This is a genomic window from uncultured Cytophaga sp., assembly GCF_937863595.1.
In the GTDB taxonomy this organism is placed as follows: Bacteria; Bacteroidota; Bacteroidia; order Cytophagales; family Cytophagaceae; genus Cytophaga.
In genome coordinates this window covers 1-57,671 of sequence record NZ_CALMGQ010000057.1, presented here as the reverse complement: position 1 = coordinate 57,671, position 57,671 = coordinate 1, and the positions used below count along the sequence as shown (strand labels likewise).

General features: G+C 35.2%; 54 protein-coding genes and 1 tRNA gene (1 of these 55 running past the window's edge). 38 read left to right on the top strand and 17 right to left on the bottom strand.

What is annotated here, in order from left to right; all coding sequences use genetic code 11:
* Both Q0543_RS04480 and Q0543_RS04475 read right to left on the bottom strand, forming a co-directional pair.
* Positions 1-104: the 5' end (the start) of an AraC family transcriptional regulator gene (locus tag Q0543_RS04480; protein ID WP_299249727.1), read on the bottom strand. It extends 820 nt beyond the left edge of the window; only the first 104 of its 924 coding nucleotides appear in the window; its start codon is at positions 102-104; its stop codon lies beyond the left edge, outside the window.
* A 171-nt stretch (positions 105-275) separates the two neighbouring features.
* Positions 276-1,415, bottom strand: a complete 1,140-nt coding sequence (locus tag Q0543_RS04475; RefSeq protein ID WP_299249724.1) for an acyl-CoA dehydrogenase — start codon at positions 1,413-1,415, stop codon at positions 276-278.
* Between the two features lie 146 nt (positions 1,416-1,561).
* Here Q0543_RS04475 and Q0543_RS04470 point away from each other — a divergent pair, with 146 nt between their 5' ends.
* On the top strand, positions 1,562-1,987 hold the full coding sequence (locus Q0543_RS04470) for a PRC-barrel domain-containing protein (RefSeq protein ID WP_299249721.1): 426 nt from the start codon (positions 1,562-1,564) through the stop codon (positions 1,985-1,987).
* Positions 1,988-2,061: 74 nt separating this feature from the next.
* On the opposite strand, the gene Q0543_RS04465 is transcribed toward Q0543_RS04470, so the two are convergent.
* From Q0543_RS04465 to Q0543_RS04435, 7 genes are all read right to left on the bottom strand, one after another.
* A complete protein-coding gene (locus Q0543_RS04465; RefSeq protein WP_299249719.1) occupies positions 2,062-2,265 on the bottom strand; it encodes a hypothetical protein in 204 nt (67 codons plus the stop codon).
* A gap of 115 nt (positions 2,266-2,380) precedes the next feature.
* The gene (locus Q0543_RS04460) at positions 2,381-3,088 is read right to left on the bottom strand and encodes a zinc metallopeptidase (protein ID WP_299249716.1); all 708 of its coding nucleotides are present in this window, start codon (positions 3,086-3,088) and stop codon (positions 2,381-2,383) included.
* Positions 3,089-3,092: 4 nt separating this feature from the next.
* Positions 3,093-3,578, bottom strand: a complete 486-nt coding sequence (gene rfaE2 / locus Q0543_RS04455) for a D-glycero-beta-D-manno-heptose 1-phosphate adenylyltransferase (protein ID WP_299249713.1) — start codon at positions 3,576-3,578, stop codon at positions 3,093-3,095.
* Positions 3,562-4,620, bottom strand: coding sequence for a lysylphosphatidylglycerol synthase transmembrane domain-containing protein (locus Q0543_RS04450; RefSeq protein WP_299249710.1), 1,059 nt, complete (start codon positions 4,618-4,620; stop codon positions 3,562-3,564). The genes rfaE2 and Q0543_RS04450 overlap by 17 nt, the downstream gene beginning before the upstream one ends.
* Positions 4,621-4,626: 6 nt before the next feature.
* Complete coding sequence (panD, locus tag Q0543_RS04445; protein ID WP_299249707.1) at positions 4,627-4,974, bottom strand: aspartate 1-decarboxylase; 348 nt, start codon at positions 4,972-4,974, stop codon at positions 4,627-4,629.
* A gap of 23 nt (positions 4,975-4,997) precedes the next feature.
* Entirely contained in the window at positions 4,998-5,849 is an 852-nt protein-coding gene (gene panC / locus Q0543_RS04440; RefSeq protein ID WP_299249704.1) for a pantoate--beta-alanine ligase, read from the bottom strand.
* The gene (locus Q0543_RS04435; RefSeq protein WP_299249702.1) at positions 5,803-5,970 is read right to left on the bottom strand and encodes a hypothetical protein; all 168 of its coding nucleotides are present in this window, start codon (positions 5,968-5,970) and stop codon (positions 5,803-5,805) included. The genes panC and Q0543_RS04435 overlap by 47 nt, the downstream gene beginning before the upstream one ends.
* A 14-nt stretch (positions 5,971-5,984) precedes the next feature.
* Here Q0543_RS04435 and Q0543_RS04430 point away from each other — a divergent pair, with 14 nt between their 5' ends.
* Genes Q0543_RS04430 through glmS form a run of 3 tightly spaced genes read left to right on the top strand, consistent with a single transcriptional unit; the run spans position 5,985 to position 9,978 of the window.
* On the top strand, positions 5,985-6,803 hold the full coding sequence (locus tag Q0543_RS04430) for a glycogen/starch synthase (protein ID WP_299249700.1): 819 nt from the start codon (positions 5,985-5,987) through the stop codon (positions 6,801-6,803).
* Positions 6,787-8,133, top strand: coding sequence for a DUF4270 family protein (locus Q0543_RS04425; RefSeq protein ID WP_299249697.1), 1,347 nt, complete (start codon positions 6,787-6,789; stop codon positions 8,131-8,133). The genes Q0543_RS04430 and Q0543_RS04425 overlap by 17 nt, the downstream gene beginning before the upstream one ends.
* A gap of 9 nt (positions 8,134-8,142) precedes the next feature.
* Positions 8,143-9,978 (top strand): glutamine--fructose-6-phosphate transaminase (isomerizing), encoded by a 1,836-nt coding sequence (gene glmS, locus Q0543_RS04420; protein WP_299249694.1) that lies wholly within the window; start codon positions 8,143-8,145, stop codon positions 9,976-9,978.
* An 82-nt stretch (positions 9,979-10,060) separates the two neighbouring features.
* On the opposite strand, the gene Q0543_RS04415 is transcribed toward glmS, so the two are convergent.
* A complete protein-coding gene (locus Q0543_RS04415; protein ID WP_299249691.1) occupies positions 10,061-10,750 on the bottom strand; it encodes a heavy metal transporter in 690 nt (229 codons plus the stop codon).
* Positions 10,751-11,160: 410 nt separating this feature from the next.
* Here Q0543_RS04415 and Q0543_RS04410 point away from each other — a divergent pair, with 410 nt between their 5' ends.
* The 12 genes from Q0543_RS04410 to Q0543_RS04355 all read left to right on the top strand — a co-directional run bounded on the left by Q0543_RS04410 (position 11,161) and on the right by Q0543_RS04355 (position 25,588).
* Positions 11,161-12,240 carry an efflux RND transporter periplasmic adaptor subunit gene (locus Q0543_RS04410; RefSeq protein WP_299249688.1) on the top strand — a complete coding sequence of 360 codons (1,080 nt, stop codon included), beginning with the start codon at positions 11,161-11,163 and terminating at the stop codon, positions 12,238-12,240.
* 30 nt (positions 12,241-12,270) lie between these two features.
* Positions 12,271-15,474, top strand: a complete 3,204-nt coding sequence (locus Q0543_RS04405; protein WP_299249685.1) for an efflux RND transporter permease subunit — start codon at positions 12,271-12,273, stop codon at positions 15,472-15,474.
* A complete protein-coding gene (locus tag Q0543_RS04400) occupies positions 15,446-16,924 on the top strand; it encodes a TolC family protein (RefSeq protein WP_299249682.1) in 1,479 nt (492 codons plus the stop codon). The genes Q0543_RS04405 and Q0543_RS04400 overlap by 29 nt, the downstream gene beginning before the upstream one ends.
* A 196-nt stretch (positions 16,925-17,120) precedes the next feature.
* The gene (locus Q0543_RS04395) at positions 17,121-17,555 is read left to right on the top strand and encodes an Rrf2 family transcriptional regulator (protein WP_299249680.1); all 435 of its coding nucleotides are present in this window, start codon (positions 17,121-17,123) and stop codon (positions 17,553-17,555) included.
* A gap of 74 nt (positions 17,556-17,629) precedes the next feature.
* Positions 17,630-18,025 carry a group III truncated hemoglobin gene (locus Q0543_RS04390; protein ID WP_299249677.1) on the top strand — a complete coding sequence of 132 codons (396 nt, stop codon included), beginning with the start codon at positions 17,630-17,632 and terminating at the stop codon, positions 18,023-18,025.
* 26 nt (positions 18,026-18,051) lie between these two features.
* Positions 18,052-18,501 (top strand): hypothetical protein, encoded by a 450-nt coding sequence (locus Q0543_RS04385; protein ID WP_299249674.1) that lies wholly within the window; start codon positions 18,052-18,054, stop codon positions 18,499-18,501.
* Between the two features lie 217 nt (positions 18,502-18,718).
* Positions 18,719-19,189 (top strand): hemerythrin domain-containing protein, encoded by a 471-nt coding sequence (locus Q0543_RS04380; RefSeq protein ID WP_299249671.1) that lies wholly within the window; start codon positions 18,719-18,721, stop codon positions 19,187-19,189.
* The gene (locus Q0543_RS04375) at positions 19,190-19,522 is read left to right on the top strand and encodes a 2Fe-2S iron-sulfur cluster-binding protein (RefSeq protein ID WP_299249668.1); all 333 of its coding nucleotides are present in this window, start codon (positions 19,190-19,192) and stop codon (positions 19,520-19,522) included.
* 246 nt (positions 19,523-19,768) lie between these two features.
* The gene (locus Q0543_RS04370) at positions 19,769-20,716 is read left to right on the top strand and encodes a LysR family transcriptional regulator (RefSeq protein WP_299249665.1); all 948 of its coding nucleotides are present in this window, start codon (positions 19,769-19,771) and stop codon (positions 20,714-20,716) included.
* Between the two features lie 399 nt (positions 20,717-21,115).
* Positions 21,116-21,415, top strand: a complete 300-nt coding sequence (locus Q0543_RS04365; RefSeq protein ID WP_299249662.1) for a hypothetical protein — start codon at positions 21,116-21,118, stop codon at positions 21,413-21,415.
* A 19-nt stretch (positions 21,416-21,434) separates the two neighbouring features.
* Positions 21,435-23,045, top strand: a complete 1,611-nt coding sequence (locus tag Q0543_RS04360) for a proton-conducting transporter membrane subunit (RefSeq protein ID WP_299249660.1) — start codon at positions 21,435-21,437, stop codon at positions 23,043-23,045.
* Between the two features lie 62 nt (positions 23,046-23,107).
* Positions 23,108-25,588, top strand: coding sequence for a YbcC family protein (locus tag Q0543_RS04355; protein ID WP_299249658.1), 2,481 nt, complete (start codon positions 23,108-23,110; stop codon positions 25,586-25,588).
* Between the two features lie 64 nt (positions 25,589-25,652).
* Here Q0543_RS04355 and Q0543_RS04350 read toward each other — a convergent pair.
* The 3 genes from Q0543_RS04350 to Q0543_RS04340 form a co-directional block, all read right to left on the bottom strand.
* A tRNA-Arg gene (locus tag Q0543_RS04350) sits at positions 25,653-25,724 on the bottom strand.
* 20 nt (positions 25,725-25,744) lie between these two features.
* Complete coding sequence (gene hflX / locus Q0543_RS04345) at positions 25,745-26,932, bottom strand: GTPase HflX (RefSeq protein ID WP_299249655.1); 1,188 nt, start codon at positions 26,930-26,932, stop codon at positions 25,745-25,747.
* A 2-nt stretch (positions 26,933-26,934) separates the two neighbouring features.
* A complete protein-coding gene (locus Q0543_RS04340; protein WP_299249652.1) occupies positions 26,935-27,576 on the bottom strand; it encodes a SirB2 family protein in 642 nt (213 codons plus the stop codon).
* 102 nt (positions 27,577-27,678) lie between these two features.
* Here Q0543_RS04340 and Q0543_RS04335 point away from each other — a divergent pair, with 102 nt between their 5' ends.
* From Q0543_RS04335 to Q0543_RS04280, 12 genes are all read left to right on the top strand, one after another.
* Positions 27,679-28,803, top strand: a complete 1,125-nt coding sequence (locus Q0543_RS04335) for a glycosyltransferase family 4 protein (protein WP_299249649.1) — start codon at positions 27,679-27,681, stop codon at positions 28,801-28,803.
* Positions 28,803-29,348, top strand: coding sequence for a dTDP-4-dehydrorhamnose 3,5-epimerase (gene rfbC / locus Q0543_RS04330; protein WP_299249647.1), 546 nt, complete (start codon positions 28,803-28,805; stop codon positions 29,346-29,348). The genes Q0543_RS04335 and rfbC overlap by 1 nt, the downstream gene beginning before the upstream one ends.
* A 1-nt stretch (position 29,349) precedes the next feature.
* On the top strand, positions 29,350-30,123 hold the full coding sequence (locus tag Q0543_RS04325; RefSeq protein ID WP_299249644.1) for a polysaccharide biosynthesis/export family protein: 774 nt from the start codon (positions 29,350-29,352) through the stop codon (positions 30,121-30,123).
* Between the two features lie 9 nt (positions 30,124-30,132).
* Positions 30,133-32,511: a polysaccharide biosynthesis tyrosine autokinase gene (locus tag Q0543_RS04320; RefSeq protein WP_299249641.1), complete on the top strand. Its 2,379-nt coding sequence runs from the start codon at positions 30,133-30,135 to the stop codon at positions 32,509-32,511.
* Positions 32,508-33,254, top strand: coding sequence for a CpsB/CapC family capsule biosynthesis tyrosine phosphatase (locus Q0543_RS04315; RefSeq protein WP_299249638.1), 747 nt, complete (start codon positions 32,508-32,510; stop codon positions 33,252-33,254). Before Q0543_RS04320 ends, Q0543_RS04315 begins: the two co-directional genes overlap by 4 nt.
* Entirely contained in the window at positions 33,251-34,222 is a 972-nt protein-coding gene (locus Q0543_RS04310; protein WP_299249635.1) for an NAD-dependent epimerase/dehydratase family protein, read from the top strand. The genes Q0543_RS04315 and Q0543_RS04310 overlap by 4 nt, the downstream gene beginning before the upstream one ends.
* A gap of 361 nt (positions 34,223-34,583) precedes the next feature.
* Entirely contained in the window at positions 34,584-35,984 is a 1,401-nt protein-coding gene (locus tag Q0543_RS04305; RefSeq protein WP_299249632.1) for a tetratricopeptide repeat protein, read from the top strand.
* 2 nt (positions 35,985-35,986) lie between these two features.
* Positions 35,987-36,757 carry a phosphosulfolactate synthase gene (locus tag Q0543_RS04300; RefSeq protein WP_299249629.1) on the top strand — a complete coding sequence of 257 codons (771 nt, stop codon included), beginning with the start codon at positions 35,987-35,989 and terminating at the stop codon, positions 36,755-36,757.
* A gap of 3 nt (positions 36,758-36,760) precedes the next feature.
* The gene (locus Q0543_RS04295; protein WP_299249626.1) at positions 36,761-37,420 is read left to right on the top strand and encodes a DedA family protein; all 660 of its coding nucleotides are present in this window, start codon (positions 36,761-36,763) and stop codon (positions 37,418-37,420) included.
* Between the two features lie 55 nt (positions 37,421-37,475).
* Positions 37,476-38,213: a shikimate dehydrogenase gene (gene aroE / locus Q0543_RS04290; protein ID WP_299249623.1), complete on the top strand. Its 738-nt coding sequence runs from the start codon at positions 37,476-37,478 to the stop codon at positions 38,211-38,213.
* A gap of 146 nt (positions 38,214-38,359) precedes the next feature.
* Positions 38,360-38,638 (top strand): hypothetical protein, encoded by a 279-nt coding sequence (locus Q0543_RS04285; RefSeq protein WP_299249621.1) that lies wholly within the window; start codon positions 38,360-38,362, stop codon positions 38,636-38,638.
* 353 nt (positions 38,639-38,991) lie between these two features.
* Complete coding sequence (locus Q0543_RS04280; protein WP_299249618.1) at positions 38,992-39,159, top strand: hypothetical protein; 168 nt, start codon at positions 38,992-38,994, stop codon at positions 39,157-39,159.
* Positions 39,160-39,218: 59 nt separating this feature from the next.
* Here the strand turns inward: Q0543_RS04280 and Q0543_RS04275 are convergent, their stop codons facing one another.
* Positions 39,219-39,989: a hypothetical protein gene (locus Q0543_RS04275; RefSeq protein ID WP_299249615.1), complete on the bottom strand. Its 771-nt coding sequence runs from the start codon at positions 39,987-39,989 to the stop codon at positions 39,219-39,221.
* Between the two features lie 320 nt (positions 39,990-40,309).
* Here Q0543_RS04275 and uvrB point away from each other — a divergent pair, with 320 nt between their 5' ends.
* Both uvrB and Q0543_RS04265 read left to right on the top strand, forming a co-directional pair.
* The gene (gene uvrB, locus Q0543_RS04270; RefSeq protein WP_299249612.1) at positions 40,310-42,334 is read left to right on the top strand and encodes an excinuclease ABC subunit UvrB; all 2,025 of its coding nucleotides are present in this window, start codon (positions 40,310-40,312) and stop codon (positions 42,332-42,334) included.
* A gap of 142 nt (positions 42,335-42,476) precedes the next feature.
* Positions 42,477-43,028: a 3'-5' exonuclease gene (locus tag Q0543_RS04265; RefSeq protein WP_299249609.1), complete on the top strand. Its 552-nt coding sequence runs from the start codon at positions 42,477-42,479 to the stop codon at positions 43,026-43,028.
* A gap of 91 nt (positions 43,029-43,119) precedes the next feature.
* Here Q0543_RS04265 and Q0543_RS04260 read toward each other — a convergent pair whose 3' ends face one another.
* From Q0543_RS04260 to Q0543_RS04250, 3 genes are all read right to left on the bottom strand, one after another.
* Positions 43,120-43,749 carry a sterol desaturase family protein gene (locus Q0543_RS04260; RefSeq protein WP_299249606.1) on the bottom strand — a complete coding sequence of 210 codons (630 nt, stop codon included), beginning with the start codon at positions 43,747-43,749 and terminating at the stop codon, positions 43,120-43,122.
* A gap of 59 nt (positions 43,750-43,808) precedes the next feature.
* Entirely contained in the window at positions 43,809-44,948 is a 1,140-nt protein-coding gene (gene bshA, locus Q0543_RS04255; RefSeq protein WP_299249603.1) for an N-acetyl-alpha-D-glucosaminyl L-malate synthase BshA, read from the bottom strand.
* 198 nt (positions 44,949-45,146) lie between these two features.
* A complete protein-coding gene (locus Q0543_RS04250) occupies positions 45,147-48,116 on the bottom strand; it encodes a glycoside hydrolase family 3 N-terminal domain-containing protein (RefSeq protein ID WP_299249600.1) in 2,970 nt (989 codons plus the stop codon).
* 271 nt (positions 48,117-48,387) lie between these two features.
* Between Q0543_RS04250 and mutL the strand changes: the two genes are divergently transcribed.
* The 8 genes from mutL to Q0543_RS04210 all read left to right on the top strand — a co-directional run bounded on the left by mutL (position 48,388) and on the right by Q0543_RS04210 (position 57,568).
* Positions 48,388-50,220 (top strand): DNA mismatch repair endonuclease MutL, encoded by a 1,833-nt coding sequence (mutL, locus tag Q0543_RS04245; protein WP_299249597.1) that lies wholly within the window; start codon positions 48,388-48,390, stop codon positions 50,218-50,220.
* A 17-nt stretch (positions 50,221-50,237) separates the two neighbouring features.
* Positions 50,238-51,038 carry a rhomboid family intramembrane serine protease gene (locus tag Q0543_RS04240; RefSeq protein WP_299249594.1) on the top strand — a complete coding sequence of 267 codons (801 nt, stop codon included), beginning with the start codon at positions 50,238-50,240 and terminating at the stop codon, positions 51,036-51,038.
* Between the two features lie 5 nt (positions 51,039-51,043).
* Positions 51,044-51,925 carry a rhomboid family intramembrane serine protease gene (locus tag Q0543_RS04235; RefSeq protein WP_299249590.1) on the top strand — a complete coding sequence of 294 codons (882 nt, stop codon included), beginning with the start codon at positions 51,044-51,046 and terminating at the stop codon, positions 51,923-51,925.
* 1 nt (position 51,926) lies between these two features.
* On the top strand, positions 51,927-52,712 hold the full coding sequence (locus Q0543_RS04230; protein WP_299249587.1) for an enoyl-CoA hydratase-related protein: 786 nt from the start codon (positions 51,927-51,929) through the stop codon (positions 52,710-52,712).
* A gap of 3 nt (positions 52,713-52,715) precedes the next feature.
* Positions 52,716-54,236: a polysaccharide biosynthesis C-terminal domain-containing protein gene (locus Q0543_RS04225; RefSeq protein WP_299249585.1), complete on the top strand. Its 1,521-nt coding sequence runs from the start codon at positions 52,716-52,718 to the stop codon at positions 54,234-54,236.
* Between the two features lie 44 nt (positions 54,237-54,280).
* Entirely contained in the window at positions 54,281-54,718 is a 438-nt protein-coding gene (gene dut, locus Q0543_RS04220; RefSeq protein WP_299249583.1) for a dUTP diphosphatase, read from the top strand.
* 84 nt (positions 54,719-54,802) lie between these two features.
* Positions 54,803-55,804, top strand: a complete 1,002-nt coding sequence (locus Q0543_RS04215) for a sugar phosphate nucleotidyltransferase (protein ID WP_299249581.1) — start codon at positions 54,803-54,805, stop codon at positions 55,802-55,804.
* Positions 55,805-55,807: 3 nt separating this feature from the next.
* Entirely contained in the window at positions 55,808-57,568 is a 1,761-nt protein-coding gene (locus Q0543_RS04210; protein WP_299249578.1) for a tetratricopeptide repeat protein, read from the top strand.
* Positions 57,569-57,671: the final 103 nt, after the last annotated feature.

Below are 57,671 nucleotides of genomic sequence, written 5' to 3'. Positions count from 1 at the left end.
ACATCGTAGTAATTATCTACCGTAAGTGATTGAACAATGCGAATGGATTTCGATTTGATGTAACGAACTCCAAGTGACTCAATGATTTTATTATAATCTTCCATGACAGTCCAAAATTTTGGATAATAACAAGAAAAGTGATTCGATAACTTTTCTTTTGTATTTGTACGAAACTAATATAAAAAACGAGCAAAGACAATAAAAATGTAAAAAATATAGCCAAAAATTAAACTTTAGTAAGTTTTGGCTAAAATTTTAAATTTATTCTAATATTATTATTTGAATAATTCCCTTCCAATCACCATTTTTTGGATCTCTGAGGTTCCCTCATAGATTTGAGTGATTTTTGCGTCCCGCATCATGCGTTCTACATGAAATTCTTTAACAAAACCATAACCACCATGAATTTGAACCGCTTCGATTGTGACATCCATTGCAACCTGTGAAGCAAACAACTTTGCCATTGCAGCGGCTTCCGTATAGTCTTTATGTTGATCCTTTAAGTAAGCAGCTTTCAATATGAGTAACCGTGCAGCATCAATTTTAGTAGCCATATCGGCTAATTTAAATTGAATGATTTGATGGTTAAATATTTCTGTACCAAATGATTTACGTTCATGAGAATAGGCTAATGCGCGTTCATATGCTCCCGATGCAATACCTAATGCCTGCGCTGCAATCCCAATACGTCCACCATTTAATGTTTGCATGGCAAATTTGAACCCGAACCCATCTTCACCAATTCTATTTGTTTTGGGTACTTTAACATCTGTAAACATTAATGAATGTGTGTCAGAGGCTCTAATACCCATTTTATTTTCTTTTTTGCCTATCACGAAACCTGGCGTGTCTTTCTCAACAATAAACACATTTATCCCTTTGTGTTTTAATTCGGGATGGGTTTGAGCAATTACTAAATAGATGGATGCGGTACTTCCGTTGGTAATCCAATTTTTGGTCCCGTTTAGAATATAATTATCGCCGTCTTCAATTGCAGTCGTGTGTTGTGAAGTAGCATCGGATCCAGCTTCAGGCTCGGACAAACAAAATGCTCCAATTAATTTGCCTGATGCTAGTGGAATTAAGTACTTCTGTTTCTGTTCTTCAGTGCCAAAATGTTCAATTCCCCAGCAAACCAAGGAGTTGTTTACAGACATGCATACACCTGTAGAAGCATCCACCTTACAAATTTCTTCCATTGCTAGCACATAGGAAACAGTGTCCATGCCCGCTCCACCATATTGCTCAGCAGTCATAATGCCCATCAAACCCAATTCGCCAAGTTTTTTTACTTCGTTGGTAGGGAATTTTTGTAATTCATCTCTTTCAATTACACCAGGCAATAATTCTGTTTGTGCAAAATCTCGTGCAGCAATTTGCACCGCTTTTTGTTCTTCGTTAAAGTCAAAGTTCATAATGTCTTCAGAATTGATTGGTAAATTAATGTACGATTAAATAATTCATTTGTTTGCCAATACATTTAGAAATGACAAATAAATTTTATAAATTAAATTAAATGAATACAAGGGAAATAATTTTATAACTATTAAATCACAATTTTATGAGCACTTTTGAACAAGACAACAAAACAGGTAAAAACCACGAAGGGGTTAATGCAAACTGGCCAGTTAAATATCTAACAGCTTCTTCTATTACAGGAGATGATGTGTTAAATGAAAAGGGTGAAAAGATTGGCGTTATAAAGGACGTTATGCTAGACATTCACAGGGGACTTATTGAATATGTAGTTGTTGAGTGTAGCGGTTTTTTAGGTTTTAATGATCGGTTTTTCGCATTGCCATTTGCCGTTTTTAGATTGAATCAAGCGAAGAGAGCCTTTGTTATTCACAACGGTTCGGATTTATTGAAAAAAGCACCAGGTTTTGATAAAGCACATTGGCCACTTACGAATAGCCACAACTATGCGGAGTCAAAAGGCTTTTGGGATAATAACTTTATGGGGCCAAGTGTAGGTATCCCATATTAATTATTAAAGAAATTCTACATAAAAAAAGCTCTGAATTTTTCAGAGCTTTTTTTATGTAGAAAAATCAACAAAAATTATTTGCCAATTTCTTCTATTTTTTCTTTAGCGTCATGTGCTTTGTCTTCAGCAGCATCACCTGCATTTTTGGTTGCATCCTTTACATTTTCACCAGCGTCTTCCATGTTTTCTTTGAATTTTTCAGTCGGTGTTTTTTCTTTACAAGAAGATACAGCTAAAGCAGCAACAGCTACAAATAAGATTAAATAAATGCGTTTCATAGAAAGATTGTTTTTAGTTTAATTATTAAGTTACAAAATATTTTAAAAAGAAAAAACCTTATCTACATAAATAATAGACAAGGTTTTTTCACTGAAATAAGATGTGCTACCTATTTTAATCGTTTTTACTGAGTCCTAAAAACATCATTACATAATAGAGTAATTGTGCAAATGCACCTATTGCGACTACAATGTATGAGCGAGCAGCCCATTTTAGCGCATCCTTCGCCATAGCATGTTCTTGACTATTTGTAATACCTCTACTTTCTATCCAAGCAAGCGCTCTATTACTAGCGTCAAACTCAACAGGCAAGGTAATCAATGCGAAAAGTGTTATAACCAAGTTGCAAGCAATAATCACAAGTAATACGTAGGGCAATGTTTGTGGACCAACCAACAACATACCTCCAAATATCATAACCATCATCAAAATATTTAATGCTTTAGCACTTATATTTTGAATCGGCACGAGGGTAGAGCGCAACTCTAACATGCTATATGCTTGAGCGTGTTGCAATGCATGTCCGCATTCATGTGCAGCTACAGCTGCCGATGCAGCACTTCTGCCAGCATACACGTCTGAGCTTAAATTTACTGTCTTATCGCTTGGGTTGTAATGATCCGTAAGCCTACCTTCCACAGAAATAACTTTTACATCATAAATGCGGTTGTCTCGTAGCATCTGTTCAGCCACTTCTTTGCCAGACATACCAGACAGAAGCGGTATTCTAGAATAAAGTTCAAATTTGTTTTTAAGTTTATTGCTTACATACCAACTCGCAAGCATTGTAGCAATACTTATTACGAAAATGATGGGAAACATACTTTTATTGGTTTAGACTGGTTTTGATTTTTTCAATGATTCCAGTAGTAGAATAGCCTTCAACTAAATCTATTGTTTTTACTGAACCTCCATGTTCCATTACAAAATCTGCACCAACTATTTTATCAATTGTGTAATCGCTTCCTTTTACTAAAACATCTGGCGATATGGCAGTAATGAGTTCTAAAGGTGTAGGTTCATCGAACAAAATGACAGCATCCGTACAAGCTAAAGCCGCAAGCATTCGAGCTCTCGCATATTCATTATTCAAGGGCCTTTCAGGGCCTTTTAATCGCTTTACAGAGGCGTCTGTATTCAAACCAACAACTAACTTACTTCCTAATCTTCTAGATTTTTCCAAATAATCTATGTGTCCAAGGTGAAGGATGTCAAAACACCCATTCGTAAAAACAACCTCACCCTCAAGCTTCCATTTTGCCACAAGAGCAGCGCCCTCATTTACGGATACAATTTTATCTGCTTGAACCATATTCATTTTCTTTTTTAAAAGGGCTATCTTTCTGTTCTGTATGTTCAGTATTTTTTCCAATCAACAAGGCTATTGCGAAACTTATTCCGCCTAAAATAATTACAGTTAACGTCTGGGAAGAGTGTAATATTAATGCATAAGAAACACCATCTTCTTGGTTCACACCATAAATTAACAATGCACTAGCAACTAAGTAATGGAAAGCGCCAATCCCACCTTGAACGGGTGCGGACATGCCTATTGAACCCAATACTAGAATTACAAGCCCAGCTAGTGGGCCTAAATGAGCTGTAGGAGCAAAAGCAAAGAAAACAACATAGGTCATAAAGTAGTAACATGTCCAAATTAAAATGGTATGAAACAAAAACAGCCATTTCTTTTCTAATTTTCGGATACTAATTACACCTTCCCAAACGCCACCTGCAAACATGTACGCTTTTTGGAAGAGGGTAATTTTTTTAATTTGATGGCGAAGGAACCAAAGCATAGCAAACGCCCCAATTGCAAAAATTCCCATAATGAGAAGAAAAAGATACATGTTTTCTAAACTTGAAAATAGGTGGGTAAATTTCTCTATAATTATTTCAGATAGAAATCCACTAATGCGATCAAATTCTAAAAAGAAAGCTGCGCCTAATAAAAGCACTAGAGCTAATAAATCGAATACACGTTCTGCAACAACACTTCCAAAAGTGGCATTGAAAGGTGCTTTGCTCATTTTATTCAACATGAGGCAACGCGCTACTTCACCGGCTCTTGGTAAAAACATATTAGCAAAATATCCCGACATAAGAGCCAAAATAGTTTTGTAAACACGTGGTTTAATATGTAATGGTTCTAACAATAAATTCCAACGTACTGCTCTTGACCAAAATGCAACAAGGGATATTAAAATGGATATACCAATCCAAAAGTAATCCGCTTTTAAAAAGTCTGATTTTACCTTTACAGCATCTATGTCTTTAATAACATACCAAAACAAGAAACCACCAAGTCCGAGCATGAGCACGTACTTAGTGGCATTTTTTAAAATTGATTGCATATGCGTTTAATTAAGTTTATTATTTTCATCTGGGAAAATAAGTGTCGGCTTCCATTTTTTTGCAAGCTCAAAATCCATAGAAGCGTAGGCGATAACGATTACCACATCACCAACTGCAACTTTACGGGCAGCTGGTCCATTCAAACAAATGACTCCGCTATTTTTTTCTCCTTTAATTACATACGTTTCAAAGCGCTCACCATTATTGATGTTAACGATTTGAACTTTTTCGTTCTCAATAATATTTGAAGCTTCCATAAGCGCTTCATCAATCGTAATACTTCCAACGTAATGTAATTCAGCTTGTGTAACTTTTACACGATGGATTTTCGATTTTAATACCTCTATATTCATGTGAATTTTTTAATCAATCAAAACTATGAAATAATAACAACATTATCGATAAGTCGAACCCCTTCGATATGGGCAGCAATACATATGGCAATACCTTCTTTCGTGTTAATGCTACTCAACGGCTCTAGAGTAGTGCTATTAACAATTTCAAGATACTCTAGTTCAATTCCGATTAATTTTTTTAAATAGTCTTTGCCTACATTTTGCGCTTTTTCCACTTGTTGCTCTCCCTGAATAATTGCTTCTTTAATATGTGAAAGTGCAATAAAAAGGTTTGAAGCTAACAATCTACCTTGTTCAGTCAATCGCATATTACGAGAAGACATCGCCAAACCATTAGACTCTCGTATAATGGGACAAGAAACAACTTGTATGGGGAAATTCAGTTCGCGTACGAGTTGATTTATTACGGCTACTTGCTGCAAATCTTTTTGTCCAAAATAGGCTTTGGTAGGGCTAACAGCATGAAATAATTTTGTAACAACAATTGCAACTCCACTAAAATGACCAGGGCGGTGTGCTCCCTCTAATATTCGATCCAGCGCGCCCATGTCAATTGATATTTGGGGCTTAATTGGGTAAAACTCCTGCACATCTGGCATAAATAAGATATCGCAACCAGCTTGTTCCATCATTAATATGTCTGCTTCATGTTGTATGGGGTATTTATTAAAATCATCTACATTATTGAACTGTAGTGGATTTACAAAAATACTTGCTATACATACTGCATTCTCATTTTTTGCTTGTTTAATGAGCGATATATGACCTTCGTGCAATGCGCCCATTGTAGGCACAAAACCGATAGACCTAGAATGCTGTTTTTCTTTATCTATATGAAGGCGTAAAGCCAGAATGGAACGGATACAAATCATTTGGGTGTAAAACTGCGCAATTTACTGCAAAAATCAAGGCGAAGTATTGTTTTTGACTTGAAATAGTGGTATTTTTTTCGTACTTTTGACCTGCCGTAATATGTCCGGTTTTATTTTCCATCTAAAAAAGGGTATATGTCTAAATTGAGAATCCTTTACGTTGCCAGCGAAATCAATCCCTTTTTACAGTATTCAGAAGTAGGTAAAATGTTGCGCAAACTTCCGCAAGCTATGCAAGAGCGTGGTTTAGAGGTGCGTATATTGATACCACGTTTTGGTTTGATTAACGAGCGTAAAAACCGTTTACATGAAGTAGTGCGACTTTCTGGGATTAACATTTCAGTAGGTGAAGAAGAAAAGCCACTTATTATTAAAGTTGCTTCTATCCCGAATGCAAAACTTCAGGTATACTTTATCGATAACGAAGACTATTTTCAAAGAAAATACGTTTTTCATGACAAAGCAAATAAATTCTACGACGACAATGACGAAAGAGCAATTTTCTTTTGCAAAGGCGTAATGGAAACGGTGAAAAAGTTAGGCTGGGCACCAGATATTGTTCATTGCAATGACTGGATGACAAGTTTAATACCTTTGTATTTAAAAACACGCTACAAGCAAGATCCAGTATTTAAAGATGCGAAATCTGTATTTACGGTTCATAACAATCCAATCAAATTTAAGTTTGGCAAAGATTTATTAAGCAAAGTAAAAATGCTTGATATTGAAGATAAAATGCTTACTAATTTGAATACAGGTGATTATGAAGGGTTTATTAAAATAGGCATGGAGTATGCAGATGCTGTAATCAGAACAGAATCGGATTATACGGATAGCATCAGTAAATTATTTGCTGAAACAGGAAAAAATAAAAAAGTTGAATTATTAGCTGCAACGGATGAAACTTTGGATGAAGAGAAATATTATAATTTTTACAATGAATTGGTTGGCTAATCCATACAAATCAATAGTTTCACTCATATGTTTATCATTATTAATCACCTCCTGTAAAAAGGAAGGTGATTTTAATTTAGGGGGTAATGATGGGTCTAATGTGGGAATGACTTTTACAGATACATTAACACTATTGAATGAAACGATTTTATTAAATGATTCCATTATTAGTGCAGAGCCTGCATATTTATCCTTTGGGGGGTATACAGATCCTGGAGCTACAGGAATAACTTTTGCAGAGGCATACACAACGCTCTCCTTACTACAAGAAAATAAAGATTATTCTGGAGCAACAATAGATTCAGCAGTTCTGTATATGAACTATTATTATGCATATGGTGATACATTAGCCGGTCAAGATTTTGCTGTCCATCAAATAGCTACACAGCTAGATGGATCTGTACCTTATCAACCAACAACCAGCTTTATTACATATGACCCCACAATCATTGGTTCGATAGATAATTTTAAAGGAATACCATCTAGCGCTAAAAATATACGTATTCCCTTGACATCTTCATTCGCATCTTCACTTCTTAGTTCTGCCGACGACAGAAGCAATGTAGATTTCAATAGCAACTTTTATGGCATCGTAATAAAAGCAAATAACAATAGCGCAAAAAATGTTGTTCGCGCCAATTTTACATTTGTAGATTATATAAATGCGCTGACACCATACACAAGATTAACAGTATATTTTAAAAGAGGCGCTGTGGGCGATTCGAGTGTGTTTTTACTCACTCAATATACGCCATCGTTTAATAAAGTTATTACTGACAGAAGTGCAACTCCGCTTTCATCTCTAATTAGCAATAACGATCGCATTTCGGCTTCCGCATTAAATAATAAATGCTATATACAAGCTGGCTCTGGTGTTGTAACAAAAGTAACAATGCCAAATTTGTTAAACTTTAAAACGATTGATGGCGCGTCTGTCATTATTAATAAAGCAACACTCATTATTCCTTTAGATGAAACAAGCCAAGCTAATAAATACGGTACAGTAAGTGACGTAGGTTTGTTAGAATTAAATCCTGACAATACATATAAATATAGAAATGGATATGTATCTTATATACAGTCAAACACACCAAACAATTCAGGCAACTATTACAATCAAGTTTGGGGATTAAGTGCTATAACTGGTGTTGATTATAGATTTGATATTACGCGTTATGTTCAATTCTTGGTAAATGGCCAGTATACAAATGATGGGTTTATTATTAACCCATATCAAAACTCTTTTTATGTGAATAGGGCAGTATTGAATGGCTCTAATGCAGTTAAAGATAAAATGCGTCTTGAAATATATTATACCAAGGTAAAATAGATAATAGTTATGTGTGGAATTGTTGCGTATGTAGGTCATCGGGAAGCATGTCCAATTATTATAAAAGGGCTCAAAAGACTTGAATATAGAGGGTATGATAGTGCAGGCATTGCATTGATGGCAGATCAATTGACCGTGTATAAGAAAAAAGGGAAAGTGAGCGAATTAGAAGCGTTCATACAAAACTTACCTATACATAGCAATATTGGTATTGGACATACACGTTGGGCAACCCACGGCGAACCAAATGATGTTAACGCACACCCCCACTACAGTTCAAATAAGGAGTTGGCGATTATTCACAACGGTATTATTGAAAACTATTCCTCTTTAAAAAAAGAATTACAATCTCGGGGTCATGTATTTTTAAGCGATACAGATTCTGAAGTATTTATACATTTGATTGAAGATGTAAAGCAAAATAACAATTGCACCTTGGATGAAGCAGTACGCTTGGCATTGTCAATGGTTGTTGGCGCTTATGCTATTGTTGTAATGAGTAATAACGATAAAGATATGCTCATTGCTGCTCGTAAGGGTAGCCCATTGGTTATAGGTATTGGTAAAAAGGAATTTTTTCTAGCATCAGATGCATCTCCTATTATCGAATACACCAATGATGTAGTTTACCTAAATGATTATGAAATAGCTATAATTGATAAAGGTGAATTGACAATTAAAAATATAAATGCTGTTAAACAAACACCCTACGTTCAACGATTAGATTTGGAGTTGGATCAAATTGAAAAAGGGGGGTATCCGCATTTCATGTTAAAAGAGATTTTTGAGCAGCCAAAATCCATTACAGATAGCATGCGTGGTAGAGTAAATGCATCCACGGGGCATTTACAATTAGGAGGTATTCTGCAATATTTAAATAAACTTATAAATGCAGAGCGTATCATTATCGTTGCATGCGGTACCTCATGGCACGCAGGCTTAGTTGCAGAGTATTTATTTGAAGACATAGCGCGCATTCCTGTAGAAGTTGAATATGCTTCTGAATTCAGATATAGAAACCCTATTATTAAAGAGGGCGATGTTGTAATTGCAATTTCTCAATCTGGCGAAACAGCCGATACGCTTGCAGCTATTGAACTAGCTAAATCTAAAGGTGCCGTAATATTTGGCGTTTGTAATGTTGTTGGATCTTCTATTTCTAGAGCATCACACGAAGGAGCTTATTTACATGCTGGTCCAGAGATAGGTGTAGCAAGTACAAAAGCATTTACAGCGCAAGTATCTGTATTGGCAATGATGGCAATAATTGTTGGAAATAAAAAAGGCACCATCACCGAAAGCCAATACATATCGCTATTGGCAGAGTTAGAAAATATTCCTGCGAAAGTAGAAAAAGCATTACAAAGCAATGATCAAATTATAAAGATTGCTGAGAAATTTAAAGATGCAAAAAACTTTTTGTATTTAGGTAGAGGGTACAACTTCCCTGTTGCCCTTGAAGGTGCGTTGAAATTAAAAGAAATTTCTTACATACATGCAGAAGGGTATCCAGCGGCAGAAATGAAACATGGTCCAATTGCATTGATAGATGAAAATATGCCTGTATGCGTTATCGCTCCACAAGATAACTCTTACGAAAAAATTGTTTCTAATATACAAGAAGTAAGAGCACGTAAAGGCAGGGTAATTGCTGTAGTTACTGAAGGAGATACACATATTGCTGAAATGGCCGAGTATACGATTGAAGTACCTGCAACACATGAAGCATTGATGCCATTATTGACAGTTATACCACTACAGTTGCTATCTTATCATATTGCAATTATGAGAGATTGCAATGTAGATCAACCAAGAAATTTAGCAAAATCGGTTACGGTAGAGTAGGTTTTATAGAAGATTTTATCCTATTAAAAAGGCTCGGGGACATTATGTTCACGAGCCTTTTTAATAGGATACTACTTTAAATCTATTCCGTCTCTGCTGTTTCTGTATAAAAATCTTTGTAGTGGGAAACGATGAAGCTATAAATGGCATCATAAAAAGCCGACAATTCCATTTCATCAAGTGCAATGGTAACCGTAGTTGTATTTTTAAAAAGAAGTTGCAAATTTTTTAAGAAGCCTTGAGCATCTTTTACGATACATATTTGAACAATTTTATTTACATCAAAATTGCCTTCTTTTGCATTGTTTTTGTATTCAATTTTATGATCCGTTAATACTAGAAAATCATTATAATTATTTATGCCTGAAATAAATTTTTCAACTATTGGCGGAATGATGCAAACAGCTGCCCATAATACAAATCTGAAAACATTGATTTCATATTCCAAAAAAACATAAATAAATATTGCAGGGATTGCGCAGTATATAAGGACTTGAGACTTTAACTTTTTTCTTTTATTTCTAAATACCAAACCGAAGGGAATTTCTTTTGCTTTAACAGGGAAGAGAAATTCTTCCCACATAATGATAGTCATGATAACAACTGCTAAACTTACTAAGAACATGCCAAAGTAAACATCTGGTCGATTATTTAGTGAGTGGAAAGGGGTGTCAAATACTTGAAGGGATAGTAGAAGAGCTATAAAAAATATAAGCATCAATAAACCGATGCTAAATTCTAAAGGGTATGTTGGTCTAATTAATTTTTTCATTGTATTTGAATTTTAATAATCTATTTTTGTACTTGATAGGTTCTTTTTTGATTATGCACTGGAGTTCTCAATAACCAAGGACGCTATTTACTGAAATTATTTTAATTATATTACACCAACATGCAATAATTTTTGAGATGAAATTAAAGGAATTTGAAATTATTTTTTTCTTTAGATTCTGAACAGTTTTCAATGGTACATTGCACGCATTCAAAATATAATTAGATTTAAGAAATTCAATTATATGTTTATTTAATTCATTTACAATTAGTTAAAGATAGGTTTCTTGCATAAAATTGAATTGTGCTGTCAGTAACTCAATCATTTATTTATAAAAAAATAAATTCCATAAAATAACTTTATTCCATTAATTTAATTCTCATTACCCTAAACGAACAAATAAATACAATATGAAAAAATTATTAATCCTATTGAGTTTAGCACTCTTATTGTGCGAAACCAGTTGCGAAGAACATGTCAAAGAAAAAGAAAAGATAAAGTTTTTAGTAACGAGCCCAATCCGTATGGATACAAGTACGACTAAAGAATATGTTTGTCAAATCAAAGCCATTAGGCATATTGAATTACGCGCACTTGAAAGAGGTTATTTGCAAGACTATTTTATAGATGAAGGAAAGTTCGTAAAACAAGGGACATTGATGTTTCAAATTTTGCCAGTACTTTATCAAGCGGATCAACAAAAGGCACTAGCAGAAATGAACTTTGCTGAGATTGAGTATCTCAATACCAAAGCACTTGCTGATAGCAATGTTGTTTCAAAAAATGAATTGTTAATGGCGAAAGCGAAGTTCGAAAGAGCAAAAGCAGAATTAAATTTAGCACAAGCGCATTTAAGCTTTGCTCAAATCAGAGCACCTTTTGATGGAATTATGAATCGATTGGAAGTTCGAAAAGGAAGTTTATTGGATGAGGGCGATTTGTTAACCTCACTTTCAGATATCAGTCAAATGTGGGTGTATTTTAATGTTCCCGAAGCAGAATATTTGGATTACAAAACCAACCTTATTAAAGATAGCAATATGAAGGTTGGCTTGGAAATGGCTAATAATAAAATGTTCAATCAAATTGGTGTGGTAGAAACAATCGAAGCGGACTTTAATAATGAAACTGGTAATCTTGCATTTCGTGCTACATTTCAAAACCCAGATAGATTGTTAAGACATGGTGAAACGGGCAATGTTATAGTAAACGTTCCATTTAAAGATGCTTTAATTATTCCTCAAAAAGCTACATTTGAAGTATTGAATACAAAGTATGTATATGTAGTAGATAAAGACAACGTATTAAAATCGAGAGAAATAACAATCAGCAATGAAATACCCAACCTATATGTTATTTCAAAAGGTTTAGTAGAAGGAGATAAGATTTTATTAGAAGGCTTACGTTTGGTTAGTGAAGATGATAAGATTGAATACGATTATAAAAAACCAAAGGATGTAATAAGAGATTTAAATATTCACGCAGAATAATTTCATTCGAAGTTTTTAAAAAAGCATAAAATGTTTCAACAATTTATACGTAGGCCAGCCTTAGCGATTGTTATATCGCTAGTGATTATGTTCATGGGTTTTCTGGCAATTAAAACACTACCCAAATCACAATATCCAGATATTGCACCACCTATGATTGTGGTGTATGCATCATATCCTGGTGCAAGTTCAACGGTACTTGCACAGTCCGTACTTATCCTCTTGGAACAATCAATTAATGGTGTTCCTGGAATGAAGTATATGTTTACTACAGGTGCGAGTTCGGGTGAAGCCAATTTGCAAATAGTTTTCAACCTTGGTACAGATCCCAATCAAGCATTGGTAAACGTACAAAATCGTCTGGAGCAGGTGAAGATGCGTCTTCCGCCGCTTGTACAACTTGAAGGTATAATTGTACAACGCTTAATGCCAAATATGTTGATGTATGTGAACGTGTATGGTAAAGATACTTCTAGAATTAACATGAAGTATATATTTAACTATACCTACATCAATATGTTGCCAGAGTTGCAACGTGTTGAAGGAGTTGCATTCGCTCGTATCATCGGTAGTCGTCAGTTCTCTATGCGTGTTTGGTTAGATCCAGATCGAATGCGAGCCTATAATGTATCCTCCGAAGAAGTAATGAAAGCGCTCGACGAGCAGAGCATCATTGGGTCTCCTGGTAGGATAGGCAGGGCAGATAGTAAAAAGTCTGAAGCAATTGAATATGTATTAACCTACCCTGGTAGATACTCGGAGGAAGCTCAGTATAGAGATGTCATTATCCGAGCAAATGAAAAAGGGGAAGTACTTCGATTGAAAGATATCGCAACTGTTGAGTTGGGTAGTGAATATTATGATATCTATTCGAATAAAGACGAATTCCCATCTGCTGCGATTACATTGAATCAAGCTCCTGGAAGTGATGCCACTATTGTTATTGAACGATTAAAAGTAAAATTAGAAGAGCTTAAAAAGGATTTTCCACCAGGTGTTGAATATGAAATCGCGTATGATGTATCTAGTTTCTTAGATGCATCTATTGAAGAAGTAATTCATACATTGAGAGATGCCTTTATATTGGTTTCCATAGTAGTATTTATATTTCTTGGAGATTGGCGTTCAACGCTTATTCCAGTACTAGCCGTTCCTGTTTCCTTAATTGGTGCATTCTTTATGATGCAAATATTTGGTTTGAATATAAACTTGATAACCTTGTTTGCACTCGTACTTGCTATCGGTATTGTTGTGGATGATGCGATTGTTGTAGTAGAAGCCGTGCACGCTAAAATGGAGGAGAAACATCTCTCACCTTTTTTAGCAGTAAAAGAAGTATTGGGAGAAATTAGTGGTGCCATTATCGCAATTACCTTATTAATGGTTTCAGTATTTGTGCCCGTAGCATTTATGACTGGTCCAGTAGGTATTTTCTTTAGACAGTTTGCAATCACAATGGCTTCGTCAATTGTAATTTCTGGTATTGTAGCACTTACGTTGACTCCTGTTTTATGTGCGATGATTCTTAAAAATACGCATGGGCAACCACGTAAGCGTAATTTATTAAATAGATTCTTAGATGGCTTCAACAGGCTATTTGATAAACTTACAGACAAATATATGTGGGTGCTTGGGTTTATCGCCCACAGAAAAATGGTAACAATTGGATTGTTAATACTATTTTCGGTTTTAACAGCCTTACTTACAAGATATTTACCTTCTGGTTTTGTTCCATCTGAAGATCAAGGGATGATTTATGCAGTGCTACAAACACCACCTGGATCTACACTTGAGAGAACATATGAGGTAAGCAGAGAACTTCAAGATAAAGTTAAAAAAATTGAAGGTGTTCGTTCTGTATCTGCATTGGCAGGGTATGAAATTTTAACACAAGGTAGAGGATCTAACTCAGGTACACTATTAATCAACTTAGAGCCTTGGCACGAACGTAAACACAATGTAAGAGAGATTACAGAAGAGTTAGAAAAGGTTAGAGAAAATATTCCGGGTGCAAAAATTGAATTTTTCGATCCTCCTGCAGTTCCTGGTTACGGTGCTGCTGGTGGTATTGGTCTTCAATTATTAGATAAAAACACCACCATTGATTACGATCGTTTGGATGGCGTAACAAAACAATTCATGAAAGATCTTGAGAAGAGAAAAGAAATTAGCGCTTTGTTTACGTTCTATAGAACGGATTATCCTCAATATGAATTGGAAATTGACAATCAATTGGCCATGCAAAAAGGTGTCTCTATTAAACGTGCCATGGACAATCTTTCCATCATGGTTGGTAGTACTTATGATATTGGTTTTATTAAATTTGGACGTTTCTTTAAGTTGTTTGTTCAAGCTGATCCATCATTTAGAAAATTACCTTCAGATATTTTAAAATTATATGTGAAAAGTGAAAATGGCGAAGAAGTACCTTATTCCTCTTTTATGAAAATTAAAAAGACACAAGGTATTTACGAAATCAATCGTTACAACATGTATACAACAGCATCTATTAGATGTTCTCCATCAGAAGGCTTTAGTAGTGGTGAAGCGATTACAGCAATTCAAGAAGTAGCAGCCGCTACATTACCTAAAGGTTATGACATTGATTGGTCTGGACTACAAAAGGATGAAGTTGCTCGTGGAAATGAAGCGGTTTATATTTTCTTAATTGTATTGATATTCGTGTATTTAGTTCTTGCTGCACAATACGAAAGCTTTTTATTACCATTGACAGTTATATTATCTCTTCCAGCGGGTATCTTTGGGGCCTTCCTATTTATTAAAGGATTTGGAATGGCAAATGATATCTATGGACAAGTAGCCTTGGTAATGCTAGTAGGTTTACTGGGTAAAAATGCCGTGTTGATTGTTGAATTTGCAATTATGAAAAATCAACAAGGTGCTACAGTATTAGAAGCAGCTATTGAAGGTGCAAGAGCTCGATTTAGACCAATCTTAATGACGTCATTTGCCTTTATTGCTGGAATGATTCCATTACTTCTGGCATCAGGACCTGGTGCAATTGGTAACAGAACTATTGGAGCAGCCTCTTTAGGCGGAATGTTCTTCGGTACTATTTTCGGCGTAATCATTGTACCTGGTTTATACTATATATTTGGTAGTATGTCAGAAGGACGTAAATTGATTAACGATGAAGATTTTAATCCTTTAAGCGAAGACAGCAATTATCATTCAGGTAACAATCATGATTCATCAAACAATCATCATGCATAAAACATATCTATATAAATTTATTGGTATAGCTATATTGACAATAGCTGTATGGGCTTGTACGCCAACATTAACGAAAAAGTCCGTTAATGATAATTTACCTTCGAAATATACAAACTTAGCAGATTCAACACATTTAAATTCAGCACAGTCATCAGATACACTGAATACTGTAGATGTTAGTTGGAAAAAATATTTCAAGGATGAAAATTTAGTTGCGCTTATCGATACTGCGCTTCAGAATAACCAGGAGCTAAACATTATTTTATACGAAATTAATGTAGCTCAAGCTGAAGTACGTGCACGTAAAGGACAGTATTTGCCATACGTAGACGGAGGTGTTGGTGCCGGTGTTGAAAAAGCAGGCAAGTATACTAGAACAGGCGCGGTTGATGACAACTTGGATATACAAAATGGGAAACGCATTCCAACTGTATTGCCGAATTATGTGGTAGGAGTAAATCTATCATGGGAAGTAGATATTTGGAAAAAATTACGCAATGCAAAAAAGGCAGCTGTACTGAGATATTTAGCAAGCGTCGAAGGCAGAAACTTTATGATTACCAATATCGTTGCTGAAATAGGCAGCACGTATTACGAGTTATTAGCTCTTGATAAAAAATTGGAAATCTTAAAAAAGAATATTGAAATTCAAAGCAATGCTCTTTCAATTGTACGAATGGAAAAGCAATCTGCAAAGGTAACGGAGCTGGCTGTTCGCAGGTTTGAAGCACAAGTACTGTATACAAGAAGTTTGCAATTTAAAATTCAGCAAGAAATTGTTGAAGCAGAGAATCATTTAAACTTCTTGATCGGGAGCTATCCAAAACCTATTAAACGCAACCCTGCTACATTTATTGATATTGTACATGATTCTATTTATGCAGGCGTTCCTTCTCAGTTGTTATCTAATAGATGGGATATTAAAAAAGCGGAGCATAATTTAGAAGCATCGAAATTGGATGTAAAAGTAGCAAAGGCAAACTTCTATCCAACCTTTAGAATTACAAGTGGTATTGGGCTAGAAGCATTTAACCCGAAGTTGGTAATTAGTAGTCCGGAGTCCATGTTGTTTTCATTAGCAGGTACTTTTGTTGGGCCACTTATAAATAGAAATGAGATTAAAGCGATGTATTTAACTGCAAATGCAAAACAATTGCAAGCGGCATACAACTACGAACGTACAATTTTGAATGCGTTTATTGAAGTTTCAAATCAAATGGCAAAAATTTCAAATCTTGGCAAAAGTTTCGAGTTACAAGATCAACAAGTAGAAGCATTAAATGAATCTGTTAATATTGCTAATAAACTTTTCATTTCTGCAAGAGCAGATTACATGGAAGTATTATTAACTCAGCGTGATGCATTAGAATCGAAAATGGAATTAGTTGAAACAAAAAAAGAACAATTGAAAGCTACTGTTTATTTCTACAGAGCGCTTGGCGGAGGTTGATATGTTTTGATACTTGATTTTATATCAATAAAGTCTTAAGCTGGAAGTTTTAATTTGATTGGGTAAGTTTAGGGTAACCAATCATTTTAGAGCTTCCAGTTTTTTTGTGCGTGTAATAGATATTTCAAAAGGAATTTAATAAAGGATGCTTTTGTCTTTTATTGAATAAATTGTATATTGAACGAAATAAAGGTATATGTTTTCAAAAGCGTGTGAATACGGAATAAGAGCAATAATCCATATTGCGGTTTTATCTCAGGATGAAAAGCGAGTAGGCTTGAAGGAGATTGCTAAAGAAATCGGTTCACCGGAAGCATTTACAGCGAAAATATTGCAGATCTTATCAAAGAATGATTTAGTAGAATCAACCAAAGGGCCAACCGGAGGGTTTGAGATGAGTGTGCAACAAATGAAAAAAATTAAATTAAGTGATGTTGTATTCGCAATTGATGGGGATTCTATCTACAAAGGCTGCGGCCTAGGTATGAAAGAATGTTCAGAAAAGCATCCATGTCCCGTACATGAAAAATTCAAAACAATCCGCAATGAATTGAAGAAGATGTTAGAGAATACTTCAATTTACAATTTGGCAATTGATCAAAAGAATGGTTTAACATTCCTTAAAAGATAATTGCTTAACTAATTTAAAGATATTAAGGTCTTTTATTCCTTATAATTAATTCATTCTAATTGAACGACACAAAAATGAATGCAAAGGAAATTATAAATCTAGCAGATATTAAATTATTGGTAGATGATTTTTATGATAAAGTAAAAATAGACCCACTGCTTGGTCCTGTATTTAATGGAGTATTGAAAGATCATTGGCCAGAACACATGGAGAAATTATATCGATTTTGGCAAACGATATTATTAGAAGAACATACCTATCATGGAAGCCCTTTTGTACCTCACGCACAATTACCCATTGAAAAAAAACATTTTGATCGATGGATTAAATTGTTTGAGGAAACGGTTGACGATCATTTTATAGGAGAAAAAGCAACTGAAGCAAAGTGGAGAGCAAATAAAATGGCTGAAATGTTTCAATATAGAATTGAACAAAATAGAGAAAATCCAGACAAGTCACTTTTTAGATAAAAAATAAAGTAAAGAATGTTTCAATTATGAATTATACTGTTAAGATTCCAAGCCAAATTATTTTAACATTTATATGGATCGGGTTTATTTGTGCAATTTCATTTATGGAGGCTTGGTTAAAATTTAGAGCACCAGGCATAACCGTTCCTTTAGGTTTGGGCATTGGCAAATTGGTATTTGAGGCCCTAAACAAAGTTGAATGGGTACTTGTAATAAGTATATGTATAAGCACGCTAGTTGGAGGGCTTGATTTAAAACAAATCACTAAACAGTATTATTTGTTTTTACTTCCCGTTTTAGCATTGATCCTTCAAACGGCTTGGATTCTCCCACAGTTAACGATTCGTTCAGAAAAAATAATTCAAAACTTACCTGTTGAGCATTCAAACCTTCATTTTTATTTTGTCGGGTTGGAATTATTAAAAGTTACATGTTTATTCATTTGGGGACTTAAGTTATTTCGAAAGATACATTGAACGAAGGAACACATATAGAATAAAATTAATTTTGGTGAGTGAATTAAAAGAAATGTGATTCAAATTAAACCAGTAAAATTAAACCAAACTATTGCCTGGTTGTTATTAATTCAGAAGGCTATCACATTTCACAATTAGAAAAATAAGTTAATAATTCTTCAGAAGTTCTTCATAATTATTAACTAGATTAAAGCGACAACAATTTATATAAAATAGTATGATGGGAACGTTAACACGGGCAGAGGCTATTCAAGACGAGTTTATAAGTGGACATAAGGATGGTTTGAAATTGTGCGACCATATTCATATTGGGATAAAAAATGGAATACAACACGAACGCATTTTCCAATATTGTCAGTGGTATTATTTGAATCACATTGAATATCAATTTGAATTAGAGGAAAAAATTATTTTCCCATTTTTAGATACCGATGAGTCTCAAATTAAAAAAATCCTTTCTGATCATAGAAAAATAAAACGCATTGTAAAAGGAAAGGTTAACTTTACTAAAGCAATCAATCAAATCGAAGAATTATTGGAACAGCATATTCGTTTTGAAAATAAATTAAATTTCAATAAAATTTACGCATCCGCATATCAGCTTTTTGGATCGGATATTACGAAATTATTTTTTGGTTATAATAATGTATGTGAAAAAGAATGGGAAGATAAATTTTGGTTGGAATAAATGAGTAAGGAATCGGAAGCAATACATTTCAGTTTGATTCACGAGGGGAAAGTGATTCCAATAGTCACTAAACCCTATGAATTTAAAAATTTAATGGAGTTGATTCAGAATAAAATTTTTATTGATGAATTTGGAGAATGTTTGGGAATGGGAAGATGTTGTACCTGTGTGGTAGAAGTTTCTTCAGATACTGTTTTCCCTGATAAAGAAAGAAACGAAGAGTCAACTTTATTAAAAAATGGTATCGAAAATCCAATCATGAGACTATCTTGTCAAATTGAAATAGGTACTCATTTGAAAAACTCTGTTATTTCGATTCTGAATCAAATGTGAGAACACAGGTATAATTTTCAATTCGTTAAATTTTTAAAAAATGCACAATTTGCTTTTTTAGTTTTAATACAGTCTTCGGTTTTGTTATTTTCAGAAATGCTTTTCATAGGTATATTGCTTATTTTTAAAAATATACGAGTAGTTTTAACTAGGCTCACTTTCCAATTAAATGGGCCACAAGCAACATTTTGATTGTTTATTTTTAATTATATTTGATGTGGTACTAATTTCCTTATTGAATCAGTTATGAATTATACGCTTCATCAGTTGCAGGTATTTGTTAAAGTCGTACAAGCTAAAAGTATTACTAAAGCTTCCGAAGAATTGCATTTGAGCCAGCCTGCAGTATCCATACAATTGAAAAACTTTCAAGATCAATTTGAAATTCCATTAATTGAAATCGTCGGTAGAAAATTATATGTAACCGATTTTGGGAAGGAAATATATTTTATAGCGGAACGCATATTGAATGAAGTGTATGCCATTAATTACAAAACAATGGCCTACAAAGGATTTTTATCTGGGCGCTTAATTATTTCAATTGTATCAACGGGTAAATACGTGATGCCTTATTTTTTAACGGAATTTCTAAAAGAAAACCCAGGTGTAGACTTGGTGATGGATGTGACTAATAAATCAAAAGTGATGAGCAGTTTACACAACAACGAAGTGGATTTTGCATTGATATCTGTTTTGCCCCAAGATATAAAGATCAATAAAGAAACCTTAATGGAGAATGAGCTTTTTGTAGTGGGGGATAAAAATGAAATTATTTCAAAGAATAAAATAACAAAGAATGAATTAAAAGAAATGCCACTTATTTTTAGAGAGGATGGTTCAGGCACGCGCGTTGTTATGGAAAATTATTTTAACGAACATAAAATCAAGGTGCGGAAAAAAATGGAGCTAACCTCTAATGAAGCTGTAAAGCAAGCAGTGATTGCTGGATTGGGCAATTCAATTTTGCCACTAATCGGTTTAAGGTATGAGCTCGGTTGTGGGGATATTAAAATAATACCTACAGTGGGTTTTCCTATTAAATCAAATTGGCAATTGGTTTGGTTACAAGGAAAAAAACTATCTCCTGTGGCGCAAGCATATGTTGATTACATCCGAGAAAATAAAAAGGTAATTCTTAAAAAGAACTTCTCCTGGATTGATGCTATTCAAGTAGATAGAAAGTTGAAGAAATAGTAATGGTACAAATTAAGTGCTCATTTTTAAAAGTAGTATTTTTAAATTGCTCGATATTCTGAATCTATTTCCTTTAAATCAATGTAAAAATGGATTTTTATAGGGCGTGGGTTTAAGCTTTCTAATTGCAATGGTAGAATTAGATATGTCATTCATTTTTACTTTATAAAACTATTTTCGAGTTTTTTTTAAAGGTTTATATTATTAGTTGGCTGGAAATCAATTTTTTAAAATCACATAACAGTCTTTGCTTCATCTTCCTAGCATGTATTTAAGTTGTATTAGATTCTGATTAATATGTAATACATAAAAAGTTTTTATGTATTACATATTAACTATAAATAAAAATATATGATTATTTTTTCCAAATTTTGGGACATGACAAACACATATACGTCTATGGAAAAAGAAAACACAAGTAGCGAAATCCTCCCTCAATCCTTTGAGTTGATTTTAGGAAGTTTTTCTCCAGAAGATGCAAAAGAAATCATAATGAATTTAATTACTGGGAAAATTGATTTTCATAAGAAAAGGAGTTTTAGTAATGAAATTCGTTTTGGTGAACCAGATGCATATTCTGAAAATAGGATTGATCAATTAACAGTCAGTAAAAATAGAATGTATGATTTGATTGAATCAGCATCTACACAAAAAAAACTACTGAAAATTACTTCAAACATAGAAATAGAACTTATATAAATCTCTAAAAAATACTATCGTGGAAAATCAATTTATATCACTTATCGCTATTCTGCCACCGATTGCTTGTACCCTTACCGCAATCGTATCTTGGTTTCAACCAGGTATGCGTCCAAACATTGTTAAAGGCTTTGCTACCATCACTACGTATGTGAGTTTACTTGTTGCAGCAATTAGTTGTGTACTCGTTTATAATAATGGTTTGATAGAAAGTAAACTATTAGGGATGAATCAAATCGGATTCAGTATTCGCCTTGATTCCATTAGTGTAATCATGTTTACGATGATTGCATTGTTGAGTTTTATCATCGTAAAATTTAGTTTAAATTATTTGGATGGCGAAAAACGCCAAGGAGCATTTATCGGTCGGCTTGCTGCAACCATTGCATGTGTGCAATTGTTGGTACTTTCGGGCAACATAGGCTTGCTTATGATATCATGGATATTGACAAGTATTTCGTTACATCGATTACTGGTGTTTTATCCAAACCGTCCGGGCGCAATTGTTGTAGCACGCAAAAAGTTTTTGCTCGCACGATTAGCTGATGCCAGTTTATTTACTGCATGTGCATTATTATACATGCAATTTCAAACGGGTAATTTTGAAATTATTTTCACTGAACTTAAAAACCATACGGTTGCAAATGTGCATCTGATTGAATTGACGGCTTTGTTTATTACCCTAGCAGCATTAATTAAATCTGCTCAATTCCCATCACATGGTTGGTTGATTGAGGTAATGGAAACCCCAACGCCCGTATCTGCTTTATTACACGCTGGTTTGTTAAATGCAGGCCCCTTTTTAATCATACGCATGTCATACATTATGGACTTAAGTACGTACGCACCGATATTACTCATTGCGATTGGGGGATTTACAGCATTGTTCGCATCGGTTGTATACTTAACTCAAACATCCGTAAAAACTGCATTGGGTTATTCGAGTGTTGCACACATGGGCTTTAGTCTGTTTGTATGTGGACTTGGCATGTACGCCGCCGCTATGTTGCATTTGGTTGCACACTCTTTTTATAAAGCTCATGCATTTCTTTCTTCAGGTAGTGCAATAGAATTAAAACGTGGTTTGAAAATTACCCCACTGAAACGTGCAGGAAGTCCTTTTAAAATTATACTCGGAATTTTGATGGCAGTAGTTGTCTACACTTCTTTTGCATTGCTTTGGGGAATGAATATACAAGAACAATTTGCGCTCTTTGCAATCGGTGCAATATTGGTTTTGGGTCTGGCTCGCCTATTTACAAACGCTATTGATTCTGAGAATAGTGCGCTCTTATTAATGCGAGCTACGATTCTAGCATTGATCATTACAACTGCATTCTTTGTATTAGAATCAACGACACATTATTTAATAGCAAATCAATTACCAGCTTTAGTTCAGCCGAGTTTGGTTGAAATGGTATTGATCGTAAGCATACTTCTTGTGTATGTTATTGCAGTGTTTATTCAAATTCTATCTCCGTATCTAACGCAGACTTCTGTATACCAATCTTGGGCAATACATCTAAGAAATGGATTTTATGTGAATGCGCTATTCGATAGACTGGTTGGGGCATTACGAATTAAAGATTCAAAGAATAGCTTTGAATGGAAAGAAGATTCAAACGCTTAATTCAATTCATAAACGAAAGTAAATTTATTCATTTTATACATCATACAATAATGGAACATATTATGGAAACTGAAAGCATACAAATAGAAAAAGTAATTCAAAAAGTGCCCTTGATTGACACCATGCGAAATGCGTGTAAAAAAATCGCTCCGCTTTGGTCACTTGATAATTTTGTAGCAGTAAACCCGTATTTAGGGATGATACAAAACGACTTTAAGGAAGTGGCAACTCAACTTGAACGCGTTGCAGATATTCAAACGACCTTGCCTATTTCTTTTTATCTTAAAAAAATAGAAGAAGGTGTAATCACGAAAACAGATATCGAATTTGTGCTATCTAAAAAACACAAAGGGACGTATGATACATACATGCAAAAATTAAAATCCTTAAAAGAAAATGGGGATAAGAATGTTACAATTCCAACCGTTACTGATATTGCCTCTGCACTTACCCATAAAGACTGGAATCGATTTTTGGTAAGTCGCATCTCTTTTTGGGCCGCTAGTTATTTTGATGATGGACAAGCTGTTTGGAAAGCCAATAATAAAAATACAGGATTATTTTCATCATGGAAGTCGGAAACCATTCGTGACCGTACGCCTGAGTTGATGGGATTGACTGGCTTTCAAAAAAAGGTGCAGGCATTTCCAGAGAATGCCTTGGATGCAGCACAAGTTGCATTAGCCCAACTAAATATTCCTGAAGAAATGGTGTCTTTATACCTACATCGATTATTACTACGTGTTGGTGGTTGGGCTGCTTATGCGGCTCGTGTTGATTGGGATAACGAATTATACGGCGGTAAAGATGGAGAATTAATCGAGTTTCTAGCTGTATTGCTTTGCTGGGAAGCAAGTATGTTGTCTTGCATTGATCACACAGATATTAAATTGAAATGGCAAGAAGCATACGTACAATTCTTTTTGATTGGCCTGCATGCAAAGCCCAATCAAGAGTTGGAGTACAAGTTGATTGCGCAGGACGCATTTGATCGTGCGATGCAATCTCAGCTGATTCAGCAAATCAATTCAAAAAAAGCTGTTCATAAACCAGTTCATAAACGCCCTTCCGCACAAGCTGTATTCTGCATAGATGTACGTTCCGAAGTATTCCGTCGAAATTTAGAAGCAACAGATAATACCATTGATACATTGGGTTTTGCTGGCTTCTTTGCATTCTCAATCAATTACGTACCCTTAGCGCACCAACATGGAGAAGCGCAATGCCCAGTGTTGTTAAAAACGGGGCCAACGATTTTAGAAGAAATGTCGTCGCCAGATGCTACACGTAAGGCATTCGATGCACGTCTAGTAAATCATCATGCACGTCAACTATTAAAATCGGTAAAGCATGGTGCTGTAACATGCTTTAGTTATGTGAGTCCACTTGGGCTTTCATTCTTGCCAAAATTATTTACCGATTCTTTTGGCTTAACTCGCCCTGTGCCACATCCAGACACCGTAGGCATATCAAAATCTATGTTGAAAAACAAACGCATCCGATTAGATGCGAGTCAATTTGGAAATGAAACAGCAGGTATTCCGCTAGAGCAACAAATAACAATGGCTAAGAATGCCTTGACAGCGATGTCGCTTAAGGATAACTTCGCAAAATTTATTCTCATCACAGGTCACGGTTCTTCAACCGTAAATAACCCACATGCAACAGGTTTGGATTGTGGCGCATGTGGCGGACACACGGGGGAATCGAATGCACGCGTTGCAGCAGCAGTCTTTAATAATCAAAAAGTCCGCGAAGGTTTGGTTCAACATAACATACACATTCCTGCAGATACAGTTTTCTTAACTTGTTTACACGATACTACAACAGATGAGATACACATCTATAACGCGTATGAAGTGCCAAGTAATCAAATAGTCGAATTCACAGCCTTGAAAAAATCCTTAGCGGATGCAGGTAAAAGTAGCCGTATAGAACGCGCTGCACGTATGTCTTCTATAAGCAAATCAGACATCAGCGGCTCTGTCATAGCTCGAAGTAAAGATTGGTCGCAAATTCGTCCGGAGTGGGGCTTGGCAGGATGTTATGGTTTTGTGGTTGCCTCCCGCGAACGTACGAAGGGCTTAGACTTTGGAAGTAAATCGTTCTTGCACTCTTACGAATGGGAAAAGGATACAGAGTTTTCAATACTGGAATTAATTATGATTGCGCCTATGGTGGTAACAAGTTGGATTAACTTGCAGTACTATGCATCTACGGTAGACAATAAAAACTTCGGATCAGGGAATAAAACGCTTCATAATATCACCGCAGGTGTGGGTGTCTTAGAAGGCTACTCTGGAGACCTGCGCGTTGGCTTGCCACTACAATCAGTCTTTGATGGAGAGAACTATCAACACGAACCAGTGAAACTGAATGTAGTAATAGAAGCACCGATGGAAGCGATGAATAAAATCATAGCCAAACACGAAATGGTTCGAAACCTACTAGACAATAATTGGATTCAATTACTTGCAATGAATGCAGATGGAAAAGTAAGTCATCGATATGAAAAAGAGTTGAAGTGGTCGGTAGTGAATTAAATCTGTAAGAGAAAATAAAAACGCACCTATCAATTTTAATATTGGTAGGTGCGTTTTTAAATAGTGGCTCCGGCAGGAATCGAACCTGCATCAAACGTTTAGGAAACGCTTATTCTATCCATTGAACTACGATGCCAGAAAGAATATGTAAAGATACTAATATTGATCTTTAACTAAGTAATTTGGGTAAATGGTGCAATGCACCGTTGTTACTTTTTCAACTAAGATTGCTCTTAATTTATCTAAGTTTAAATTTTGTGTAGCAGAAATAAATACCCGATTTTCGTTTGCACTACCTGTATACATTTTATCAATGTCTTGTAACGAAAGCGCATCCGGATTGTCTTTGATGTTTTCTAAGTAAGCATCTACTTTATTAAAAACAAGTATGGTGATTTTATCGTTTGCTTTTATTTCAGCAAGTGTTGATTGTACCACTTGCATGTGTTCTTCATACGAAGCGTGTGGCAAGTCAATTACGTGCAATAAAATATCTGCTTCACGTACTTCGTCTAAAGTAGATTTAAAACTTTCAATCAAACCATGCGGCAACTTACGTATAAATCCTACTGTATCGGTTAACAAAAATGGTATCTCATTCAACACCACTTTTCGAACGGTAGAATCTACCGTGGCAAATAATTTATTCTCCGCGAATACATCTGATTTAGATAAGCGTTGCATCAGCGTAGATTTACCCACGTTGGTATAACCAACCAATGCTACACGTACAATACCTTCTCGTGATTTGCGTTGCGTTTCACTTTGTTTATTGATTTTTTCTAAGCGACTTTTCAATAAGGTGATTTGATCGCGAATAATACGTCTATCTGTTTCAATTTCTTTTTCACCTGACCCACCTCGTGTACCTGTACCACCACGCTGACGTTCTAAGTGGGTCCACATACGTGTTAAGCGTGGTAGTAAATATTGTAAACGTGCCAGTTCAACTTGCGCACGTGATTGTGCTGTTTGTGCACGCAGCGAAAAGATATCTAAGATTAGTAAACTACGATCGTAAATTTTGCAAGCCAATTCTGTTTCTAAGTTTCTGAGTTGAGAAGGACTTAGATCATCATCGAAAATGATAACGGGTATGGAATGTTCAAGGATGTATGCTTTTATATCTGCAAGTTTACCTTTGCCGACATAGGTACGAATATCTGGTCGGTCAAGCTTTTGCATAAAACGATACACAACTTCCAAGCCAGCTGTGCGGGCTAGGAAGTCGAGTTCGTCTAAATATTCTATTGTTTTTTCTTGTGGTTGGTGTCTGTGCGACAAGCCGATAAGAATGGCTCTGTCTGCCGTTTTTTGTGTTGAAAAACCAGTCTCTTCTTGCATTCTTATTTTTTGAATCCGTCTACGTATTCAGTCAATGCAGTTAATTGTTGATCATTAAATACATCTTTGAAACTAGGCATTAAACCCTTACCAGCCTTAATTTGTTCCATAGTTTCAGCTTTTGTCAACGTTGATTGTGTTAAATCTTTTGCCCCATTTGTTGCTTGTTTTCCATCGGCACCATGGCATACAGCACATTTATCCTTGTACATAACTTCGCCTTCGCTTACAGTTTTTGCACCGTCAGTAGAAGATGTTGCTGAAACTGGACTTACGTATGCATCTTTTTTCAATGTCAAACTATCCGTTTTGGCAATTAGAAATATATATACATATAGCAATACTGAAAAGATTGCCAAAGCCTTGTTTGATTTTTTCATTGCAATAATACCAAGAGGTATAGAAGCAATAACTAAGACAATTTTTACGATTAAATAGGTTTCAATAGCCGGTGCAATAAACGTTAAGTAAACACCTGTAATAATGATCAGTGCACCTAAAACCATATCAGCGATTTTAGTTTTACTGCGAAGTTTTTCAAGCGCTTCAGGTTTGTTTGCGAGTAGTAAATATACTTTTGCTACATATAACAAAATGAATAATGATACGATGGTAACGTGTAAGTGTAGAAATCCCTTTTCCATATAATATTTAGTATTAGAATCTCAAAACTAAGGTTTTAAGCCCGCAAATGCCAATAATTGCGCGAATAATACGTATATTTAGTTTTATTAATGAATTGCCCTGTGAAAATTGCACTAGTCGCCAATACATGTTGGAATTTATACAATTTTAGAAGGTGCATTATCTTGGGCTTAATCAATAGTGGATTTGAAGTCTTGTGTATTGCTCCAGAAGATGCGTTCACCATTGAAATTCAGAAACTTCCTGTTACGTATATTCCCATTAAACTCCAAGCAAAGGGCAATAATCCATTGTTGGATGTGATGCTCATAAAACAATTGGCAGGCATTTATAAATCACAAAAGCCAGACCTTGTGTTGCAATACACGATTAAACCCAATATTTACGGTTCGTTTGCGGCTTCAATTGCTGGTATACCTGTAATTAATAGTGTGACAGGCCTAGGGACAGTTTTTTTACATGAAAATGCCGTTTCAAAAATTGCACAATTTCTATATAAATGGAGTTTCAGATCTGCTAAATACGTTGTCTTTCAAAATGAAGATGACAAGAAGGTTTTTATCGATAAAAAATTGGTTCGAGAAGACCAAGTAACACTAATTAAGGGTTCTGGGATAGATATAAATCATTTTAATTTAATTGGTAAAGATGTTAAAAGACCTACCTTTCGGTTTTTAATGGTTGCTCGATTGCTATACGATAAGGGTATCCGGGAATATGCAGAAGCCTCAAAAAAGCTATACGCCAGTTTTGGGACTGCTATTGAGTGCGTGTTGTTGGGGTCTATAGAATCAGATAAAAATTTAGGGATTTCAAAGGAAGAGTTGAAAAATTGGATAAAGGAACATCATCTTATTTATAAACCATTTACAACTGAGGTAATAGAAGAATATCAGGCTGCAACAGTGGTGGTGTTGCCATCTTACAGGGAAGGCTTATCCAAAAGTTTGTTGGAGGCGGCCTCGTGCTCTAAGCCATTAATTGCAACAAATGTAGCTGGTTGTAAAGAGATTGTATTGGACACTAAAAATGGCTTTTTGTGTGCGCCTAAAAATTCAGAAGATTTATTTCTGAAAATGAAACAAATGATTACTTGTAGTCAGGAACAATTGACAGATATGGGCGCTAAAAGTAGAATGCATGTTGAAGAAAATTTTTCTGATAAAATAATATTCAATGACTATTTTTGTTTAATTAAACAAGTGGTCTTTAAAAGTGCCGTATAATGATATTTCAAGAGTTAGAATTAAAAGATTTAATATTGATAACCCCTTCCGTTTTTGGAGATGATAGAGGGTTTTTCATGGAAACGTATAATAAAGAGGTATTTTCCAAGGCAGGCTTGTCAATGGAATTTATTCAAGACAATCATTCCAAATCTACTGCAGGAGTGGTAAGAGGGCTACATTTTCAAGCACCTCCATTTGCACAAGGCAAATTGGTACGTGTTACAAAAGGCGCAATTTGGGATGTCGTAGTTGATTTGAGAAAGAATTCTCCCACCTATAAAAAAGTTGCAAAAGTATTGCTAGATGATGTTGATAAGCGTATGCTGTATGTGCCAATAGGTTTTGCGCACGGATTTGTTTCTATTGAACCGTGTGAAGTACAGTATAAATGCACAAACGTATACCATAAAGCTTCAGAGTTAGGTATTCGTTGGGATGATTCGGATTTAGCGATTGATTGGACGGTGCAAAATCCTTTGGTTTCAACAAAAGACCAAGAGTTACCGTATTTAAGAGATATTGAATCCATTTTAAATTTTTAGAATGAAAAAAACGACTTACTTAATATGTGTTGCAGGTATTATTTCACTTTTTACATCTTGTAATACATTCTATAATTATAGAATGTTCCATACCGAAGCAAGTGTATTGGTAGACTCTATAGAGAATTTAAGAGGTAAGACCAGTATTGAACATAAGATTGTTGAAAACGATGTTATCACGCTTGATATTTATACAAATGGAGGCGAAAAATTAATTGACCCAAATGATGCATTAAGTAATTCGGGAACAAGCGCCAAAGCACCCCCTGTACCGCTGAAGTACACCATTTATGCAGATGGGTGTGCACATCTTCCTATGATTGGAAATGTGCCATTGAAAGGCTATAGCGTATATCAAGCAGATAGTATAATTGCTTTAAAATTTAAGCCATTCTATACCGACCCGTATGTCAAAGTAACCTTACTTAGCAAGCGCGTTATTGTATTCGGTCCTGAAGGCGGCAAAGTGATACCACTTGATTTTCAAGACATGAATTTAATTGAAGTGATAGCTCGGTATGGTGGAATTACGCTAACAGGGAAAGCAAACAATATTCGAGTGGTAAGAGGCGACTTGAAAAATCCAGACGTACAATTGATAAATTTAGGAACAATCGATGGTTTGCGAAATGCATATACCGATATGCAACCAGGGGATATCGTATATATTGAGCCGAAACGTTTTGTATTTAAAGAATCACTATCTACAGTTGCACCATTGATTTCATTAACAATTAGTTTGCTATCTATCTTTATTATACTTAAGAGAGTTTAAAATTTTCATATGTCAACACCCCCCCAAAACCAGATTCATTTTACTGATGGTGGTAATCAGTTTGAAGAAGAGGTTCAGAATATTTTAGATCCGTATAAACTTTTAATAGTTTTTAAGCGATCATATATTGCTATGGCATTGATTTTTTTATGTGTCATGTCTGGCGTGTTTTTATTTATCCGTTACGCCAAACCCGTATATGAATCGAGTGCATTAATTAAATTAGAAAACACAAACAGAACCAATAGCTTAGGCTTGTCTACAAATTTCCATAGTGAAGAAGATGCCTCAAGTTTAGAAGGCGAACTCGAAATTATTCGTTCTCCTGTTGTTCGCGACAAAGTAATTGCAGATTTAAATCTTGCCATTTCTTATTTTGTATACGGGAGTATATTATATGAAGAACGCTTTCATAATGCTCCGTATGAAGTATCTTTTATTGAAAACAAATCAAACATTCGTTACGATGTACATATCGATCTTCGAATACTAGATTCAACTAGTTTTAAGATTGAATACAATGATTTTTCTGAAGAATTTAAATTTGGAGAAATGTGTAAAACACCTGTAGGTAATTTCACTTTGAAGAAAACAGAATTTTTTAAAGACTTCAATATGGGGCAAAAGACCTTTTTTGTCTTTAACAGCCAAGGTGCTCTTAATAATTATTTTCAGAGTAGTTTGTTTGCAGATATCTCTAATATGCAAGCACGTACATTGGCAATATCTTTCAAAGACCACAATGCAAACAAAGCGTACTCTATTGTTAAGTCTTTAGATTCGATTTATTTTCAACAAACCTTACAGCTTAAATTAAAAACCTTTGACCAATCGATTGATTTCTTATCAAATTCTATTAAAAAGGCGGAAGAGAATTTAATAAAAGCGGAGGAGAATTTCGAAGCATTCATGCGAAGAAATAAGACAATGGATGTAAGAGCAGATTATACGAAATATTCTATCTTGGCCGATGAAAATGTTGCTTTAAGAAAATCCTTGACATTTAAGGTTGGTTTACTTAACGATTTGAAAAGTTTAATTGAATCAAATAAAAACTTGGAGGAGTTTATACCACTTTTGCCAAACCTAGAAGATCCACAGTTAGGAGAATTGATAACCAATTTCAATACATTAAATATTGAAAGAGAAAACTTGTTAATGTCGCAAAGTGAAAATACGCATGCATATCAAGTAAAGAAAAGTACTGCGAATAAAGCGAAAGAGGATGCACTGGAATTGATTGCGCAAAATGAAAAAATTATAAAAAAAGAAATACATGATTTAAATCTAGATCAATTTGAAATTGAGTCTTCTATTTTATCTTTTCCATCCAAAGAAACTGAAATGTCTCGTTTAAAAAGGCATTATAATTTATACGATAAGTTTTATGGCTTATTAATGGATAAACTCGTAGAACAAGGCATTACAAAAGCGGGTGTTACGGTTGATTTTATCATACTTTCTCAACCTTTACCTGCAACTATACCAATCTATCCAAAGAAAGGTATAATCCTGATGTCAGGCTTTGGTATCGCTATTTTATTATGTCTATTGTTGGTTGTATCAAGGTTCTTAATGTATGAAACAATAACAACATTGGCCGAGCTAGAACGTTCATTGCCAATTCCAATTATTGGTACAGTGCCCGAATATGTTAGTGAAAAGATGTTATTCTCTCAATTAATTGTAGATCGCAAATCTAAATCAGCAATTACAGAGTCATTACGATCTATTCGAACAAACCTGGAGTTTATTTCAACGGATAAAAATCAAAAAGTAATCACTGTTACATCCACTGTAGGGGGGGAAGGCAAAACGTTTGTTGCAGTCAATTTAGCAGGTGTAATTGCAATGGCAAATCAACGCGTCGTTGTCATTGATTTAGACATGCGTAAACCTAAAATACATTTAGCGTTTGGCGCTGAGAACACGGTAGGAATAAGCACGGTTTTAATCGGAAAAAATTCGATTGATGAAGCAATTCAGCTCTCAAGAATACCCGATTTGGATTATATCACTGCTGGTCCAACACCACCAAACCCTTCTGAATTGATATTGTTACCGGCCTTAGATAATTTGATTGAAGAATTAAAAACGAAATATGACGTTATTATCATTGATACGCCTCCCGTGGGAATTGTTACGGACGGAATGTTGTTAATGTCTAAAGCAGATATTCCTTTGTATATAGTTCGGATTAATTATTCCAAGTTCTTTGTTGCACAGGAAGTAAAAAGAGCTCTAAATAGAGGAGGGTACAATAAATTACGTGTAATTGCAAATGGGGTCCCTGTGAACAGAGGCTTTAAATACAATTATGGATATTATGAAAATGATGTGGTTGCCAAACCTCAAAATTGGATCCAAAAACTATTCGATAAATTATGAGTTTTCTTACGTCTCTTTTTGGAAAGAAAAAATTGACACCTGTTCCTGATTTTCTTTTTGCGGACATGCATTCCCATTTATTGGCTGACATTGATGATGGTTCAAAGTCTCTTGATGAGTCTGTAGAATTAATTTCAAAATTAAAGACACTGGGATATAAAAAAATCATAACTACGCCCCACGTGATGGGCGATTTGTATAGAAATACACCTGAGATTATTTCGGAGGCTTTATCTCTTCTGAAAAATAAATTGGCACAAGAAAATATTGAAATCGAAATTGAAGCTGCCGCAGAGTATTATTTAGACGAATGGTTTATAGAAAAATTAAATAAAGGCGAAAAATTATTAACTTTTGGAGAGAAGTATGTGCTATTCGAAACTTCGTTTATGAACGAGCCTGCACAGTTACATCAAGCTATTTTTCTAATGCGCACATCTGGATATATCCCTGTATTAGCGCATCCTGAACGATACTTATATTTATATCATAATTTTGAAGCATTCAAAAAAATATATGATATGGATGTGTTGTTTCAAATAAATTTAAATTCATTGGCTGGATATTATTCAAAAGCTGCAAAACAATTTGCCGAAAAATTAATTGATCACAATATGGTGGATTTTGTGGGTACCGATTGTCATGGCGATCGACATTTGGATGTATTGAAACAGGTAAAGGTTTCTTCCTACTACAAAAAACTAATTGGTTCTAAGATTTTAAATAACTCATTAATTTCATGATTCTTGTTACAGGTTCAAATGGGTTGCTGGGAAGTTTTGTTTGCCATGAATTAGTATCTAGAGGGTACAAAGTAAAAGCGCTTGTCCGGAAAGATTCAAATACCGATTTATTAAAAGATATTATTAAAAGCATCGAATTTCATGAAGGTGATTTAAATGATGTTGGTTCTTTGATAGATGCAATGGTGGGTGTGCAATATGTTATTCATACTGCAGCACTTATATCTTTCTGGCCTAAAAATAAATTACCTATGTACCAAACCAATGTTGAAGGTACACGGAATTTAGTAGATGTAGCATTAGAATCGAATGTTAAAAAATTTATTCACATTAGTTCAATCGCTGCTATTGGTCGTAAATCAACTGATACAATAGTTACAGAAAAGAATACTTGGGAAGAATCTTCTATAAATAGCAATTATGCTGTTACAAAACATCAAGCAGAACTTGAAGTGTCACGAGCAGTAGAAGAAGGGTTGAATGCTGTAATTTTAAATCCCTCTATTATTCTTGGTCCGGGCGTGCAGGGTAGTAGTACTGTGCGACTTTTTGATTATGTTCAGAAAGGAAATAAATTTTATACCGATGGATACATCAATTATGTAGATGTGCGCGATGTGGTTAAAATTATTTTATTTTTCATTGACAATGAATTTAAAAATGGCGAGCGGCATATTCTAAATGGAGGTATCACTACCTATAAAGATTTTTTTGGAAAAATTGCAATCAAACTAAATTGTAAGGCTCCTCATATTTGTGCGCATAATTGGATGAGACAACTAGCATGGAGATATTATGCAATTGCATCTTTTTTTTCAAAAAAGGAGCCTCTTATCACGAAAGAAACTGCACGAGTAGCTTCGCATAAAATCGAATACCAATCCGAAAAAATTAAGAATGCTACCGACATTCAATTTAGAACACTCGATGATACAGTGGAGTGGACAAAAGCTAGGCTTTATAATTGAAACAAATACATGGGTAGAAATACTAGTTTTGCATTTGCTATTTTTATTTTCAATGCTTGAAAACAAACTTCCAGCAAGGTTACTTCAAAAGGTGGTCTTAAAATAATAAAATATCAAGTGATTTATTAAGTAGCTAGTTCGTAGTTGTTTGTGTTTTTATTTGTTCAAATCTTTTTGATAAAGACAGTACTTTAAGTTGGAAATAGAGTGATACAACACTTTTTGCCGCAAGTTGAGTAACATGTGGTTTTCTCCATGTTTATAAATAATCTTTCAGGTATAAATGAATTAATTTTTAATTTTTTAGCTTTAGGTATAATCCCCTCGTATAAGGAGTATAGCGCAATTAAATTAGGAGACTATGGCCAGACAAAATAAACGACAATCTGATGATCGCGAATTGGCCAGGAAATTTGAGGAGCTTCTAAAAGAAGGCACTCCTGGCTTTTTTGACGTGAGTGTATATGAAAGTATCATTCAATATTATCTAGAAGGAGCTAAATTCAGAAAAGCTCATAGAACATGCGAGATTGCAATGGAGCAACATCCATATGCAGTAGAAGTAATGTTGCTAAAAGTTCAAGTTCTCATGCAAATGACTCAGTTTGAAGAAGCGCTTGAATTGCTGGATAAGGCACAATTATACCAACCCAACGATACCGATATTCAATTGCTTAGAGCAAATATTCTTGCCCAACAAGATGATTTTGAAGGTGCAATAGAGTTGCTTCAAGAAGTATTGGATTTGGCAGAGGAAAAAGATGAGATTCATTACCATATGGGTGTGATATATCAGGATATGGGTAATTTTGAAGAATCGATATCGCATTTAAAACTTGCCATTATTATAAATCCAAAACACGAAGATGCTATTTACGAATTATCGTATAGCTTAGAAGTGTTGGATCGTTTGGAAGAAAGCATTGATTTCTTTACCCAATTGATAGAGGAAGAACCATATTCCCACTTTGCATGGTTTTGTCTTGGTGTTTCGTATTTTAAGCAAGGTAAGCTAGAGGAAGCAATGAATGCATATGAATTTGTTGTTGCAATCAACGACAAATACTCCTCAGCATACTATAACATAGGCGAATGCTATGTTTATAAAAACGAATATGAGAAAGCCTTAGAATATTTCTTCCAAACATTAGAAATGGATGATAAAACGGCTGATGTGTTTTATAACATTGGTTTTTGCTATGAACACCTTGGTTTACATCCCAAAGCAATTGAGTTTTATAGGAAGGCTTCTAAAGCGGATGCATATTTTCACGAAGCATATTATGGCATCGGAAAATGTTTAGATGCTCAAGATAAGGCATTTGAATCCATTCATTTCTTTAAAAGAGCCTTGAAATTAGACGAGGCCAACGCAGATTATTGGTTGGCCAAAGCGAATGCAGAATACAAAACAGGAAATCTAGTTTCTTGTCTTGAAGCGTTTGAGGAAGCATGTGTATTGGAACCTACCAACCCTGAAGTATGGAAAAATTGGTCATTTGTGCACTACGAAAGTGGTGATATGGACAAAGCTGTTGACTTGATCCATGCTGGGATTGATGAAATTCCAGGTAATGCAGATTTGTATTATAGAGCCGTTGTTTATCTTATTACAGCAGGAAAGTACAAAGAAGCATTTAATTATCTAGAAAATGCATTAACTTTGGACTTCGATAGCCATACCGTATTATATGAGTTTTTCCCAAAACTAGAAACTCAAAAGGCTTTATTTAGAATTATTGATCAATACAGAAATAAATAGAAATGTACCAAAATTTTGCCCTTTCAAAAGTTCCTGAGAGAACTATAAAACCACGTGAGTCTGGTTTTACAATGGTAATGGATAAAGGCTTAAGTTGCCGTGAAGCAGAAGACATGTTGTCTGTTTCTAGTAATTACATTGATATCGTTAAATTAGGTTGGGCAACATCTTTTGTTACGCCTACATTAAAAGAAAAATTAGCCATATACAAGTCCGCTGGCATACCCTGCTATTTAGGAGGCACTTTGTTTGAGGCATTTGTTGTGCGTAATCAATTTGATGATTATAGAAGATTGTTAGATACACTTGGCATTGTACATGCTGAAGTATCTGACGGCTCAATTGAGTTGCCACACGACGAGAAATGCGAATACATTTCAAAACTGGCAAAACAGGTTACTGTTTTATCTGAAGTAGGCTCTAAAGATGCAGAAAAAGTATTCCCGCCATCTAAGTGGATTAAATTGATGAACACGGAACTTGAAGCAGGTTCTTGGAAAGTTATTGGCGAAGCACGTGAAGCAGGAAATGTTGGCTTATTCCGATCTACTGGTGAAGTTCGTTCTGGTTTAGTAGAAGATATTTTAAGCTCAGTTCCTGTCGATAAAATTATTTGGGAAGCACCTCAGAAAGAACAACAAGTGTTCTTTGTGAAATTGTGTGGCGCTAATGTAAACTTGGGCAATATTGCACCAAACGAATTGATTCCATTAGAAACAGTACGTTTGGGATTACGTAGCGATACATTCCACCATTTTATGGACAAATTATAAGTAATGGTGGAATTCTTTAAATTGTTAGCTGACTGGTTTTTACACTTAGACAGTTATTTAGAAGTAATGGTTGACTCGTACGGACCTTGGATATATGTAATCTTATTCTTGGTCATATTCGCTGAAACTGGACTTGTTGTATTGCCATTCTTACCGGGAGATTCATTGTTGTTTGCAACAGGCATGCTTGCTGCAAAATATGGAATGAACCCTTGGTTGTTAATCTTAGTGCTTGTAGTTGCTGCAATACTAGGAGATACTGTAAATTATCATATTGGTAAATTTATTGGACCAAAAGTTTTTCGAGCCGATGCACCTAAAAACTTCTTTTTGAAATTATTGAAAAAAGAATATTTAGAGCAAGGTCAAGCGTTTTATGAAAAACATGGCGGCAAAACAATCATTATAGCGCGCTTTGTCCCTATTGTACGTACGTTTGCTCCTTTTGTAGCAGGTGTTAGTACCATGAATTACTCTAAATTCATAACGTTCAATATTATTGGAGGCGTAGTTTGGGTTGCCGGTTTATTATTAGCCGGTTATTATCTAGCAAGCATTCCATTTGTACACGATCACTTTGAACACATGGTGCTTGCCATCATATTCATTTCAATAATACCCATAATCATAGAGTTGGTGCGGGCTAAAATGTCAAAAAAATAATTAAAAAAGTCCCGCTTATATCGGGACTTTTTTATGAATAAATCTCAAGGAATCAATGAAGGTATACGGACTAATCGGATATAGATTATCACATTCTTTTTCTAAAAAATATTTTTCAGAAAAATTCATAAAAGAAAATATTACAGGTTGTGTGTATGAAAACTTTCCATTAGAATCGATACAAGATTTTCCTAAGTTATTAAAAGATACTGTAGGCTTCAAAGGATGTAATGTCACGATTCCGTATAAGGAAGATATCCTAACATATCTTGATGAGTTGGATGCTGCAGCGAAGGAAATAGGCGCAGTGAATGTAGTAAAGATACTTCCTGATGGAAGACTAAAGGGATATAATTCGGATTACTATGGGTTCAAGACTTCTTTAGAAAAATTTATTCCTCTGCAGAAAAAACATAAAGCGTTAGTCTTAGGTACAGGTGGCGCTGCAAAAGCTGTTGCTGTAGCGCTTAAAGATCTTTCAATCCCATTTTTATACGTTTCTAGAAATAAAACAGAAAATGGAATTACGTATGCTGAATTGAATGAAAAAATAATCAAAGAGCATTCAATAATAATTAATACCTCACCACTTGGCATGTACCCAGAAGTTGAAACGTTTCCCGCAATGCCGTATCAATTTTTATCTACAGAACATTATTTATATGATTTGGTATACAACCCCGAAATCACCATGTTCATGCAAAAGGGAAAAGAATTTGGCGCCCATGTTGAGAATGGATTAGGGATGTTGATCGGTCAAGCTGAAAAGGCTTGGGAGATTTGGAATGAGTAATTGGATGATACGTACAGACTCTTGTGCGTATTCGTTTATATAGAATGGATAGATGAATGGTTTTTCAAAATCATTGTAGGCTCGTGAACATGATGGGAAACCATAGCAACCATGCCAAGTATTGATGAAGCATTATAAAAACATCAATGGATAGAAGATATTTTAATAAAGATGGAGTAATACTAGCTATTTCTAGCATTGTTATATTACTATTATTATTTAACAAAAGTGTCTATGATGACTTTGTCGAAAATCCTGCAGATACAGCAACCAAAACCACTTCAGGAATACTTTTTCAAACAGTAATTTATTTCATACATGTTAAACTTGGCAAATGGGCTATAGTTTCATTTTTTGCAGGATTGACAATTCTTGGTATAGTAACGGGTTTTGATTGGTACCGATTTTTTGATAAGGATAAATAATTAAGAATATTAGAGGGTATAATTTTAGGGAGATTCTGTTACATCATATCAATTGGCTCCCCAAATTTCACAACTAATAGCTAATCAACTTGTTTTGCCATTCCCAACCAACAACCCTGTAAGGATCGCCACCATTCAGTATGCTTAGGACTCTTTTCAGTATAATGGTTATTTTATTGTGTTTTTTTTAGTAGAGAGTGAATGGAAATGCAAAAGAAAGTTCGGTGCAGGCAATAAAATAGAAAACGGAATCACATTTGCTAAATTGAATAAAAAAAATAATCAAAGAGCATTCATTAATAATTAATACCTCACCACTTGGTATGTGCCCAGAAGTCGAAACATTTCTGGCAATGCCATATCAAATTTTATCTGCAGAACATTATTTATATGATTTAGTATACAACCCTGCAATCACCACCTTCATGCAAAAGGGAAAAGAATTTGGCGCCCACGTAGAGAATGGATTAGGTATGTTGATTGGTCAAGCTGAAAAAGCTTGGGAGATTTGGAATGAGTAGAACGTATTAATAAAAAAGGCTTCCGAAGAAGCCTTTTTTATTAATATATGGTATAGATGTTAGAATCTGAAACCAAGTCTAAGACCAGCAGTTAAGCTAGGGGCAAGATTGAAGCTTCCGCCTGTAGAACTATTAGTAGTAGAAGTGGATAAACCGCCACCAGCAGGTGTGATATCTGCCGTAGATTTGCTGTTTTTACTTGCAATAAAACCCCATCCAAATTCAGCACCTAAATAAACTTTGTCTACAAAGTAGTAATCAGCACCAGCTACAGCACGAACGCCAAAGCCCAAAGATCCATTTAGAGTACCAGCAGCATTTGTTCCTTTATATGTAGAACTAGCACCGTTTGCAAAGGTAGTGCCATCTGCAGTATTGGTTCTTTCCTCAGATACCCCAATTGTTTGGAATAACAAATCACCACCTGCATAAGTAGAAAGGCGCCCAGTTCCTGTAAAGTGTTTTTCAAGACCTAAATTCAAGCCAAAAAGGGAACTCATCGTTTTGTCAGTAGCCGTTCCAGCTACATCGTTAATTTTGCTAGTATTAGAGTTTTGTGTGTAATTGAAACCTACACGAACAGCAATTTGATCTTGTAGAAAATAACGAAATTTCAATTGAGGCTGTTTAAACGAGCTTTCAGATAAAGATGTTACACCACCTGTTATTCCACCTGTACTTGCAAATAAGCCAATTTCTGCTAATACATCACCAGCTACAGGCTTGTACAATTTGCCAGTCGGTGCTGTTGTTGTTGTTGTCATTGGATCTTGTGCGTTTGCAGCCATAGAAGCTGCAAGCATAGACACTGCAATAATAATTCTTTTCATAATTTCAATTTTGGTTAATTAAAAAGTTGTCGTTAATATTTAAATATAGATAACTATTTTAATTTGAACAAATTTACTTCACACTTCGAAATAAGGAGTTTAGGTAGATTAATTTAACAATGATTTATTTTTATATTTTAGGAACATGATCCAAAAGCTTAATCGAAATATTTTTTAATGCGAACCTATAAAGCAATAACTTAGAGTAATAAATTTGTTTGGAAGTGATCAGAAATTACTTTGATCACTAATGCCATAAAATGTGTTCAAATAATGTAAACTTTATTAAGTAACTTACTGTTTAGTAAAAAAAAGCAACAGTGGGATTTGAGTTAACATCTAAATACGTACCTACGGGAGATCAGCCACAGGCAATTAAAGAGTTGGTTGAAGGGCTAGAGCGCAATGATCCTGCCCAAGTTTTATTGGGGGTGACAGGCTCTGGTAAAACATTTACCATGGCGAATGTTATTCAACAAACGCAAAAGCCAACTCTTGTATTAAGTCATAATAAAACGCTTGCAGCACAACTATACGGGGAGTTCAAGCAATTTTTTCCGAATAACTTAGTTGAATATTTTATCTCATATTACGATTACTACCAGCCCGAAGCATTTATGCCTTCGTCCAATCTGTATATAGAGAAAGATTTATCCATAAATCAAGAAATTGAAAAATTACGACTCGCAACAACATCTTCGCTCATGTCTGGCAGAAGAGATATTATCGTTGTTGCATCCGTTTCCTGCATTTATGGTATGGGAAACCCGGAGGAGTTTCGTAACAGTATCGTAGTACTGCATAAAGGACAACAAATCAACCGAAATAAGCTGTTGTATTCTTTTGTTTCGATTTTATACAACCGAACTACACATGATTTTACTCGTGGTACGTTCCGTGTAACCGGAGATACCATTGATGTATTTCCTGCCTATGCAGACGTTGCCTATCGTATTCAAATGTGGGGAGATGAAATAGAAACGATTCAATTGATAGAGCCTGATACCGGCAAGCGCATCAGCGACCAAAAAAGTGTTACCTTATTTCCCGCCAATTTATTTATAACTGGTAAAGATACGTTAAACAGCGCCATTCATCACATTCAAGACGATATGATGAAACAAGTTCATATGTTTGAAATGGAAAAGCGTCATGGAGAAGCAAAAAGAATTCAAGAACGTACAGAATTTGATATTGAAATGATGCGCGAATTGGGCTACTGTTCTGGCATCGAAAATTATTCTCGATACTTTGATGGCAGAATAGCCGGACAACGCCCATTCTGTTTGCTCGATTATTTTCCAGAAGATTTCTTATTGGTTGTAGACGAAAGTCACGTAACGATACCTCAAATTCGCGCCATGTTTGGAGGGGATAGGGCACGCAAAACAAATTTAGTTGAGTATGGATTTAGATTGCCTTCCGCAATGGACAATAGGCCCTTAACATTTGACGAATTTGAAACAATTAACAAACAAGTAATTTACGTAAGCGCAACGCCTGCAGACTATGAATTACAACGTTCAGAGGGTGCCATTGTAGAGCAGATAATCCGACCAACGGGATTACTTGATCCTGAAATTTTTGTAAAATCAAGCGTCAATCAAATCGATGATTTGTTAGAAGAAATACAAGAACGCATTGAAATGGGCGATCGTATTTTAGTAACGACTTTGACCAAACGAATGGCTGAAGAACTTACAAAATATTTTGAAGGTGTAGGAATTAAAACACGATACATTCACTCTGAAGTAAAAACATTAGATCGCGTAGAAATTTTACGTGAATTACGTTTGGGTGTATTCGATGTGTTGGTTGGTGTCAACTTATTGAGAGAAGGTTTGGATTTACCAGAGGTTTCCTTGGTTGCTATTATGGATGCAGACAAAGAAGGTTTTCTCCGTAACGTGCGTTCGTTGGTGCAAACAATCGGTCGTGCTGCTCGAAATAGTAACGGCAAAGTAATTATGTATGCCGATAAAATTACAGATTCCATGCAGAAGGCAATGGATGAAACGAGTAGAAGAAGAGCAACTCAAATTGCCTATAATGAATTGCATGGCATTACGCCAATGACAGTAAATAAATCTACAGAAGAAATAATGGGCCAAACAAAAGTGGCCGATTCTAATAAATTTTCAAAACAATATATTGAACCAGATAGCGAGCCATCTCTTGCTGCGGATCCTGTTGTAGCATTGTTGAACAAAACAGAACTGAATAAAATGTTGGAGCGCACTAAAAAATCTATGGAGAAAGCAGCTAAAGATTTAGACTTTGTTGAAGCTGCGCGCTTTAGAGATGAGATGTTTGCGTTTCAAAAAATAATCGATTCGAAATCATAATGTGTCGTCACTGTAACAATTTGTGCTGTCGTCGGGCCTCTTTTTCGAGTAGTACGACGACTTATTTGTTAGAACATAATAAAATTTAGGAATAAATAAACATATCGGTCTGTGAAATGCAGATCAAAAAATATACCTGTTAATGAACTTTACTGCATTAGATTTTGAGACTGCAAATACGCACCGAACAAGCATTTGTGCGGTAGGTATGGCTATAGTTGAAAATGGAAAAATTGTTAAAACAGTTTCAAAATTAATTAAACCCATTCCAGATTTTTATAGTTATTGGAACATGCAGGTACATGGCATCAGTCCAGAAATGACCAAAGATGCGCCATACTTTATAGATGTTTGGAATGAGTTAAAAGAATATGTAGACAGCACCACACTTGTTGCACACAACGCAGCCTTTGATGTAGGTGTATTACGAAGTGTTTTGTCTGCACACGAAGTTTCGTACCCAAAAACAGATTATTTTTGTTCGTGTTCAGTAAGCAGAAAAGTGTTTAAGGAAATTGAAAATCACAAACTATCAACTGTGTGTAGGCACATGAATGTACCACTCAATCACCACGAAGCAGAGAGCGATGCCATAGGTGCTGCACACATTATTATCAAAGCAGGGGAAAGATTGGGCGTAAATTCTATTGAAGAATTGATGCTTGCACTTAAAATGAAGTTGAAGGTCTTTTGAGATATAATGCAACACTCACCTTTAGTTTATAAAAAGAGCTCTTGAGATACGATCTCAAGAGCTCTTTTTATAAATGGATAATCTTTATTAATTATTTCTTTATCGTTCCAAAAACATAATCCCAAAGCTGAGAAGATACTCCGAATATTTGTGTGTTGTCTTTGTAATGATGAATGGAGTGGTTTAGCCACAATCCTTTAAAAATATTATTAGGTGGCGCATAGGCATGCACAATGAAATGTACAAACAGATAACCGCAATATCCCGTTATAAAACCTGGTAAAAAGCCAAATACTTTTGTGTCAATCAAGAAATAAAAGACAAAGAATAAGATGGTTGCAAGTAGTAAGCTCATGATAGGAGGCATTGCCAAGCGGTCTTTATCTTTAGGATATTCATGGTGTAAGCCATGCAAAGCATACTGAACTTTACGTTTAAGTTCAGTAGTTGGCCGCATGTGAAATAAATAACGATGCGCTATGTATTCTATCAAGGTAAATGAAAAGAAGCCTAAAATAAATAGGCCAATAACATATAAAGGGGTAAGTTGGGTATAATCCGTATAAACAAAAGCAATGTATAGTAAAACAGCTGCAATTGTCATTAGAATTGTAATGGGTACTGAAATGTGAGTCCTCGTTAATCTTTCTAGAATAGGGTTGTCAAATACCTTCTTCGTACCACTATTTTTTGGCTTGATTTTTTCGGCTTGTTGGTCCATATTAGTTTATTTTATACAAATTTAGCCTAGTATTAAAGGTCAAACAACAATAACATGCTTTATTTCGCAAAAGCGTGATTCTTATCAAGAATTTGTTGGTAGTAAGCCAAATACTTTGGCACGATATGATTTGAATCAAACTCTTTCGCTCTGTTTAAGGCATTTTTGCGAAATGTTTGCAGATTGGCTTTATCTAATACAAAAATAGCATTTTTTGCCATATCTTCCACATCTCCGACATTACTTAAGAAGCCTGTTTTTCCTTGAATGTTTAATTCTGGCAAGCCGCCTACATTGGATGAAATTACTGGCACTTCACAAGCCATAGCTTCTAAAGCTGCCAATCCAAAACTTTCCTTTTCTGAAGGCATAATAAATAAGTCCGCTACGGACAAGACTTCTTCTACAGCATCCAGTTTGCCCAGAAAGCGTACGTCTTGACAAATATCCAATTCTCTACACATGTTTTCCATGATGCCCCTTTCCGGACCATCACCTACTAAAAGCAATTTAGATGGAACGGTTTTGCGCACAATATTAAAAACCGAAATTACATCTTCAATTCGCTTCACTTTTCTGAAATTCGAAGTATGTACAATGAGTTTCTCATCATTGGGACAAATAGCCTTTTTGAAATGGTCTTTTTTCTGTTTTCTAAATCTTGAAACATCAATAAAGTTTGGAATGGCTGCGATATCTCTATTAATGTCGAAATACTCGAGTGTCTCTCTTTTTAAGTCTTCAGAAACAGCCGTAACACCATCAGATTGGTTGATACAAAATGCAACAACCGGCGCAAAAGCTGGATCTCTACCTACGAGGGTAATATCGGTACCGTGAAGCGTGGTGATAATGGGAATATAAATGCCTTGGGTTTTTAAGATTTCACGTGCCATATACGCGGCAGAAGCATGGGGTATAGCATAATGTACATGCAATAAGTCAAGCTTTTCATGCTTCACAACATCTACAATCTTACTTGCGAGGATAACTTCATAAGGCGCAAATTCAAATAATGGGTAGGACTTTACTGTGACCTCATGGTATGAAATATTTTCATGGAAAAAATCCAATCTATGAGGCTGTGAATATGTAATGAAATGTATCTGATTTCCTAAATCTGCCATTGCATTACCAAGCTCTGTGGCAACTACACCGCTACCACCAAAGGTTGGGTAACAAACAATTCCTATTTTCATGAATATGATATCGTATTTATATTGAAACTATATTCAGCTGAATATAATCCCTATTAATAATTTACAAATTAAAATGTATTTCAGCAAACACTCTATTTTATTAAATAATTCCCAAATTGATATTATTTAATAACAGCTTCTTTTTTAGAGGGTTTAGTTAAATAACGATAATTTTAATTTAAAACAGGATAGTAGCGCTTATTGTTCTCTATAATTTAAAATGGATTTGTAAATAACGGTTTGAATTTGCGTTCGAATACCATCTTTTATTAAGCGCGTATTATTTGCATCGGGATAAACCCTGTTTGATAAAAATATATACACCAACTCTTGCTCTGGATCAACCCATGCTGCAGTGCCTGTAAATCCAGTATGGCCATACGTTGCTGAAGAAACAAGATAGGAGCATGGTCCGCCGCTGGAAGCTTGAGGTTTATCCCAACCAAGGCCTCGTCTGTTTCTAGAAGATTGCGTTCTGCTAAATAGTTGTATGGTCTCTGGCAATAAGAAGCGATAGTCGCCATAATATCCCATCTGCGCATTCATCTGAAATATAGTGGCAAGATCGGTAGCATTCGCAAAAATGCCTGCATGGCCCCCAACGCCTCCTAATAAGGCGGCCCCCGGATCATGCACCGTGCCTTGAACTAAGCTTTTTCGGAAATATTTGTCTTGCTCTGTGGGTGTTATAGTATTGATATCTACGTTTTGTTGTAAGGGATTGTAGTAAAGATGTTGCAAACACATTGGATCGTAGAAGTTTTGCTTTAAAAAATCTTCGATCGGTTGATCCAAAATACTTTCTGCCAATCGTTTCATAATATAAAAGCCCAAATCACTGTATACATAACCGTAAGGAAGGATTTTTTTACGAAGCTTTGGATGTGCCATAAGTGCAGATTGTGCCGTCCACTTCCATAAGGAATCTTCCATACTTGCAATGCTGTATAAGCCCTGAGAAACCATATTGGGAAAACTATCGCTTTGCACTGTTCGGTAAAATTTTGTGCTAAAACCCGAGGTGTCCATTGTATTACGCCAATGAGGTAAGTAAGGCTGCAGCCCAGCTTGGTGCGTTAAAATATCACTAATAACTAAGTCTTCTTTATTCGTGCCTAACAGGTCGGGTAGATAAACAGAGATTTTATAATTTAATTTAATCAAACCACGTTCCTCTAAAAACATAATGGCTTGCAAAGTACCTGCCACTTTACTTATAGATGCGATGTCATATAGTGATGTAGGCAAAACCGGACTTTTTTTATCATAGGTAAAATATCCAAACGATTTATTATAAATAATAGATCCGCTTTTAGCAACCAATACTTGACAGCCAGGCATAGCACCTTCGCGAATGGCTATTTGCACAATGGTATCTATTTTTGAAAGTGTTTTGCTATCCATACGCAGGTTTTCAGGCAAGTCTGTACGGAATCGTAGACTTGTCCCAGCCAATGAAATACCGGCATTTATTTTTATATCGTCACTAACTGTTATTGGAAGTTTTCCTTTTGAAGGAATGGTGCCAAATAACAACTCGGCAGCTAATTGTTGTGTATAGGTATTGTCTTCATTGGCGCAAACCAATGTGTTCGAATTTGTAAAATACTTTAGAGAATAAGGTATTCCAAAAACAGTTACAATAACCCTTGGATGCTCCAGTTGTAGTTTTTCAATAAATGCTTTAGTAGAATTAGTGATGCCGTATGTTTTGGTATTATAGGAGTTTACTTGATGTAAGCCAATTACAACGGTCTCAAACTTTTTGAGTTGTTGAATCAAGTCGCTCGCTGCTGTATCTGAAAGATTTTTATCAATATTAAAATGCGTAAAAGGGGCGTAGCTTGTTAATGCTGTTTGAAAAACATTTGAATTGCCTGAATAGGATATGCTTACTGATGCAAAAGATGTGGTGTCGGGATAGCGAATGGGTAATAACGACTGTTGATTTTTTACTACAATAAGCGACTCTTTGTATAGTTTTTGAAGCAATGATTTTGCCTTCGAATTATTTAAGTCTTGGTATAAATTTTCCGTGTTTATCTTTTTTACAGAATTCAATCCGGCCCAGTATTTAGCCATCAATATTTTTTTAATTCTAGCTTGAATTTCTTCTTTAGAAATATCTTTATCATTAATGGCTTTTGTAATTTTTTTGATTGCTAGAGGTACATTCTCAGCGAACAATAAAATATCATTCCCTGCTAACAATGCGCGTACATCTACTTCCCCCGGCTTATAAAGATTTGTGACACCTTTCATATTTAACGCATCTGTAAATATTAAACCTCTAAATCCTAAATTAGTGCGAAGCAAATCTGTAACGATTGGTTTGGATAGAGTTGCAGGGATTTTAGAATTATCAAGTGCGGGAACGTTTATGTGTGCAACAATAATACTACCAACACCCGAATCGATTAATTGTCTGAACGGATATAGCTCTGTTTCATTTAACGCTTTTTCGTTTTTATTTATAATGGGCAGTGTTAAATGGGAGTCTGTATCTGTATCTCCATGCCCTGGAAAATGTTTCGCATTTGCCATTACTTTAACAGATTGCATGCCTTTCATATAGGCGATTGCTTTTGCCGTTACATTGTATTTGTCTTCTCCAAAGGAACGCACTCCAATAATTGGGTTGTTCGCATTGCTATTAATATCAACAACGGGAGCAAAGTTAATGTGTACACCCAATCGGTTGCATTGCTTCCCAATTTCAACACCCATTTTGTAAATAATGCTATTGTCTTGTATGGCACCAAGTGTCATTTGTTTCGGGAAATTCATGGTGCTATCTAAGCGCATCCCTAAACCCCATTCTGCATCCATCGCAACAAATAAGGGTACTTTTGAAAGTTCTTGATATCGATTGGTGAGTTGTGCTTGTCTAACAGGACCTCCTTGGAAAAAAATCACGCCTCCTATTCCATTATTTTTTATAAGTTGTTCGATTTCACGTGTATGGGCATCATTTTTATTAGAATAGGCAGCTACCATAAATAGTTGGCCAAGAGCTTCTTCATCACTCAACGAAGCGAAGACACTGTCTGCCCATGCTTCAGCACCCAATACCTTAAATGGCTCAGGTTTAGACCAGGTACTTGCTCCTGCAAAGAAAAAGAGCAATAAAATGGAAAAACTGATGGGTAAAATATATTTTTTTATCATGAATGAATCGAATCGCTATTTTTACACGCGGCAATTTTGATTGCCTAATTGATACTTAAGCATCTAGAGCTACAATTTACATGATTCCCTTTAATGTTACCAATTTGGTGGATAACCTGTGGGTAGTCTAATGTATTTGTGCCGTAATTTAGAGGAAACATAAATCCCACAAGACCGTATCAAATACTAAATACTGCAATAAATAAGGCCCGCTTCAACATGCAAATTACGGTCTTCAGAAATTATTGTCAGTAGCTTGAAATTCCCACCTATGTCAGATATAATACGTTTATTACCAGATAATATTGCCAATCAAATTGCTGCCGGAGAAGTTGTACAAAGACCCGCTTCTGTGGTAAAAGAGTTATTAGAAAATTCTGTAGATGCAGGCAGTACAAGCGTGCAACTTATCGTTAAAGATGCTGGGAAACAATTGGTTCAGGTAATTGATAACGGTAAGGGCATGACAGATAGCGATGCACGCTTGTGCTTTGAGCGTCATGCTACATCCAAAATTCGCAGTGCGGAAGATTTATTTGCCATTAAAACATTCGGGTTTAGAGGAGAAGCAATGGCCTCTATCGCTGCGGTTGCCCAAGTAGAGCTAAAAACGAAACAGGCTGAAAATGAACTTGGAACGTTAATACGTATTGAAGGTTCTTCCATAATTGTACACGAACAAACCGCACATCCTGTTGGTACATCTATCTCTGTTAAAAACTTATTTTACAACATTCCTGCACGCCGTAATTTTTTAAAATCCAATTCGGTGGAAATGCGCCACATTATGGATGAATTTGTCCGTGTTGCGCTTGCTTACCCGCATGTAGCCTTTTCATTTTATCACAATGATTTGGAATTATTTAATTTGCCGGAAGAAATATTAAGCAAACGTGCTGTATCTTTATTAGGCGGAAGTTATCGCGAACAACTTATTCCGTGTAAAGAAGAAACGGATTTTGTATCTATTTCAGGATATATTGGGAAACCTGAAAGTGCCCGAAAAACGAGAGGCGACCAATTCTTTTTTGTAAACAATCGATTTATAAAAAGCCATTATTTAAATCATGCAGTTATGCATGCGTTTGAAGAATTGATACCGGGAGATTCTTTTCCATTTTATATTTTATATATTGAAATAGATCCATCAAATATTGATGTCAATGTGCACCCAACAAAGACAGAAATTAAATTCGACGATGAAAAAACAGTATATGCCATTATTAAGGCATGTGTCAAAAGATCTCTTGGTACGCATAATATTATGCCTTCTTTAGACTTTGATTTTAACGTCAATGTATCCGGTTTTACTGGGCTTAGTGCCAATAACGATTCCAATACAAACGAGTATAAAGAATTCACAACAAAACCTTTTGCTTCGCAAAGTAGTACTGAAAGGTCAAATCAATCAAATTGGGAACGAATGTATAGTGGGATGGAAAATAACAGAGAAGAAGTTTATCAAGAGTCTATTAAAATGCTTAGTGCAATTAATGGCAAAGAAGATGTTGCACGTTTAGATAAAGAATTGTTGCACACTGAAAATACGTCTACATTTCAATTACATCAAAAATATATTGTAACCCAAATCAAGTCGGGAATGATGCTTGTAGACCAACAAGCAGCTCACGAACGCATATTGTTTGAAAAATACATTGGTATGCTTCAAAATAAATTTGGGAGTTCGCAACAGTTTCTATTTCCACAAACACTTGAATTGAGCGCATCCGATTTCGCCTTGGTCCTTGAAATGGAAGACGATATCCGGAAATTAGGCTTTGTATTTAATGTATTTAGCAATACAACCATTGTTGTTAATGGAGTTCCTTCAGATGTTAAAGGCGGAAACGAAAAAGATTTATTTGAAGGTTTGATTGAGCAATTCAAACAAAATAGAACGGATCTTAAAATAGATAGACAAGAGAATTTAGCACGTGCATTGGCAAAACGATCAGCAATTCGTGCAGGCAATAAACTTACATTGGTTGAAATGAATTCAATTATCGATCAGTTATTTGCTTGTAAAACACCAAATTTTGCTCCAGATGGCAATTTGACGGTTGTTATGCTTGACATGGACAAAATAGGCAGATTGTTTATGTAATTTATTAACTTGCAAATATGAATCGTTTAACTCCATTTGTACAAAGGATATTAATCCTAAATGTAGGCCTATTTATTTTGTCAGCTATCTTCATTCAGTCATTTGACTTAAATGATCGTTTGGCTTTGCATAGTATTTATTCTGATAAATTTCAGCCTTATCAATTTGTAACATATATGTTTGTGCATGCAGGCTTCATGCATATTTTTGGTAACATGTTGGGTTTGTATTTCTTTGGACCCATGTTGGAATATTATTTAGGATTTAAAAAATTCTTGATTTTATATTTTGTTTGCGGAATTGGTGCAGGCTTTTTTTATTGGGGTTTGAATGCATATGAAGTTAAAGAAGTGCGTCAAGATGCAATAGAATATGCACAAAATCCAGATCCAGATTCATATACTATTTTTATAAACAAACATTATAAAATGGGTTATGAAAATGCAGAAGTTGTAAAATCAATGGATGCATACATAGCAAATCCAACAAACAACGAACTTGCAGCTAAAACTGTTGAGATTGTTCAATACATTACTGCAGCTCAATCTAATTTTTCATTAGTAGGAGCTTCTGGAGCTGTCTTCGGAATTCTAATGGCATTTGCATTGCTTTTTCCCAATACAGAATTAATGTTGCTTTTCCCTCCGATACCGATAAAAGCAAAATATCTAGTCGGAGCATATGCACTTTTTGAAATATATTCTTTATATAGCAATAGACCCGATGATAATGTAGCCCATTTTGCGCACATTACGGGAATGGTCTTTGCGTTTATACTAATTCGGTATTGGACGGCAAATAGAAATTCATTTTATTAATATTCATGAGTTTATTAAAAGATATAAAAGCACAATTTTATTTGCAGGATAATGCATTGATTAAAATTATCCTTATAAATGTGCTGGTGTATATTTTTGATTGCATCGTTTGGGTGGTATCAAAAATTTCAGTGCACGATATCTGGTTTCATTCGCTTCAATCACTCCAAGGCGCATCTTCTAATTTGATGGAAGTAGCCTATAAGCCTTGGACAATATTAACGTATGCTTTCTCTCACGATACGCCATCACCACTTCATATATTTTTTAATATGTTGGGTTTGTATTGGTTTGGCGGATTGATTTCCGAATATATAGGCGGCAGACGTTTGGTTTCTCTATATGTAATCGGAGCCTTATTTGGTGTTGCGCTGTATTTAGTTTGTTATAATTTCATTCCTTTTTATGCGAGCAAACCACCTAGCTTATTAATTGGAGCGAGTGGTAGTGTGTTAGCCGCTGTTGTTGGCGCTGCAACGCTTATTCCTACGTATCGATTTCATTTGATTTTTATTGGCCCCGTAAAAATTGTTTATATCGCAGCTTTTTATGTGTTCCTCTCATTTATAGGCTCCGTACAAGGCAATGCAGGCGGTAATTTAGCACACTTAGGCGGCGCATTAGCAGGGTTTTTATTCATTACATCATTAAAGCGCGGCATCGATTTGGGTAAACCCATCAATGCGATTGTAGATTTCATTGGCTCATTATTTTCAAAAGATAAAAAAGTTCGATTGAGTTTTTCAAATAATAAAAAGTCTGGACTGGATGCAGGTTATGTACCAGACGAAAAAGAAATTAATATCCTTTTAGACAAAATTTCTCGGTCTGGATATGAAAGTTTGACCAAAGAGGAAAAACAAAAACTTTTTAAAGCAAGCCAATAATATGAGTGAGTCGTCATCCATTCTTGAAGTACGTAACGAATCTGGTATTTTAATTCTTACGTTAAATAGACCAGAAAAATTAAACGCATTGAACAGAGCGGTTTTACATGCCATCGACGCTCAAATTGAATTGGCATATACGGATGCATCCATAAGAGCCATCATCATAACGGGGTCTGGGACTAAAGCATTTGCAGCCGGTGCAGATATTAGTGAATTTTCTGCACTTCAACCACATGAAGCACAGCTGTTATCTCAAGAAGGACAATTGATTTTTCAAAAAATAGATAAATTAACAAAGCCTGTGATTGCAGCTGTAAATGGGTTTGCATTAGGTGGAGGGTTTGAGCTAACACTTGCTTGCCATATTCGCATCGCTTCAGACAATGCAAAATTTGGTTTGCCAGAAGCTACCTTAGGCTTGTTGCCTGGTTATGGCGGTACGCAACGGTTGCCAATGGTAATAGGCAAAGGTAGAGCAATCGAAATGATGCTGACTGCCGATCAGGCAGATGCCGCCAAAGCCCTTGCTTGGGGAATCGTTAATGCGGTGACTACCCAAGAAGAATTGATCCCAACCTGTATTTCCTTATTGAATAAAATGCTTTCAAAAGCACCAACATCCATTCAAGAAGTATTGCGTTGTGCGCATCTTGCAATAGAAACAGGAGGAACTTCTTTTAATGAGGAAGCAAAATCTTTTGGACGCTGTGCCGGAACACAAGATTTCAAAGAAGGTGTAGAAGCTTTCTTGGGTAAAAGAAAAGCTACTTTTACAGGAAAATAATTCATGTCTTTACTGAAAAAATTAGCTGGACAAACAGCCTTGTATGGATTAAGTAGCATGATAGGGCGTGCTATTAATTTTTTGTTGGTGCCGGTTTATACGAGTCTATTATTTCCTGCTGAATATGGAATCGTTACTGAGTTGTATGCATATGCAGCATTTTTTAATATTATATATTTATTTGGAATGGAAACAACGTATTTCCGTTTTGCAAATAAAAAAGATGCGAACGAACCGCATATATTCAATCATGTAAACACACAAATATTAATAGGCGGTTTACTTATTTCGCTGATCATTTTATTTTTTACGCCACAAATTGCATCGTATTTAAGCGATGGTAATTCTAATAAAACAGCCACCGATTTCAGATCCTATATTTATTACGTCATAGCAATATTGTTTACAGATGCGGCATTGTCGATTGCTTTTGCTCGCCTTCGATTACAAAATAAAGCATTTTGGTTTGCTTCTGTAAAGCTTATGAATATTGGTTTAACGGTATTGTTAAACGTATTATTGCTTTGGGGAATTCCTCTTATGTTGGTTTCTGATGCAGTATCGATATCTACAAAAGAATTTATTTTATCTTGGTATGACCCTGCCGATTTGGTTTCGTATATCTTCATTTCCAATCTCATTGCAAATGTATTGCAGTTTCCTTTTCTGTTTAAAATATTTAAAGGATTTAAAATTACATGGGATTTTAAAATTGTACAACCTATGTTGGTGTATGCATTCCCATTAATGGTTATGGGGCTTGCAGGCATGGTGAATGAAATGCTAGATCGGTTGATTTTAAGAGAGTTGTTGCCAGATGATTTTTATCCAGGCAGTAGTAAATTACATGCACTAGGCATCTACGGAGCATGCTATAAGCTTTCCATGTTTATGACCTTAGCTATACAAGCTTTTCGGTATGCAGCTGAACCATTCTTTTTCAGCAGAGCGTCTGATAAAAATTCGACACAGTTATTCGCAGACATCATGAAATGGTTTGTACTGGTGTGTTTGCTTATATTTTTAGGAGTTTCATTGAACATGTCTATTTTCAAACATTTTCTAGGGAATGAGGATTATTGGGAAGGCTTGGCGATTGTGCCAATATTATTATTCGCCAATTTATTTTTGGGGATTTATTATAATTTATCTATTTGGTTTAAACTTACGGATAAAACATATTGGGGTATTTACATCAGCTTATTTGGCGCAGCACTTACCATCATTGGAAATGTTCTTTTAATACCTATTTTAGGCTATTTAGGTGCAGCTTGGGTAACCTTGTTTTGTTATGCAAGTATAGCAACGTGCAGCTATTTATTGGGCCATAAATATTACCCAATTCCTTATCCTGTTGTAAAGATTATCGTTTGGATGGGTTCTGCAGCATTACTTGTCTATTTTTCAAGCTTTGTAGAATTTGCGAATAATTACTTTAACCTACTGGTTTATAATGGCATGATTGCTATTTGGCTCGGCTGTATTCTTCTGTTAGAAAAAAGCGCCAATCGTTTAAAAGCCTAATTTTATTTTGTAAATTTACAATAGTACATTCTTTTAACAATCAAATGAATACCACTGTTAAGATTGTAAATCAATCAAATAACCCCTTACCGGCATATCAAACGGAACAAGCAGCAGGTATGGATTTGTGTGCCTATTTAAATGCAGACGTTGTTTTACAACCCTTACAGCGCCAATTAATCCCTACAGGCTTGTTTATTGAATTGTCTCAACATACAGAAGCTCAAATTCGTCCACGCAGTGGATTGGCATTCAAGCATGGAATAACTGTGTTGAATAGTCCGGGTACAATTGATGCAGATTATAGAGGCGAAGTCAAAGTTTTGTTGGTAAATCTATCCAACGAAGCATTTACAATTAAATCAGGGGAACGTATCGCTCAAATGGTTGTTGCAAAGGTAGCGCAAGCAAACCTAGTAGAAGTACAAGAACTTACAGACTCTGTAAGAGCGGCTTCGGGTTTTGGTAGTACAGGAAAGTAAGATATCTGAAAACAAAAAAATTTCAATGGCGTATCTGTTGAAAGTTCAAAACGAAAAATTCTAATCAATACAAACCAATACAGCATGAAAATTATTATTCCAATGGCGGGCATGGGCAAAAGAATGCGACCGCATACATTAACAGTTCCCAAACCACTTGTACCGATTGCAGGCAAAGCTATTGTCCACAGATTAGTGGAAGATATTGCAAAAGTTTGTGGCGAAAAAATTGAAGAGGTTGCGTTTATCATCGGTAATTTCGGCAAAGAAACAGAACAACGTTTGATAAAAATTGCAGAATCAGTTGGCGCAAAAGGTACAATCTATTATCAAACTGAAGCATTAGGAACTGCGCATGCAATTTATTGTGCGAAAGAATCGTTAGGTGGTAAAGTAGTAGTAGCTTTTGCAGATACCTTATTCAAAGCAGACTTTACTTTAGATACTTCTAAAGAAGGCATTATTTGGGTTCAGAAAGTAGAAGACCCTAAACCATTTGGGGTTGTTAAATTGAACGACAAAAATGAAATTACAGATTTCGTTGAAAAGCCAGAGCACTTTGTATCTGACTTAGCAATCATCGGCATTTATTATTTCCAAGATGGCGAAAATTTAAAGAAAGAATTGCAATATGTAATTGACAATGACATTAAGGATAAAGGTGAATACCAATTGACTTCTGCATTGGAAAACATGAAAAATAAAGGAATTAAATTTATTCCTGGCAAAGTAACAGATTGGTTGGATTGTGGTAACAAAGATTCTACCGTGGATACCAACTCTAGATATTTAGATTATATCAAAGACCAAAAAATAGTTGCGGCATCTGTAAAATCAGTTAATTCAATCATTATTCAGCCTTCGTATGTGGGTGAAAATGTGGAATTAGTTAATTCTATTGTTGGGCCGTATGCTTCTATTGGTAATGGAACGAAAATTACGAACACAGTTATTAGTCGTTCGATTGTTCAAGAAAATGCAGTTATTTCAAACGCGAACATTACGAACTCTATGTTTGGAAACTCAGCGCAGTATAAAGGCAAAGCTCTTGATTTAAGCGTTGGCGATTTTAATGTTATTGCATAACCAATGAGTGTAAAAAAACACCTAGTAAAAATTATTCTTATTGCGATTCTAATGCCGGTGCTCTATGCACCGGCATTGGCGCAAAAGAGCACCAAGAAGAATAGCCCCAAATCTTCTAAATCAAATTTTACCCCCAAAGTTCTGTCGGAACAAGACCGCGTTTACTTCGATGCATATTTTATTGAAGCAATGCGTTATTATTTAATCGGCCAACAAAATGTTGCCTTGTCTTTTTTTGACAAAGCATATTCAATTGATCAAACCAATGGCGGACTTAACTACCAGCTTTCAAAACTAAATTATACCTTATCAAACAATGTGCGTGCATTAGTAACAGCTCAAGCTGCTATTAAATCGGATCCTAACAATGTTGAATATCAGATTCAATTAGCGCGTGTATACGAAGCCCAAACAAACTTTGACAAGGCCAATCAAACCTATCAAAAGATTGTTACAGACTTTCCAGGCAATGAAGAATATTTGTATCAAATTGGCTCCAATCAAATTCAGTTAAAACAATTTGACGATGCGGTAAAAACGTACGACAAAATAGAATCTGTTTTTGGGCAAAGTTTTGAATTGACCAGACAAAAACAACAACTATACGTTAAGCAAGGCAAAACCGATTTAGCCATTAAGGAAGGGCAGAAGTTGATTGATTCCGACCCAACAAATCTTCAATACCAAGTTGATCAGGCTGAATTTTATTACTTTGCAAACAACATTCAACAAGCAAAAAAAATACTATTTTCGGTATTGAAAATAGATTCAAATCAAGTGCAAGCCCACACCTTATTGGTAGATGTATACAAATCTTCCAATGAAATGGATAAAGTATTTGATGAATATGTATTTTTATTAGGAAGGCAAAATGTCTCTATACCTACAAAACAAAAAATTATTCAAGACGCTTTAAAATCCGCTACTACAGATCAAACAAAAGTTAAATTATTAACATTAACATCCGTTTTTGTACAAGCAAATCCTACAAATAATATTGCACAAACCTGCCAAGGGGATGCGTTGTTTGTAAATGGGAAAAAGGAAGAAGCGCGCACGCATTATATTTCTGCTTCAGAATTAGATGGCAATAATTACAATCTATGGCTTCAGATATTAACCCTAGATTTAGAGTTTAAGGATTATGCAACATTGATTTTACACGGCAATCAAGCGATAGATTATTTTCCCAATCAAGCAGCATTGTGGTATTATAGAGCCTTAGGATATTATAATTTAAAGCAATATCCCAAAGCTATTGAATCTTTAGACGAAGCGAAGAATTTGTCGTCTGCAGATATGCCTTTTAAAGTGCAATGCTTGATTTTACTAGGTGATGCATATAATGAAACGAAAGAATATGCGAAGTCGGACGCATCCTTTGATGAGGTATTGAAGTATGACAAGAATAATGACTACGTCTTAAACAATTATAGTTATTATCTTTCTCTACGTAAAGATAAATTAGAGTTAGCCAAAACATTAGCTGAACGGGTTGTAAATAGGAACCCTACAGAACCTAATTATATAGATACGTATGCATGGGTATTGTATCAGATGAAGGATTATGATGCGTGCAAAAAACAATTGGAAATTGCATTGTTAAATACGCAGAATGGCACCATAATAGAGCACTATGGAGATGTACTATATCAATTAGGTGACAAAGTAAATGCATTGTTGTATTGGAAAAAAGCAAAAGTGGCAGGAGATACATCAACATTTATTGATAAAAAAATTGCTGAAGGTAAATTGTATGAATAAAATTATATTGCTTATAGTAGCAATTTCTTTCTTACATGTTTCTTGTAAAAAAATGCCTGCATTAAGTCATGATGCAATTATAGAAGATACACTAACAAGTGAA

Excerpts from the sequence above, each read along its gene's own strand:
- Q0543_RS04475 (WP_299249724.1), bottom strand. The coding sequence starts at position 1,415 with ATGAACTTTGACTTTAACGAAGAACAAAAAGCGGTGCAAATTGCTGCA.
- Q0543_RS04470 (WP_299249721.1), top strand. The coding sequence starts at position 1,562 with ATGAGCACTTTTGAACAAGACAACAAAACAGGTAAAAACCACGAAGGG.
- Q0543_RS04465 (WP_299249719.1), bottom strand. The coding sequence starts at position 2,265 with ATGAAACGCATTTATTTAATCTTATTTGTAGCTGTTGCTGCTTTAGCT.
- Q0543_RS04460 (WP_299249716.1), bottom strand. The coding sequence starts at position 3,088 with ATGTTTCCCATCATTTTCGTAATAAGTATTGCTACAATGCTTGCGAGT.
- rfaE2 (WP_299249713.1), bottom strand. The coding sequence starts at position 3,578 with ATGGTTCAAGCAGATAAAATTGTATCCGTAAATGAGGGCGCTGCTCTT.
- Q0543_RS04450 (WP_299249710.1), bottom strand. The coding sequence starts at position 4,620 with ATGCAATCAATTTTAAAAAATGCCACTAAGTACGTGCTCATGCTCGGA.
- panD (WP_299249707.1), bottom strand. The coding sequence starts at position 4,974 with ATGAATATAGAGGTATTAAAATCGAAAATCCATCGTGTAAAAGTTACA.
- panC (WP_299249704.1), bottom strand. The coding sequence starts at position 5,849 with ATGATTTGTATCCGTTCCATTCTGGCTTTACGCCTTCATATAGATAAA.
- Q0543_RS04435 (WP_299249702.1), bottom strand. The coding sequence starts at position 5,970 with ATGGAAAATAAAACCGGACATATTACGGCAGGTCAAAAGTACGAAAAA.
- Q0543_RS04430 (WP_299249700.1), top strand. The coding sequence starts at position 5,985 with ATGTCTAAATTGAGAATCCTTTACGTTGCCAGCGAAATCAATCCCTTT.
- Q0543_RS04425 (WP_299249697.1), top strand. The coding sequence starts at position 6,787 with ATGAATTGGTTGGCTAATCCATACAAATCAATAGTTTCACTCATATGT.
- glmS (WP_299249694.1), top strand. The coding sequence starts at position 8,143 with ATGTGTGGAATTGTTGCGTATGTAGGTCATCGGGAAGCATGTCCAATT.
- Q0543_RS04415 (WP_299249691.1), bottom strand. The coding sequence starts at position 10,750 with ATGAAAAAATTAATTAGACCAACATACCCTTTAGAATTTAGCATCGGT.
- Q0543_RS04410 (WP_299249688.1), top strand. The coding sequence starts at position 11,161 with ATGAAAAAATTATTAATCCTATTGAGTTTAGCACTCTTATTGTGCGAA.
- Q0543_RS04405 (WP_299249685.1), top strand. The coding sequence starts at position 12,271 with ATGTTTCAACAATTTATACGTAGGCCAGCCTTAGCGATTGTTATATCG.
- Q0543_RS04400 (WP_299249682.1), top strand. The coding sequence starts at position 15,446 with ATGATTCATCAAACAATCATCATGCATAAAACATATCTATATAAATTT.
- Q0543_RS04395 (WP_299249680.1), top strand. The coding sequence starts at position 17,121 with ATGTTTTCAAAAGCGTGTGAATACGGAATAAGAGCAATAATCCATATT.
- Q0543_RS04390 (WP_299249677.1), top strand. The coding sequence starts at position 17,630 with ATGAATGCAAAGGAAATTATAAATCTAGCAGATATTAAATTATTGGTA.
- Q0543_RS04385 (WP_299249674.1), top strand. The coding sequence starts at position 18,052 with ATGAATTATACTGTTAAGATTCCAAGCCAAATTATTTTAACATTTATA.
- Q0543_RS04380 (WP_299249671.1), top strand. The coding sequence starts at position 18,719 with ATGATGGGAACGTTAACACGGGCAGAGGCTATTCAAGACGAGTTTATA.
- Q0543_RS04375 (WP_299249668.1), top strand. The coding sequence starts at position 19,190 with ATGAGTAAGGAATCGGAAGCAATACATTTCAGTTTGATTCACGAGGGG.
- Q0543_RS04370 (WP_299249665.1), top strand. The coding sequence starts at position 19,769 with ATGAATTATACGCTTCATCAGTTGCAGGTATTTGTTAAAGTCGTACAA.
- Q0543_RS04365 (WP_299249662.1), top strand. The coding sequence starts at position 21,116 with ATGGAAAAAGAAAACACAAGTAGCGAAATCCTCCCTCAATCCTTTGAG.
- Q0543_RS04355 (WP_299249658.1), top strand. The coding sequence starts at position 23,108 with ATGGAAACTGAAAGCATACAAATAGAAAAAGTAATTCAAAAAGTGCCC.
- hflX (WP_299249655.1), bottom strand. The coding sequence starts at position 26,932 with ATGCAAGAAGAGACTGGTTTTTCAACACAAAAAACGGCAGACAGAGCC.
- Q0543_RS04340 (WP_299249652.1), bottom strand. The coding sequence starts at position 27,576 with ATGGAAAAGGGATTTCTACACTTACACGTTACCATCGTATCATTATTC.
- rfbC (WP_299249647.1), top strand. The coding sequence starts at position 28,803 with ATGATATTTCAAGAGTTAGAATTAAAAGATTTAATATTGATAACCCCT.
- Q0543_RS04325 (WP_299249644.1), top strand. The coding sequence starts at position 29,350 with ATGAAAAAAACGACTTACTTAATATGTGTTGCAGGTATTATTTCACTT.
- Q0543_RS04320 (WP_299249641.1), top strand. The coding sequence starts at position 30,133 with ATGTCAACACCCCCCCAAAACCAGATTCATTTTACTGATGGTGGTAAT.
- Q0543_RS04315 (WP_299249638.1), top strand. The coding sequence starts at position 32,508 with ATGAGTTTTCTTACGTCTCTTTTTGGAAAGAAAAAATTGACACCTGTT.
- Q0543_RS04310 (WP_299249635.1), top strand. The coding sequence starts at position 33,251 with ATGATTCTTGTTACAGGTTCAAATGGGTTGCTGGGAAGTTTTGTTTGC.
- Q0543_RS04305 (WP_299249632.1), top strand. The coding sequence starts at position 34,584 with ATGGCCAGACAAAATAAACGACAATCTGATGATCGCGAATTGGCCAGG.
- Q0543_RS04300 (WP_299249629.1), top strand. The coding sequence starts at position 35,987 with ATGTACCAAAATTTTGCCCTTTCAAAAGTTCCTGAGAGAACTATAAAA.
- Q0543_RS04295 (WP_299249626.1), top strand. The coding sequence starts at position 36,761 with ATGGTGGAATTCTTTAAATTGTTAGCTGACTGGTTTTTACACTTAGAC.
- aroE (WP_299249623.1), top strand. The coding sequence starts at position 37,476 with ATGAAGGTATACGGACTAATCGGATATAGATTATCACATTCTTTTTCT.
- Q0543_RS04285 (WP_299249621.1), top strand. The coding sequence starts at position 38,360 with ATGGATAGAAGATATTTTAATAAAGATGGAGTAATACTAGCTATTTCT.
- Q0543_RS04280 (WP_299249618.1), top strand. The coding sequence starts at position 38,992 with ATGCCATATCAAATTTTATCTGCAGAACATTATTTATATGATTTAGTA.
- Q0543_RS04275 (WP_299249615.1), bottom strand. The coding sequence starts at position 39,989 with ATGAAAAGAATTATTATTGCAGTGTCTATGCTTGCAGCTTCTATGGCT.
- Q0543_RS04265 (WP_299249609.1), top strand. The coding sequence starts at position 42,477 with ATGAACTTTACTGCATTAGATTTTGAGACTGCAAATACGCACCGAACA.
- Q0543_RS04260 (WP_299249606.1), bottom strand. The coding sequence starts at position 43,749 with ATGGACCAACAAGCCGAAAAAATCAAGCCAAAAAATAGTGGTACGAAG.
- bshA (WP_299249603.1), bottom strand. The coding sequence starts at position 44,948 with ATGAAAATAGGAATTGTTTGTTACCCAACCTTTGGTGGTAGCGGTGTA.
- Q0543_RS04250 (WP_299249600.1), bottom strand. The coding sequence starts at position 48,116 with ATGATAAAAAAATATATTTTACCCATCAGTTTTTCCATTTTATTGCTC.
- mutL (WP_299249597.1), top strand. The coding sequence starts at position 48,388 with ATGTCAGATATAATACGTTTATTACCAGATAATATTGCCAATCAAATT.
- Q0543_RS04240 (WP_299249594.1), top strand. The coding sequence starts at position 50,238 with ATGAATCGTTTAACTCCATTTGTACAAAGGATATTAATCCTAAATGTA.
- Q0543_RS04235 (WP_299249590.1), top strand. The coding sequence starts at position 51,044 with ATGAGTTTATTAAAAGATATAAAAGCACAATTTTATTTGCAGGATAAT.
- Q0543_RS04230 (WP_299249587.1), top strand. The coding sequence starts at position 51,927 with ATGAGTGAGTCGTCATCCATTCTTGAAGTACGTAACGAATCTGGTATT.
- Q0543_RS04225 (WP_299249585.1), top strand. The coding sequence starts at position 52,716 with ATGTCTTTACTGAAAAAATTAGCTGGACAAACAGCCTTGTATGGATTA.
- dut (WP_299249583.1), top strand. The coding sequence starts at position 54,281 with ATGAATACCACTGTTAAGATTGTAAATCAATCAAATAACCCCTTACCG.
- Q0543_RS04215 (WP_299249581.1), top strand. The coding sequence starts at position 54,803 with ATGAAAATTATTATTCCAATGGCGGGCATGGGCAAAAGAATGCGACCG.
- Q0543_RS04210 (WP_299249578.1), top strand. The coding sequence starts at position 55,808 with ATGAGTGTAAAAAAACACCTAGTAAAAATTATTCTTATTGCGATTCTA.